The 57,671-nt window shown below is 66.9% G+C and carries 53 protein-coding genes (2 of these 53 cut by a window edge); 22 read left to right on the forward strand and 31 right to left on the reverse strand.

Annotation, left to right across the window (positions count from 1 at the left end; all coding sequences use genetic code 11):
• The 3 genes in view from AAFP35_RS01535 to AAFP35_RS01545 are tightly spaced (each overlapping or abutting the next) and all read right to left on the reverse strand, a layout consistent with a single transcriptional unit that may run on beyond the window.
• Positions 1–63, reverse strand: partial view of a Na+/H+ antiporter subunit D gene (locus tag AAFP35_RS01535; RefSeq protein ID WP_419219753.1) — the beginning only. It extends 1,551 nt beyond the left edge of the window; 63 of the gene's 1,614 nt are visible here — the first part of the coding sequence; its start codon is at positions 61–63; the stop codon falls past the left edge of the window.
• Positions 60–728, reverse strand: a complete 669-nt coding sequence (locus tag AAFP35_RS01540) for a Na(+)/H(+) antiporter subunit C (RefSeq protein WP_419219754.1) — start codon at positions 726–728, stop codon at positions 60–62. Before AAFP35_RS01540 ends, AAFP35_RS01535 begins: the two co-directional genes overlap by 4 nt.
• Positions 725–3,631, reverse strand: a complete 2,907-nt coding sequence (locus tag AAFP35_RS01545; RefSeq protein ID WP_419219755.1) for a Na+/H+ antiporter subunit A — start codon at positions 3,629–3,631, stop codon at positions 725–727. Before AAFP35_RS01545 ends, AAFP35_RS01540 begins: the two co-directional genes overlap by 4 nt.
• A 75-nt stretch (positions 3,632–3,706) precedes the next feature.
• Here AAFP35_RS01545 and AAFP35_RS01550 point away from each other — a divergent pair, with 75 nt between their 5' ends.
• Complete coding sequence (locus AAFP35_RS01550; RefSeq protein ID WP_419219757.1) at positions 3,707–4,123, forward strand: hypothetical protein; 417 nt, start codon at positions 3,707–3,709, stop codon at positions 4,121–4,123.
• A 156-nt stretch (positions 4,124–4,279) separates the two neighbouring features.
• Positions 4,280–4,828, forward strand: a complete 549-nt coding sequence (locus AAFP35_RS01555) for a hypothetical protein (protein WP_419219758.1) — start codon at positions 4,280–4,282, stop codon at positions 4,826–4,828.
• A gap of 16 nt (positions 4,829–4,844) precedes the next feature.
• Here the strand turns inward: AAFP35_RS01555 and AAFP35_RS01560 are convergent, their stop codons facing one another.
• From AAFP35_RS01560 to glp, 4 genes are all read right to left on the reverse strand, one after another.
• On the reverse strand, positions 4,845–7,193 hold the full coding sequence (locus AAFP35_RS01560) for an AAA family ATPase (protein WP_419219759.1): 2,349 nt from the start codon (positions 7,191–7,193) through the stop codon (positions 4,845–4,847).
• Positions 7,190–8,314 (reverse strand): CDP-alcohol phosphatidyltransferase family protein, encoded by a 1,125-nt coding sequence (locus AAFP35_RS01565; RefSeq protein WP_419219760.1) that lies wholly within the window; start codon positions 8,312–8,314, stop codon positions 7,190–7,192. The genes AAFP35_RS01560 and AAFP35_RS01565 overlap by 4 nt, the downstream gene beginning before the upstream one ends.
• A 3-nt stretch (positions 8,315–8,317) precedes the next feature.
• Positions 8,318–9,037 (reverse strand): phosphatidylserine decarboxylase, encoded by a 720-nt coding sequence (locus AAFP35_RS01570; RefSeq protein WP_419219955.1) that lies wholly within the window; start codon positions 9,035–9,037, stop codon positions 8,318–8,320.
• A gap of 95 nt (positions 9,038–9,132) precedes the next feature.
• The gene (gene glp, locus AAFP35_RS01575; protein WP_419219761.1) at positions 9,133–10,356 is read right to left on the reverse strand and encodes a gephyrin-like molybdotransferase Glp; all 1,224 of its coding nucleotides are present in this window, start codon (positions 10,354–10,356) and stop codon (positions 9,133–9,135) included.
• A gap of 68 nt (positions 10,357–10,424) precedes the next feature.
• Here glp and AAFP35_RS01580 point away from each other — a divergent pair, with 68 nt between their 5' ends.
• Positions 10,425–11,225, forward strand: a complete 801-nt coding sequence (locus AAFP35_RS01580) for an HAD-IIA family hydrolase (protein ID WP_419219762.1) — start codon at positions 10,425–10,427, stop codon at positions 11,223–11,225.
• Between the two features lie 109 nt (positions 11,226–11,334).
• Here the strand turns inward: AAFP35_RS01580 and AAFP35_RS01585 are convergent, their stop codons facing one another.
• The 4 genes from AAFP35_RS01585 to AAFP35_RS01600 form a co-directional block, all read right to left on the reverse strand.
• On the reverse strand, positions 11,335–11,811 hold the full coding sequence (locus tag AAFP35_RS01585) for an SRPBCC family protein (RefSeq protein WP_419219763.1): 477 nt from the start codon (positions 11,809–11,811) through the stop codon (positions 11,335–11,337).
• Positions 11,812–11,906: 95 nt separating this feature from the next.
• Positions 11,907–12,335, reverse strand: coding sequence for a DUF350 domain-containing protein (locus AAFP35_RS01590; RefSeq protein WP_419219764.1), 429 nt, complete (start codon positions 12,333–12,335; stop codon positions 11,907–11,909).
• A 47-nt stretch (positions 12,336–12,382) separates the two neighbouring features.
• Positions 12,383–13,753, reverse strand: a complete 1,371-nt coding sequence (locus AAFP35_RS01595; RefSeq protein ID WP_419219765.1) for an NtaA/DmoA family FMN-dependent monooxygenase — start codon at positions 13,751–13,753, stop codon at positions 12,383–12,385.
• Positions 13,750–14,952 carry an LLM class flavin-dependent oxidoreductase gene (locus AAFP35_RS01600; RefSeq protein WP_419219766.1) on the reverse strand — a complete coding sequence of 401 codons (1,203 nt, stop codon included), beginning with the start codon at positions 14,950–14,952 and terminating at the stop codon, positions 13,750–13,752. The genes AAFP35_RS01595 and AAFP35_RS01600 overlap by 4 nt, the downstream gene beginning before the upstream one ends.
• A gap of 360 nt (positions 14,953–15,312) precedes the next feature.
• On the opposite strand from AAFP35_RS01600, the gene AAFP35_RS01605 reads away from it, so the two are divergent.
• On the forward strand, positions 15,313–16,461 hold the full coding sequence (locus AAFP35_RS01605; protein WP_419219767.1) for an LLM class flavin-dependent oxidoreductase: 1,149 nt from the start codon (positions 15,313–15,315) through the stop codon (positions 16,459–16,461).
• Positions 16,462–16,744: 283 nt separating this feature from the next.
• Here AAFP35_RS01605 and AAFP35_RS01610 read toward each other — a convergent pair whose 3' ends face one another.
• Together AAFP35_RS01610 and AAFP35_RS01615 are read right to left on the reverse strand one after the other, a co-directional pair.
• Positions 16,745–17,857 (reverse strand): acyl-CoA dehydrogenase family protein, encoded by a 1,113-nt coding sequence (locus AAFP35_RS01610; protein ID WP_419219769.1) that lies wholly within the window; start codon positions 17,855–17,857, stop codon positions 16,745–16,747.
• Between the two features lie 49 nt (positions 17,858–17,906).
• Positions 17,907–19,103 carry an acyl-CoA dehydrogenase family protein gene (locus AAFP35_RS01615; protein ID WP_419219770.1) on the reverse strand — a complete coding sequence of 399 codons (1,197 nt, stop codon included), beginning with the start codon at positions 19,101–19,103 and terminating at the stop codon, positions 17,907–17,909.
• 140 nt (positions 19,104–19,243) lie between these two features.
• Between AAFP35_RS01615 and AAFP35_RS01620 the strand changes: the two genes are divergently transcribed.
• Together AAFP35_RS01620 and AAFP35_RS01625 are read left to right on the forward strand one after the other, a co-directional pair.
• Entirely contained in the window at positions 19,244–19,843 is a 600-nt protein-coding gene (locus AAFP35_RS01620) for a TetR-like C-terminal domain-containing protein (RefSeq protein ID WP_419219771.1), read from the forward strand.
• Positions 19,844–19,852: 9 nt separating this feature from the next.
• The gene (locus tag AAFP35_RS01625) at positions 19,853–21,265 is read left to right on the forward strand and encodes an amidase (protein ID WP_419219772.1); all 1,413 of its coding nucleotides are present in this window, start codon (positions 19,853–19,855) and stop codon (positions 21,263–21,265) included.
• On the opposite strand, the gene AAFP35_RS01630 is transcribed toward AAFP35_RS01625, so the two are convergent.
• The 13 genes from AAFP35_RS01630 to AAFP35_RS01690 form a co-directional block, all read right to left on the reverse strand.
• The gene (locus tag AAFP35_RS01630; protein WP_419219773.1) at positions 21,253–21,957 is read right to left on the reverse strand and encodes a DUF998 domain-containing protein; all 705 of its coding nucleotides are present in this window, start codon (positions 21,955–21,957) and stop codon (positions 21,253–21,255) included. The genes AAFP35_RS01625 and AAFP35_RS01630 overlap by 13 nt on opposite strands.
• 136 nt (positions 21,958–22,093) lie before the next feature.
• Entirely contained in the window at positions 22,094–23,725 is a 1,632-nt protein-coding gene (locus AAFP35_RS01635) for a cation acetate symporter (RefSeq protein ID WP_419219774.1), read from the reverse strand.
• Positions 23,722–24,081, reverse strand: a complete 360-nt coding sequence (locus tag AAFP35_RS01640; RefSeq protein ID WP_419219775.1) for a DUF485 domain-containing protein — start codon at positions 24,079–24,081, stop codon at positions 23,722–23,724. Before AAFP35_RS01640 ends, AAFP35_RS01635 begins: the two co-directional genes overlap by 4 nt.
• Before the next feature lie 204 nt (positions 24,082–24,285).
• Entirely contained in the window at positions 24,286–26,055 is a 1,770-nt protein-coding gene (locus tag AAFP35_RS01645) for a cation acetate symporter (RefSeq protein ID WP_419219776.1), read from the reverse strand.
• The gene (locus AAFP35_RS01650) at positions 26,052–26,372 is read right to left on the reverse strand and encodes a hypothetical protein (protein ID WP_419219956.1); all 321 of its coding nucleotides are present in this window, start codon (positions 26,370–26,372) and stop codon (positions 26,052–26,054) included. Before AAFP35_RS01650 ends, AAFP35_RS01645 begins: the two co-directional genes overlap by 4 nt.
• A gap of 73 nt (positions 26,373–26,445) precedes the next feature.
• Positions 26,446–27,240 (reverse strand): LytR/AlgR family response regulator transcription factor, encoded by a 795-nt coding sequence (locus AAFP35_RS01655; protein ID WP_419219777.1) that lies wholly within the window; start codon positions 27,238–27,240, stop codon positions 26,446–26,448.
• Positions 27,241–27,255: 15 nt separating this feature from the next.
• A complete protein-coding gene (locus tag AAFP35_RS01660) occupies positions 27,256–28,482 on the reverse strand; it encodes a sensor histidine kinase (protein ID WP_419219778.1) in 1,227 nt (408 codons plus the stop codon).
• Positions 28,483–28,588: 106 nt separating this feature from the next.
• A complete protein-coding gene (locus AAFP35_RS01665; protein WP_419219779.1) occupies positions 28,589–30,169 on the reverse strand; it encodes a polyamine aminopropyltransferase in 1,581 nt (526 codons plus the stop codon).
• A gap of 11 nt (positions 30,170–30,180) precedes the next feature.
• Positions 30,181–30,606: a DUF350 domain-containing protein gene (locus AAFP35_RS01670; RefSeq protein WP_419219780.1), complete on the reverse strand. Its 426-nt coding sequence runs from the start codon at positions 30,604–30,606 to the stop codon at positions 30,181–30,183.
• 71 nt (positions 30,607–30,677) lie between these two features.
• On the reverse strand, positions 30,678–31,280 hold the full coding sequence (locus AAFP35_RS01675) for a DUF4247 domain-containing protein (protein ID WP_419219781.1): 603 nt from the start codon (positions 31,278–31,280) through the stop codon (positions 30,678–30,680).
• Positions 31,277–31,801 carry a DUF2617 family protein gene (locus AAFP35_RS01680; RefSeq protein WP_419219782.1) on the reverse strand — a complete coding sequence of 175 codons (525 nt, stop codon included), beginning with the start codon at positions 31,799–31,801 and terminating at the stop codon, positions 31,277–31,279. The genes AAFP35_RS01675 and AAFP35_RS01680 overlap by 4 nt, the downstream gene beginning before the upstream one ends.
• A complete protein-coding gene (locus AAFP35_RS01685) occupies positions 31,798–32,430 on the reverse strand; it encodes a DUF4178 domain-containing protein (RefSeq protein ID WP_419219783.1) in 633 nt (210 codons plus the stop codon). Before AAFP35_RS01685 ends, AAFP35_RS01680 begins: the two co-directional genes overlap by 4 nt.
• Positions 32,431–33,073: 643 nt before the next feature.
• Positions 33,074–34,255 carry a nitrate ABC transporter substrate-binding protein gene (locus tag AAFP35_RS01690; RefSeq protein ID WP_419219784.1) on the reverse strand — a complete coding sequence of 394 codons (1,182 nt, stop codon included), beginning with the start codon at positions 34,253–34,255 and terminating at the stop codon, positions 33,074–33,076.
• A gap of 299 nt (positions 34,256–34,554) precedes the next feature.
• On the opposite strand from AAFP35_RS01690, the gene AAFP35_RS01695 reads away from it, so the two are divergent.
• The 5 genes from AAFP35_RS01695 to groL all read left to right on the forward strand — a co-directional run bounded on the left by AAFP35_RS01695 (position 34,555) and on the right by groL (position 39,899).
• Positions 34,555–35,334: an ABC transporter ATP-binding protein gene (locus tag AAFP35_RS01695; protein ID WP_419219785.1), complete on the forward strand. Its 780-nt coding sequence runs from the start codon at positions 34,555–34,557 to the stop codon at positions 35,332–35,334.
• Complete coding sequence (locus AAFP35_RS01700; protein WP_419219786.1) at positions 35,331–36,212, forward strand: ABC transporter permease; 882 nt, start codon at positions 35,331–35,333, stop codon at positions 36,210–36,212. Before AAFP35_RS01695 ends, AAFP35_RS01700 begins: the two co-directional genes overlap by 4 nt.
• 21 nt (positions 36,213–36,233) lie before the next feature.
• A complete protein-coding gene (locus AAFP35_RS01705; RefSeq protein WP_419219787.1) occupies positions 36,234–37,265 on the forward strand; it encodes an isopenicillin N synthase family dioxygenase in 1,032 nt (343 codons plus the stop codon).
• 43 nt (positions 37,266–37,308) lie between these two features.
• Complete coding sequence (locus AAFP35_RS01710; RefSeq protein WP_419219788.1) at positions 37,309–37,983, forward strand: GntR family transcriptional regulator; 675 nt, start codon at positions 37,309–37,311, stop codon at positions 37,981–37,983.
• A gap of 290 nt (positions 37,984–38,273) precedes the next feature.
• Complete coding sequence (gene groL / locus AAFP35_RS01715; RefSeq protein WP_419219789.1) at positions 38,274–39,899, forward strand: chaperonin GroEL; 1,626 nt, start codon at positions 38,274–38,276, stop codon at positions 39,897–39,899.
• Positions 39,900–40,081: 182 nt separating this feature from the next.
• Here groL and AAFP35_RS01720 read toward each other — a convergent pair whose 3' ends face one another.
• Positions 40,082–40,411: a hypothetical protein gene (locus AAFP35_RS01720; protein ID WP_419219790.1), complete on the reverse strand. Its 330-nt coding sequence runs from the start codon at positions 40,409–40,411 to the stop codon at positions 40,082–40,084.
• 85 nt (positions 40,412–40,496) lie between these two features.
• Between AAFP35_RS01720 and AAFP35_RS01725 the strand changes: the two genes are divergently transcribed.
• Positions 40,497–41,306, forward strand: a complete 810-nt coding sequence (locus tag AAFP35_RS01725; RefSeq protein WP_419219791.1) for a tyrosine-protein phosphatase — start codon at positions 40,497–40,499, stop codon at positions 41,304–41,306.
• Between the two features lie 24 nt (positions 41,307–41,330).
• Here AAFP35_RS01725 and AAFP35_RS01730 read toward each other — a convergent pair whose 3' ends face one another.
• A complete protein-coding gene (locus tag AAFP35_RS01730; protein WP_419219792.1) occupies positions 41,331–41,813 on the reverse strand; it encodes a PaaI family thioesterase in 483 nt (160 codons plus the stop codon).
• A 77-nt stretch (positions 41,814–41,890) separates the two neighbouring features.
• Here AAFP35_RS01730 and AAFP35_RS01735 point away from each other — a divergent pair, with 77 nt between their 5' ends.
• From AAFP35_RS01735 to AAFP35_RS01775, 9 genes are all read left to right on the forward strand, one after another.
• The gene (locus AAFP35_RS01735) at positions 41,891–42,490 is read left to right on the forward strand and encodes a TetR/AcrR family transcriptional regulator (RefSeq protein ID WP_419219793.1); all 600 of its coding nucleotides are present in this window, start codon (positions 41,891–41,893) and stop codon (positions 42,488–42,490) included.
• Between the two features lie 187 nt (positions 42,491–42,677).
• Positions 42,678–43,355 carry a DUF4166 domain-containing protein gene (locus AAFP35_RS01740; protein WP_419219957.1) on the forward strand — a complete coding sequence of 226 codons (678 nt, stop codon included), beginning with the start codon at positions 42,678–42,680 and terminating at the stop codon, positions 43,353–43,355.
• Positions 43,356–43,395: 40 nt separating this feature from the next.
• Positions 43,396–43,836 carry an SRPBCC family protein gene (locus AAFP35_RS01745; RefSeq protein WP_419219794.1) on the forward strand — a complete coding sequence of 147 codons (441 nt, stop codon included), beginning with the start codon at positions 43,396–43,398 and terminating at the stop codon, positions 43,834–43,836.
• 129 nt (positions 43,837–43,965) lie between these two features.
• Positions 43,966–44,490, forward strand: a complete 525-nt coding sequence (locus AAFP35_RS01750) for a DUF6764 family protein (RefSeq protein ID WP_419219795.1) — start codon at positions 43,966–43,968, stop codon at positions 44,488–44,490.
• Between the two features lie 299 nt (positions 44,491–44,789).
• Complete coding sequence (ppk2, locus tag AAFP35_RS01755; protein ID WP_419219796.1) at positions 44,790–45,752, forward strand: polyphosphate kinase 2; 963 nt, start codon at positions 44,790–44,792, stop codon at positions 45,750–45,752.
• Between the two features lie 41 nt (positions 45,753–45,793).
• Positions 45,794–46,606: a hypothetical protein gene (locus AAFP35_RS01760; RefSeq protein WP_419219797.1), complete on the forward strand. Its 813-nt coding sequence runs from the start codon at positions 45,794–45,796 to the stop codon at positions 46,604–46,606.
• Between the two features lie 144 nt (positions 46,607–46,750).
• Positions 46,751–47,437, forward strand: a complete 687-nt coding sequence (locus tag AAFP35_RS01765) for a rhomboid-like protein (protein WP_419219798.1) — start codon at positions 46,751–46,753, stop codon at positions 47,435–47,437.
• Between the two features lie 11 nt (positions 47,438–47,448).
• Positions 47,449–49,992 (forward strand): excinuclease ABC subunit UvrA, encoded by a 2,544-nt coding sequence (locus AAFP35_RS01770; RefSeq protein WP_419219799.1) that lies wholly within the window; start codon positions 47,449–47,451, stop codon positions 49,990–49,992.
• A gap of 1,045 nt (positions 49,993–51,037) precedes the next feature.
• Complete coding sequence (locus AAFP35_RS01775) at positions 51,038–52,294, forward strand: DUF222 domain-containing protein (RefSeq protein WP_419219800.1); 1,257 nt, start codon at positions 51,038–51,040, stop codon at positions 52,292–52,294.
• Between the two features lie 446 nt (positions 52,295–52,740).
• On the opposite strand, the gene AAFP35_RS01780 is transcribed toward AAFP35_RS01775, so the two are convergent.
• From AAFP35_RS01780 to AAFP35_RS01790, 3 genes are read right to left on the reverse strand one after another with little or no spacing between them, the layout of a single operon-like run.
• Positions 52,741–54,801, reverse strand: a complete 2,061-nt coding sequence (locus AAFP35_RS01780) for a prolyl oligopeptidase family serine peptidase (RefSeq protein WP_419219801.1) — start codon at positions 54,799–54,801, stop codon at positions 52,741–52,743.
• A gap of 58 nt (positions 54,802–54,859) precedes the next feature.
• Positions 54,860–56,092, reverse strand: a complete 1,233-nt coding sequence (locus AAFP35_RS01785; RefSeq protein WP_419219802.1) for an NADH:flavin oxidoreductase — start codon at positions 56,090–56,092, stop codon at positions 54,860–54,862.
• Positions 56,089–56,691, reverse strand: coding sequence for a TetR/AcrR family transcriptional regulator (locus tag AAFP35_RS01790; protein ID WP_419219803.1), 603 nt, complete (start codon positions 56,689–56,691; stop codon positions 56,089–56,091). Before AAFP35_RS01790 ends, AAFP35_RS01785 begins: the two co-directional genes overlap by 4 nt.
• A 130-nt stretch (positions 56,692–56,821) precedes the next feature.
• Between AAFP35_RS01790 and lpdA the strand changes: the two genes are divergently transcribed.
• Positions 56,822–57,671, forward strand: partial view of a dihydrolipoyl dehydrogenase gene (lpdA, locus tag AAFP35_RS01795; protein WP_419219804.1) — the 5' portion only. It continues 536 nt past the right edge of the window; only the first 850 of its 1,386 coding nucleotides appear in the window; it begins with the start codon at positions 56,822–56,824; its stop codon lies off the right edge, out of view.

Genomic DNA, 57,671 nt, shown 5'->3' on the forward strand with positions numbered 1-57,671 from the left:
GCCGATGGGGACCAGGGTGGGCAGGACGATGAGAACCGTGACCCACGACGGCTGCGGGATCATCGGTCGTCTCCATCTGCTCGGTCCGACTCGTCGATCGGGACACCACCGGCATCGGTGGCGACGTCCTCGTCCGCCGGGTCGATGTCGTCCGGTTCGTCGTCGGTGACGTCCTCGTCCGTGACGTCTTCGTCGACGACGTCGGAGTCCTCGGGCATGAGGTCGGTTTCGATGACCTTCTGGTGGAGGGTGGCGAACTCCTCGGGGGTGAGTGGATTGCCCTCGTCGTCGAAGAAATCGCCTGCCGTGGTGTCGGCGAGCGTGACCGGATCGTCGCTGCGGTCGCGGTCGGGCGCGTCGAGCAGCGAACCGGTCACGATCTTGCGGTCCTCGGGATCGTCGGACACTTCGTCGTCGTCACGGTTGATCACGAACAGTCGGTACACGAGCGACAGCACGAACGCCGCGATACCCATCGTGATGACGATCGCCGTGAGCACCATCGCCTGGGCCAACGGGTCGGCGTCGGCCGCGCGGCTCTCCGAGGCGCGACCCATGATCGGCGGGTTGCCCATGCCCCCGGACACCACGATGATCAGCAGGTTGATGGCGTTGCCGCACAACAGGAGTCCGAGCAGCATCCGGATCAGGCTGCGTTCCATCAGCAGGTACACACCGCAGGCGGCGACCACGCCGACCACGATCAGCAGTCCGAGGTTGATGCTCATCGGACCACCTCCTCGGTCGGGGTCTCCACGGGTGCGGGGGAGTTGGCGATGTCACCGGACTCCACGTCGAGGCGGGCGCCGAGACTGCGCAGGATGTCGAGGACCAGTCCGACGACGATGAGGTAGATGCCCAGGTCGAAGAACAGTGCGGTCACCAGCTTGACGTCGCCGAGTACCGGCACGGTCACCTCGAACACCGCCGACGACAGTGCGGGCGCACCGAGGAACAGCGACACCACCGCGGTCACCGCGGAGATGGTGAGTCCGGCGCCGAGGATGCGGCCCGGCTCGATCGGCAACGCCTCACCGAGTTCGTAGCGCCCACCGGCCAGATAGCGCAGCACGAGTGCCAGGCCCATGGTCAGGCCGCCGGCGAATCCGCCGCCGGGTGCGTTGTGGCCCGCGTAGAAGAAGTAGACCGACAGGACCACCATCGTCGGGAAGATCAGGCGCGTGGTGGCCTCCAGAACCATCGACCGATGGCGCGGGTCACGGAAGTCGCTGCCCAGCAGCCAGGTGGTGCGATCGGGCGGGATCGGGTCGTCGTCGCCGTTGATGCCGGCTTGCAGGCGGGCCGCGTCGGCGACGCGAGGCGCCGCGCCGAAGCGTCGGTTGCGGAACACCATCGACGCGACACCGGTGGCGGCGACGATGAGCACCGAGACCTCGCCGAGTGTGTCCCAGGCGCGGATGTCGACGAGCAGGACGTTCACGGCGTTCGCGCCGTGGCCGAACTTGTAGGCGGCCTCCGGGAGGTCGATGTGCAGCGGCTGCTCGGAGCGTGCTGCCGCGGCGAACAGGCCGATGGCGACGAGCGCGGCGCCGAAGGCGATGCCGATCAGGGCCCGCAGCGCACGGAAGCCGGTGGCGTGGCGAGGTTCGGGCTCGGCGGGCAGCTTGCGCAGCACGAGAACGAAGATGACCAGCGTCAGCGTCTCGACCAGGAACTGGGTCAGCGCCAGGTCCGGTGCGCCGTAGAGCGCGAACAGCATGCCGGTGCCGTAGCCGGTGATGCCGACGACGAGGGTGGCCGCGAGTCGGTTGCGCATGACCGTGGTGGCCAGCGCGGCGGCGACGAGGATGCCGCCGATCACCAACTGGATCATCGAGTCGAAACCGGCGACCTCCACTCGGCTGCGGGCACCCCAGAACAGCACCGCGACCGGCAACAGGATGGCCGTCGACAGGATGACGCCCTGGGTGATCGGCAGCGAGCCGCGCTGGGTGTTGCGGGTCAGCATGAGCGACAGGGTGTCGGCACCGCGCAGTGTCGCGTCGTAGATGCGGTCGGCGTTGAGGATCGGACGGTAGCGGAACAGCACGTCGCGCAGGCGACGGATGACCAGGAACAGTGCCGCACCGCCGACCACGACGATGATGGAGAAGTAGACGGGCAGTCCGAGTCCGTGCCACATGGCCAGGTGTTCGAGCTCGTGCCCATAGCCGGGCAGCGTCTGCGCATACGGTTCGAACACGTCGCCGATCAATGGGCTGAGCAGTCCGGCGACGACTCCGGCAACCGCCAGCAGGACCGGCGCGGCCAGGAACATCGGTGTCGGCGAGTGCATCTTGGCCACCGCCGGGCTGGGCGTGGTCCGCACCTTGCGCCCGAACGCGCCCCACAGGAATCGGCAGGTGTAGGCGAACGTGATGATCGAGCCCACCAACAGCACGATGTCGATGACCTCGGATTGCCAGACCTGATAGGCCCCGCTGTTCCAGACCGAACCGAAGGCGGTCTCCTTGCCGACGAAGCCGATCGTGAACGGCAGTCCGGCCATGCTGGCGCCGGCCACCGCCGCGGTCAATGCGAGGACGGGCGCACGATGTCCGAGACGTGCGAGTCGTCGGATGTCGCGGGTACCGGTGGCGTGGTCGATGATGCCGACCACCATGAACAGTGATGCCTTGAACAGGGCGTGCGCGATGAGCATGGTGAGGCCGGCCATGGCGACGTTGCTGTCGCCGATGCCCAGCAGGACCGCCATGAACCCGAGCTGCGACACCGTGCCGAACGCGAGGATGAGTTTGAGATCGAGTTCGCGCAGCGAGCGCCAGCCGCCGATGACCATGGTGATCATGCCGAGGACGACCACCGAGATGTGCCAGCTCGGGGTGGTCGAGAACGCGGGCGCGAGACGACCGATCAGGTAGATGCCCGCCTTCACCATGGCTGCCGCGTGCAGGTAGGCGCTGACCGGCGTGGGGGCGGCCATCGCGCCCGGCAGCCAGAAGTGGAACGGGACGATGGCCGATTTGCTGAGGGCACCGATGAGGAGCAGGACCACCGCGCAGTCGACGAAGACGCCCGAGGCAGGCGGATTCGCCAGCAGATCCGAGAGCAGGTAGCTGCCGGTCCGTTCACCCAGCATGACGATGCCGACCAGCATGGCCAGCCCGCCGGCCGTGGTGACCAGCAGCGCCTGGGTGGCCGCGCGGCGGGCGGTCGCACGAATCCGATAGAAACCGACGAGCATGAACGACAAGACCGTCGTCAGTTCCCAGAACACGTACATGACCAGCATGTTGTCGCTGATGACCAGGCCGAACATGGCCGCGGCGAAGGCGATCATCTCGCCGCCGAACACAGCGACCCGCGGTCGGGCGTCGTCGAAGTAGTGGGCGCAATAGCAGAGCACCAGGGCACCGACGCCCAGGATGAGGACCGAGAGGATCGCGCTCAGGGTGTCGAAACGGGTGACGATGTCCATCTGGAGGACCGGCACCCATTCGATCGTCTCGACCCTGGGCGTCGCTCCCTGCTGGGGCCAGTTGAGGATGACCCAGACCAGCCCACCGGCCGGCGCGAGCGCGAGGACGTAGAAGCCAGGGGTGCCCAGCCACTTGATCACGGGGGGTGCGAGCAGCGCACAGAGCGCGAGCGCAGCAAGCACAGAGATCAAGTGGGCACACCGTCTTTCGTGGTCGGGCGGGGTGTCACGGGCAATGCCCGTGATGCCTACTTTACCGTTGCGGGCATGTCTCGCTTCGCTCGGCTTGCCCGGCTGCTCCTCGCGCTGCTGGTGATGACCGTGCTCGTGGCCGCATGCGGAACAGCACAGGACGACCCTCCGCGCGGCGCTGACCTCCCGAAAGACTTTCCGGTCGAGCAGGTTCCAATCGTCGACGGGACGGTGTTGTCGGCCGACGGTAATCGCGCCGACGGATGGTCGGTGACGGTGCAGGGCGCGCGTGAGGACGGCAACGTCCTCGATGCTGCGGTGAAGACACTCACCGACGACGGCTACACCGAGTCGCAGCGCAGCGGCGACGGAGGTCAGCAGGTGGTGATCCTGTCCGCGGCGAAAGGCGGCACCACCTACTGGGTACAGGTCGGGACAGCTGCAGGAGCCGCAGGCGGCGGAGCGTCGGTGTTCTATCAGGTCAGCGTCTGAGCCGTCGGGTCACAGCTCTCGACCGTGCGGTCGGGTCGCAGGTCTCGACCGTTTCGTCCGATTCACAGACAACTGACAGTCCCGCGGCAGAAATCGGCCAGGTGCCGTCAGCACGGTGGAACTCACATTTTCGTTCGTAGAAAGCGAGTGACACCGATGTCCACACCTCAGGGCACGACCATGGCCGAGCCCCAGACCAGCGACCCGTCGGAGCAGCGGATAGACGAGCACGCGCCGACCGAACCCATCACACCGCAGCCGGTGGCCGAGACCGGCAACGGCGTCACCGACAAGGTGCGCAACGCGGTGATCGCCGGAGGCATCGGGATCGCCGTGGTGTTCGCACTGATCGGATTCGGCGTCGGCTACGTCGTCGGCGATTCCGGCTCGTCGTCGGATCAGGGACCCGGGATGAACATGCAGGGTGGCGGCATGGGGCCGGGCGGCGCCATGGGATCGGGTGGTCAGGGCGGAATGGGTCAGATGCCGATGCCCGGTGGCCAGGGTGGCATGGGTCAGATGCCGATGCCGGGAGGCCAGGGTGGCATGGGCCAGATGCCGATGCCGGGTCAGGGTGGCACGGGCCAGGTGCCGGATCAGCAGGGACAGATGCCCGGCCAGCAGGGTCAGGTCCCCGGTCAGCAGGGGCAGACCCAGCAGAACCCGGGGCAGACGGCCGCACCGCAGGGTTCCGCCGGGGCGTAACGCGACCGGCAGCCCCTCAGTCCAGCCGTCGCTCGGCGTAGGCGCGCAGATTCTCGACCTGCGCGGCGTCGAGCGACGGACGCACTCGTGACCGCGCATCGGCTATGTCGTCGGGTCCGACGGTCGCTGCATCGATGTCGCGGCGCATCGCCGACAACGCGGCTTCGCGCAGCAGGGCCGAGCAGTCGGCGGCAGAGTATCCCTCGAGGCCGGCGGCCAGGTCGTCGAGCTCGACCCCATCGGCCAGCGGTACGTTGCGCCCCGAGGCGCGCAGGATGTCGGCGCGCGCCTGCGCGTCCGGCGGTGGCACGAAGACGAGTCGTTCGAGTCTGCCGGGGCGTAGCAATGCCGGATCGATGAGATCGGGACGGTTCGTCGCGCCCAGCACGACGACATCCTGCAGCGGCTCGACGCCGTCGAGTTCGGTCAGCAATGCGGCCACCACCCGGTCAGCCACCCCGGAATCCGACGACTGGCCGCGACGCGGCGCCAGCGCGTCGACTTCGTCGAGGAAGATCAGCGAGGGTACCGACTCGCGTGCCCGTTCGAAGAGGTCGCGCACGGCCTTCTCCGACGATCCGACCCATTTGTCCATCAGTTCGGCGCCTTTGACGGTGTGCACCGACAGGCGCCCCGACGCGGCGAGTGCGCGCACCACGAATGTCTTGCCGCATCCCGGCGGGCCGAACAGGAGCACGCCGCGCGGCGGGTCGACACCGAGCCGGGTGAACGTGTCGGGGTGCTGCAGTGGCCACAGGACGGCTTCGGTGAGCGCCTGTTTCGTTTCGACCATGTCCCCGACCTCGTCGAGCGTGATGGATCCGAGCGTCACCTCCGGCGAATCCATCCGCGACACCGGGCGGATCACCTCGAGGGCGCCGAGCAGGTCGTCGGTGCGCAACGCGATCGGCGGTTTGTCGGCGGACTCCGACGACCCGTTCCCGGTGAAGCGAGCGGCCGCCCGCAACGCCGCCTCCCGCGCCAGCGCCGCCAGATCGCCTGCGACGAATCCTGGGGTCCGTGCGCCGACGGCGTCGAGATCGAGATGACCGTCGGCGGGCACGTCGGTGAGGATCACGCCCAGCAGGCGTGCTCGTGTCGCGGCGTCCGGCAACCCGACGATGAGCTCTCGATCGCAGAGCGACGGATCCCGCAGTCGACTGTCGAGGCGCACCGGTTCGGCGGTCGTCGCGATCAGCGCCACCGACTCGCCCTCGGATCCGTTCTGGGCGGTGCCATCGGCGATGCAGGAGCGCAATTCGTCGAGGATCAGCGTGGACACCGGCTCTGGTGCCGCGTTCTCTCGGGGCGCCGGCAGCAGGGCGTCGACGTCGGTGATCACCAGCACGCCACCCCGGTCGCGTCGGAGGTCGGCGATGGCCGAACGGACCGCGGCGAGTCGTGCGTCGGCCTCGAGCGCCCCGACCGTCGGGCCGTCGACGATCCGCAGCGGCCGGCCCGCGCACACCGAACGCGCCAGGGTCGCCTTGCCACCACCTGCCGGGCCGGTGATCAGCACACCGAGGCGGGGCGCGGCACCCAGGGTGCGCAGCACCTCGGGCTCGTCCAGCGTGATCGAGAGCCATTCGGTGAGCTTGGCGACCTGCGCGTCCACGCCGACGAGCGTGGACACCGGCCGCACCGCGCCTGCCGTCGACGATCCGTTGGTGGTCACTCCGGGGCTCGTGCGGGTGCTGTCCGTCGCGGGCGGCGGCGGCACCGATGCGGACGCCGCGAAGCCCATCGCCGTCGACGGCGGGGGCGTCGGCGCCGACGACGCGCCCGGCACACCGACCCGGCCGTCGGTTCCGGCCCAGAGGACCGCGGTGTTGGTCTGCACGCTGACAGGGCCTGCGGGCTCGGTGGCGGTGACGGTGAGCAGTTCGCTGGTCCAGGTGATGCCCACCGACACCGCGAGAGCCCGGGTGGCCGCGCCTGCCGCGAACTCGGGTCCGAGGTCGCGCGGCAGCAGGGAGACGGAGTCGCCGACGGACACGACCTTGCCGAGCAGGGCCCGGCGCAACGTGGTCTCGTCGACGGAGCCGCCGGCCTGTGCCGAGCCCGCCACCACGATCCGCGTCGCACCGTGCACACGGACGGGGGCCAACACCACCGCAGCGTTCTCCGTGATGCCTGCGTTGGCGAAGGTGATGTCGTCGAGCAGCGCGGTCCCGGTGGGTGTCGAACTGCCGGCGGCGGCGATGACCGCCGCGGTGACGCGCGCACCGGTGATCGCCACCGCGTCCCACTCCCGCAGGCCGAGTGCGGCGAGCACCTCGGGATGGACGCGGACGATTCCGCGCCGCGACTCGGTGGCCGACGGATTCACGCGTGCGGTCAGGGTGAGCTGCAGGGGGCCGGTCATCCGGGGGAATCCTCCGTCGACGATGCGGGTGGTTCGGTGATCGGACCGGCCTCGGGCAGAGGTTCTGAGTGAGGGGGCTCCGAGTCAGGGACCTCCGAGGAAGTGGCCGTCGCGGCGGCGGCATCCGAAGAAGGAGCCGCGGTCGGTCGGCGGAGGCCGAGCCGTGCCTGGGACCGGCCCGGGCCGGGCAGTCGGCGCCGACGACCCGGCTGGGCACGGGCGATCGCCCGACGCTGCGCGCGACGCTCGGCCGGGCGATCCTCCCAATGCTCGGGACGCGAGGCCACCCATCGCTGGTTGCGCCAGGCGAACGGGATGTGGAGCAGATACGCGCCGATCAGGATCATCATCAGCACGTACGGGAACGTGAGCAGCAGAGCCGCGCCGATCGCGACCACCACCAACAGCCCAGCCAGGGCGCGCGGCGGCACGGATGTCGTCTTGAACGACGCGGTCGGGACTCGACTCACCGCGAGCAGCGCGGAAAAGACCAACCAGGCCCCGACCGCGGTCGGCGACGTCCACCAGCCGTCGCCGAACTGTTGGGACAACCCGACGGGAAGCAGGGCGATGATCGCGGTCGCGGGGGCAGGGACACCGACGAAGAAGTCACGTGTGTACCCGGGTGCCTCGTCGTCGTCGAGCAACGTGTTGAACCGGGCCAGCCGCAGCACGATCGCGCAGCAGTAGACCAGCGTCAGCACCCAGCCGATGTCGGCGCCGTTCATCAGATGGAGATAGACGATGAGGCCCGGGACGACACCGAAGTTGATGGCGTCGGCGAGCGAGTCGATCTCGGCGCCGATGCGGGTGGTGGCGCCCATCATCCGGGCGACCCGACCGTCGATGCCGTCGAGCAGTGCGGCCGCGACGACGAGTCCCATCGCGGCGTCGATGTCGCCGGTCCCCGCGACGCGGATGGCGGTGAGCCCGGCACAGATGGCCAGCACTGTCAGTGCCGACGGCACGAACAGCCGTCCGGCCGCCGCCTGACGGGAGAATCGGGTGCGTTCGGGCTGAGGTGGTGCCGTCGCCTTCGTGGTGCGGCTCGGACTGCGTGTGGCGTGGGTGGTCGGGGTGCGGTGCGAGGTCGACCGGTCGTGTCTGCGCTGTGTCGGCATCGATCAGGTCAGTGTCGCGAAGACGGTTTCGGCACCCACTGCGCGCTGTCCGACCCGGACCTGCGGGACGGTGCCCCGGGGCAGGTAGACGTCGACACGCGAGCCGAATCGGATCAGCCCGTAAGTGTCGCCGACGGTGAGCTCGTCGCCGACGACGGGCTCACAGACGATGCGCCGGGCGATCAGACCGGCGATCTGCACCACGGCGACGTCGTGGACGTCGGCGCGGCCGGTCGGACACCGCAGCGTCATCGTGGTGCGTTCGTTGACGCTGCTGGCCTCCGGGAGATCGGCGGACACGAAGGAGCCCGGCGTGTGGGTCACCGTGCTGACCGTGCCGCTGACCGGGACTCGCTGGACGTGCACGTCGAAGATCGACAGGAAGGTCGAGATGCGCGGCATCGGCTCGCAGCCCAGACCGGATTCGGGCGGCGGGGTTGCCTCGTCGACGAGCGAGATGGTGCCGTCGGCCGGTGCGACGACGATGCCCGGCTCGATCGGTGGCACCCGCCGGGGATGCCGGAAGAACGCGGCACAGGCCCCGGCCGTCACCGCCGCGGGACGGGCGATCCACGGATGACGTCGCCCGAGCAGTGCCACCACCGCCGGTCCCGCGACGAACGGGATTCCCGCGGGATGGATGGGAGGTATGGTCTCGCGCGCCAGCTCGAGGAGGTGTCCCGCTCCGCTCGCAGAGCCCTCCGGACGCGGCCGCCTGGCCACCATCTACCTCCTGTTGCCGTTTCTCGTGCGTTCGCTTCAGCTTAAGCGTTGATCGGTGACGCCCTCGGATCGTCGGTGCGCGGATCAGCGGACCGTCAGAGCACGAGGACCCGCACCGGCGTGCCGGCGGGGACGGTGTCGACATCGGCTGCGATGTCGATGAGTGCGTCGGCACGGGCAAGGTACCGCAGATGGTGCGAGGCAGGCGGGCCGATGGGGTCGACCTCGAGGATTCCGTCGGGATCGTCGGTTCGTCGCAACTCACCGCGCAGAAACTGCCGTTTACCCGCCGGCGACCGCACGTCCGACCGCAGCCGCGCGGTGGTCTGCTCGCGGTGGGGAGGCAGCCCCATCGCGGCACGCAGCGGTGGCCGGATGAAGATCTCGAAGGAGACCAGCGAACTGACCGGGTTACCGGGCAATGTGACGATCGGCACCCGACGGCCGCGGGGGCTCGGGTAATGCCCGCACCCCTGCGGCATGCCGGGCTGCATCGCCACCTTGACGAACTGCACGTCGTCGGACTGTGCGAGGGCATCCTTGACCACCTCGAACGCGCCGGCGCTGACCCCGCCGGAGGTGATGATCAGATCTGCCTCGTCGCTGATCTCGTCGAGTCGGGCGCGGAAGGCGGCGACATCGTCGGTGACGTAGTGCAGGTGGCGTGCCTCGGCGCCCGCCTCGGTTGCGGCCGCGGTCAGCATCGGACCGTTGGATTCGTAGATCTGCCCGTGCTGCAACGGTGTTCCGGGCGTGACGAGTTCGGAGCCGGTGGACAACACCACCACCCGTAGCCGTGATGCCACCGCGACGTCGGTGATGCCGAGCGCGGCGAGCAGACCGATCTGCGGGGCGCCGAGCCGGGTGCCCGCGCGCATGGCGGTCTGACCGGCCTCGATGTCCGAACCCGCGGCCCGAATGTGTTTGCCCGCCGGCACCGACGCGCGGATCTGCACGATCGAGACCCCTCCGTCGGTCTGTTCCACCGGGACGATCGCGTCGGCGCCGCCGGGCACCGGCGAACCGGTCATGATCCGGTGTGCCGTGCCGGGTGCCAACGTCAGCTCGTCGGTGCGGCCGGCCGGGATGTCCTCGGCGACCGGTAGTCGGATTGGGGATTCGCTTGTGGCAGTGGAAATCTCGTCGGATCGAACGGCATAGCCATCCATGGCCGAGTTGTCGAAGCCGGGCAGCCCGATCGGAGCCACGACGTCGGTGACCAGGACCGATCCGTGTGCGTCGGCCACCGGCACGGTGACGGTTGCGGGCTCGCCGAACAACGCGGCGACGACAGTCTGGTGGTCGGACACCGATCGCATCCGCTCAGCATGCCATCTGCGCGCCGTCCCCCGTGCAGCGCGCGGCGGGGCGGACTAGATTTCTGGTCATGACGCTCGGCCTGCTGCTCGACATCGACGGGGTGATGGTCACCTCGTGGAAGGCACTTCCCGGGGCCGTGCAGGCCGTCGAAACGCTGGCCGAGCAGGGCTACCCGCGGATGTTCCTCACCAATACGACATCGCGTTCGCGGGGTGAGATCGCCTCGCTGCTCACCGATTGTGGGTTCGCCGTCGAACCCGACGAAATCCTCACCGCGGCCAAGTTGACCGCCGAATATCTCGCCGCCCATCACCCCGGTAAACGGGTGTGGGTGCTCAACCAGGGACCGATCGTCGAGGACATGACCGGGGTCGAGACCACCGACGACCCGTCCCGCGCACAGGTCGTGGTGCTCGGTGGCGCCGGACCGGTGTTCACCCACGAGGCGCTCTCGACCGTGCTGGAGTTGATGGTCGCCGGCGTCCCGGTGATCGCGATGCACCGATCGATGACGTGGTCGACCGCGCACGGGCTGAGTATCGACACCGGCGTGTATCTCGAGGGTCTGGAGAAGGCCGCGGGGCGCAAGATCCGCGCGATCGGCAAGCCGTCGCCGCTCGGATTCCGTGCGGCCGTCGAGATTCTGCAACTCGAGCCGACGCAGGTGGTCATGGTCGGCGACGACATGCACAATGACGTCCTCGGTGCCCAGGCCGCCGCCCTCGTCGGCGTGCTGGTGCGCACCGGGAAGTTCCGCGAGGAGGCGCTGCGCGATCTGCAGCGCGACGAGTTCGGGCCGGTACCCGACCACGTCATCGACTCGATCGCCGACCTGCCCATGCTGATGGAGAAGCTCGCTGTGCGCTAGGCCGGGTGCCGGCAGGTGATGCCGTCGCCGACATGGCCGCCACCTGTCCCGAGGTCTGGCTGCCAGATGCAGCCGTGGACCCTCGAGCGGTGTCGGCTATGTCAGGGGATCAGGCTGCTCGTGCGCCCGACGACTCGGCGGCGCGCTTGATCTTGTCCAGCGTCTCGGCCATGCCCAGCTTGAGTTCCGCCTCGAAATTGGTGGTACCGCCCATGAACTTGTCCACGAGCACCGACGACACCTTGGTGGTCTTCCCTTCGGGAACCTCGCGCTTTTCGGTGACGGTCACGCCCGAACCGTTCGGCTCGATGGTGTAGCTCCACACGGTGTGGTTCTCGGCGACGCGGAAGGCCAACTCGCGGGTCGGTGAGAAGCGGACGACCTTGGCGGTCGTCGGCCAGATCAACGGACCGCGGCGGTTGATGTTGATGGTCCGCGTGCCCAACCCGACCGGGCCGTTGCGGATGATCATCTTCTTGCACTGGGGGCTCCACTCGCCCATCCGGCGCAGGTCGGAGACGACCGCCCACACGGCCTCTGCGGAGGCGTCGATCTCGATGGATTGGGTGATCAGCGGCGCGGCCATGGTGGGTCCCCTCGGTGTCGTTCGACAAGATTCCTGGCGACCCTATGGGCTTGTTGTCTGACCGTCAATAGCGACGGGACAGGCCCAGCCGCCGGTCAGAAGCCGATCGCCGAACCGATCACTGCCCCGACGCCGATGAACACGGCCCCACAGATCCACCCGGCCGGATGCTCGTCGTCGTCGAGCAACAGGGTTCCGAGCTTGCCGGGGGTGAGCCAGTCGATGAGCACGAACGACCACATCATCACCGCGATGGCCAGCACCGCGTAGATCGCGGTGTAGAGCACCCCGCGCCACAACTCCAGGGTGAACGAGTCCCGGATGCCCGCGACCATCACGATCGACAGGCCGATCACCTGCGCCGTGGCCAACATGACCGCATTGCGGTTGTGCTCCAACCAGATCAGGTTCCGCAGCCGGCCCGGTGTGACGAGGTCGAGAGCCAGGAACCCGACCACGAGCAACACGATCCCGACGATGCCGTACGCCGCGGCGTCGCCGATGTTGTCGCGCAAGTGGTCCATCGTCTCTCCCGTCGGTGACCGTGCTCCTCTGGGAGAAACAGTAGCGATCAGGCGTGCCCGACCGGCGCGTTTGTTCGATGTGGCGCGCCGAGCCCGAGGTTCTCCCGCAGCGTGCGGCCGGGGTATGCGCTCCGGTAGACGCCGAGGTCCTGCAGGATCGGTACGACGTCGGTGACGAAGCGGTCGAGACCGCCCGGTGTCAGATGTGGGACCAGGATGAAACCGTCGCTGGCATCGGCCTGCACCAGCGCGTTGATCTCGTGGGCCACCGTAGCCGGCGACCCGACGAACGCCTGTCGACCGGTGACCTCGATGATCAGTTCGCGGGTGGTCAGGTTCCGGGACTCGGCGAGTGCGCGCCACTGCTTGGCCACGTCACGCGGGTCGCGGTGCAGGCGCACACTTGCCCGTCCCTTGCTCACGGTGTTCTCGCCCGGTATCGGGTCGACGACGGGCAACGGACCGTCGGGGTCGTGGTCGGAGAGATCCCGATTCCACAGTTGTTCGAGGAACTTGATCGCGGTCTGACCGCTCACCTGGGCCAGCCGCACCTCGTGTGCGATCTCGGCGGCCTCGGTGTCGGTGTCGCCGAGTACGAACGTCGCCGCGGGCAAGATCAGCAGTTCCTCGCGTCGACGACCGTGCGCGGCCAGACGGCCCTTGACGTCGGCATAGAACGCACGGCCTTCGTCGAGCTTGGAGTGCCGCGAGAAGATCGCGTCGGCGCGCGCCGCGGCGAACTCTCGTCCGTCGTCGGAATCCCCGGCCTGGAAGATGACCGGCCGCCCTTGCGGACTGCGCGGCACCGCGAAGTTCCCGGAGATGTCGAACTGGCTGTCGGTGTGCCAGAAGGTTCCGGCGTCGTCGCGGCCAAGGAACCGCCCGGACACCTTGTCGGCGACGATGTCGTCATCGCGCCAGGAATCCCAGAGTTCCAGGGCCACTTCGAGGAACTGGCGCGCCCGCACATAGCGCTGATCGGACGGGAGATAGCCGCCACGACGAAAATTCTCGCCGGTGAACTCGTCCCACGACGTCACGACGTTCCAGGCCGCACGTCCGTCGGACAGATGGTCGAGGCTGGCGAACTGTCTGGCCACCTCGACCGGTTCGTTGAACGTCGAGTTGATCGTGCCCGCCAGGCCCAGATGCTCGGTCACCGCGGCCAGTGCCGAGAGGATGGTGAACGTGTCGGGCCGCCCGACGACGTCGAGGTCGTAGATGTGACCGTTCTGCTCCCGTAGACGCAGCCCCTCGGCGAGGAACAGGAAGTCGAAGAGTCCACGTTCAGCGGTCTGCGCGAAATGGACGAACGACTCGAACTCGATGTGGCTGCCCGCGCGGGGATCGCTCCACACGGTGGTGTTGTTGACACCGGGGAAGTGGGCGGCGAGGTGAACCTGTTTGGTCTCGGTCATCGGCCGGCTCCTGCGGTTGCCGGGGCGTAGCGACTGATCGGGGTGGCGAGCCCGAGCCGGCCGCGTAACGACGTCGGTCCATCCGGTGTCCGGAAGAGTTTGCGGCGCTGCAGTTCTGGTATGAGGTGCCGTGTGATCTGGTCGAGGTCGTGCGGAATCGTGGCGGGCCGCAAGCGAACTCCCGTGACACCTGTGCCAGGCTCGGTGAGTGCCACGACCAGGTCGGCCAGCGATTCGGCTGTACCCGAGAAGACCGGAACGCCACCGGTGTACGGCGTTCCGAGCAGGTCATCGAGCCGTGTGCGCCGATCCTGCGCCGCGGCAGCGCGGTCATCGAGGTGGACGAGGACATCGGCGAAGACGTGCAGTGGCTCTGCCGCCCGGCCCGCAGCGTCACGGGCGCGGCGTAAGTCGCCTGCGGCCTGTGCCGCCGACGCCGGGTCGTGGGCGCCCGTGAAGGCGATGTCGGCCGCTGCGCCCGCGAAGCCGACCGCCTCGGTGCCTGCGGCGGTGACCGCGACGATGGGCTGACCCTGGGGTGGCCGTGGGGTGATCGACGGCCCGCGCACAGAGAAGTACTTGCCTGCGAAGTCGATGTAGTGCAGCTTGTCGCGGTCGACGAACCGGCCGGTTGCCACGTCACGGATCTCGGCGTCGTCCTCCCAACTGTCCCAGAGCCGTCGCAGCACCTCGACATAGTCGGCGGCCTCGTCGAACAACTCGGCGTCGCGTACCCGGGCATCGGCCGGCAGCGTCCGCCGACCGAACAGTCGGGCGTCGGGAGCGCTCCCGGCGACGTCCACGATCACCCCCGCCCGGCCGTGAGAGACGAAATCGAGGGTGGCGATGGCCTTCGCCGTGTGGAACGGCTCGGTGTGCGTGGCCACGATACTCGGAGCGATACCGGCGAACCGTGTCGTCGGCGCCACCCGTGCTGCAATCAGCGTCGAATCAAGATGTCCGGCAGCCAGATCGGAGATCGGACGGTCGATCCCATCCGTCGTCGGAGGTCTCCTGCGCAGTGTGTCGGCGATGGTGATCAGCTCGATCCCGGCGCGATCGGCGGCGCCGACGACATCGATCCAGTATCTGGCGGAGAGCAGTTCGGCGGGCCGGGCGTCGGGTTCGCGCCAGGCGAGGGGATGCCAACCCGCCCCGGACAGGGCGACGGCCAGATGCGGTGGACCCGATGCGGTCATGTGGTCAGCTCCTCGTCGACTGGTGTCCGGCGTTCACCCTGCACAACGCCCGCAGCGTCCGGATCTGGTCCGAAGTCGGCGGAATCGATCAGCGTGAGTGCAACTCTCGCCAATCGCCGGGCAGTCGGGCTTACTGGATGATCGGCATCGCAATCATTTCGGGAGGAGCGTGGTCATGTCGTGGCTGACCCGGATGCTCGAGACGGAGCATCGGCATCTGCTCCAGGCGGTGACCGGACTCGTTCCGGAGGCCGCCTTCGCCACGGACCTGTGTCCGGGAACCAGATGTGGCTGTGGCGCAGGGGAGTACGGCGCGACAACGACCACCCATATACATCGGCTCGACGTTCGGGCGCCATCATGACCCGCTTCGAGGACACGCACCGCATCCCCCTGTCGGTGCTCGACCTGGCGCCGATCAGTGCCGGGACCGACGCCGCAACCGCCATCCGGCGCACGGTGGAACTCGCGCGGCTGGCCGAGGAGCTGGGATATCGGCGCTACTGGCTGGCCGAACACCATTTCGTCGCGGTCGCGAGCGCGTCGACGACGACGCTGATCGCCCTGGTCGCCGCCGCGACCGACCATATCCGGGTGGGCAGTGCCGCAGTACAGATCGGTCATCACACCGCGGCGTCGGTGGTGGAGGCTTTCGGCACCGTCGACGCGCTGCACCCCGGACGGCTCGACCTCGGGCTCGGCCGGTCCGGACAGCGCCGTACGGAAGCATTGTCGGCGTTGGCCGCAGGCCGTCGCGTCACCGAGCAGCGGCCCGAACAGTGGGTCGACGGCCTCCTCATCCCGGAGCCGTTCCCGATCGAGGGCCTGCTCACGTCGCCGCGGCTGCAGACGATGAGTCGGGCGCTGGAGTTCGAGGGCGCGCGGCAACCCGATTTCGCCGACGCCGTCGACGACGTACTCGCGTTGCTACACGGCGGTTTTCACATCGATGACGTCGAGGTGCGGACCGTTCCGGGCGAGGGGGCCGACGTCGACGTGTGGATCTTCGGCAGCAGCAAAGGGCAGAGCGCCCAGGTGGCCGGGGAGAACGGGCTGCCGTTCGTGGCCAATTATCACGTCAGTCCGTCGACGGTGCTCGAGGCGGTCGAGGCCTACCGGGCGGCGTTTCGGCCGTCGGAGTTCCTGGGGCAACCGTATGTCGTCGTATCGGCCGATGTCGTCGTCGCCGACGACGATTCGGAGGCCCGTCACCTCGCCTCCACGTACGGGCACTGGGTGTATGACATCCGCAGCGGTCACGGAGCGTCGGAGTATCGGGATCCGGCGACGACGCCCCCGCTGACCGAGCAGGAGCGCCGCGTCGTCGACGACCGGATCAGAACCCAGTTCGTCGGCGCCCCGGGCGCGGTGGTGCAGGGTCTGGAGACGCTTGCTCGTGTCACCGGCGCCGACGAGTTGGTCGTCACCAGCGTCACCCACGACTTCGACGACCGGAAGCGTTCCCACGCCCTCCTCGCGGAGGCATGGGGTCTGACGCCGACGGCGTGACTGCCGACAGCAACCGCCACGTCACCGACAGCAACCGCTTTCCCGCCGACAGCAACCGCCACGTCACCGACAGCAACCACCTTCCCGCCGACAGCAACCGCCACGTCACCGACAGCAACCGCTTTCCCGCCGACAGCAACCATCACAACGCCGAGAGCACCCGACCGCCCTCGGGAGATCCTGAGGATGGTGGGTGCTCTCGGTGCGAATCTGGTTGCTGTCGCGGGATTCTCGGTTGCTCTCGCGTGATTTCTGGTTGCTGTCGCGAGCGGGAGAGAGAGTGTCAGCCGACGGTGAGCATGTCGTACTCGCCGACCTTGCCGGCCAGCGACGACAGGTGGTCCTGTGTGCCGCCGAGGGTGTGGCCGATGGCGGTCAGCCGGCTCAGGTAGTGCCCGACCGGGTACTCCGCGGTCATACCGATACCGCCGTGCATCTGCACGGCCTCCTGACCGATGAGCCGGGCAGACGTGGTGATCTGCAGCTTGGCCCGCGACGCGACGACGGGGTCGCAGACTCCGTCGGCGAGCGAGGTCGTCGCATACAGGCTCATCGACCGCGCCAGCTCCAACTGCACGTACATGTCCGCGGCACGCTGCGTGAGCGTCTGGAACGTCGACAGCGTCACCCCGAACTGCTTGCGCGTCTTCAGGTATTCGACGGTGAGTTCCAGGGCGCGCTCCATCGCACCGAGTGCCTCGGCGCACAGAGCTGTCTGGATCCCCACCTCGGCATCGGCGATGACCGACGACGCATCGCCACTGCCGAGACGGGTGGCCTGCGCATCGGCGAACTCGATCTGCGCGCCACGACGTCGGTCGTGCGTGCGGTACGGGGTGCGCGTCACGCCGGCTGCGTCCGCATCGACCAGGAACAGTCCGATGCCGTCGTCGGTGCGTGCCGACACGATCAGCTTGTCGGCGCAATCACCATGTCCGACCAGTGTTTTGGTTCCGGTCAGCTTGTCGCCGGTGGCGGTGGTGGCCACCTTGGCCGACGGCCAGCGGTCGCCGGCCTCGAGGTGGGCGAACGCCATCAGTAACTCGCCCGAGGCGAGTCCACCGAGGAGTTCGGCCCGGGTCTGCGCGTCGGCGGTTGCCGCCACCAATGATCCCGGCACCAGCACGGAATCCAGGTAGGGCTCGGGTGCAAGGGCGCGGCCCAACTCGGTCATGACGCTGGCGAACTCGACCGGTCCGGCACCCATGCCGCCGTCGTCCTCCGGGAAGGTCAGGCCGAGGATGCCGATGTCGGCCAACGACTTCCACACCGCCTTGTCCCAGCCCAGCTCGGTGTCGGTGACCGCACGCACGGTCTCCACGTCGTATTTCTTGGTCAGTACCTCGCGAACGGTGTCGCGCAACATCGACTGTTCGTCGGAAAGTTCGAAATCCATGATCCCTGTGTTCTCGTGTCTGGCGGAAAGTGGTTGCAGGACGCGGGATCTAGAGACCCAGCACGGCCTTGTCGATGATCTGTCGCTGGACCTCCGACGAACCGCCGTAGATGGTGACCTTGCGGTAGTTGAGGTAGGTCGGCACGCTCAGCTGTGCCCACGCGGGCGACGACACATCGGCGGTACCGTTTCCGGCGGCCGAGTCGAGTCCGGCGACCGGCAGCGAGTCCGGGCCTGCGATGTCGGCGAGCAACTCCATGGCGTCCTGCTGCAGCTGGCTGCCACGCAGCTTCAGCAACGACGACGCGGGGTTGGGCTTGCCGTCGGCCGACGATGCGGCCACGCGCAGCTGAGTGAGTTCGAGGGCGAGCAGTTGGTTCTCCAGCTCGGCCAGGCGCGCGGCGAACAACGGGTCCTCCAGGAGGGTGCCGCCGCTCGCGGTGGTGGTCTCGCGGGCCAGTTCCTTGGCACGCGCCAACTTGGTCTTGGTGTAGCCGACGCGGGCGATGCCGCTGCGCTCGTTACCGAGCAGGAACTTGGCCTGGGTCCAGCCTTCGTTCTCGTTGCCGACGAGGTTCTCGGCCGGGACCCGAACATCGTTGAAGAAGACCTCGTTGACCTCGAAGCCGCCGTCGATGAGCTGGATCGGGCGCAGCTCGACGCCCGGCGTGTCCATCGGGAAGAGGAACATGCTGATGCCGGCCTGCTTCTTCACGTCCGGGTTTGTCCGGGCGAGGCAGAAGATCCAGTCGGCGAACTGTCCGAGGGTCGTCCACGTCTTCTGTCCGTTGATGACGTAGTGATCGCCGTCGCGGACCGCGCGGGTCTTCAGGGAGGCGAGATCCGAACCGGCCTCGGGCTCGGAGAAGCCCTGGCACCACCAGATGTCGAGGTTCGCGGTCTTGGCGAGGAACCGCTCCTTCATCTCCGGCGAACCGAACTGCGCGATGACCGGCCCGATCATGCCGACGTTGAACGGCAGCAGATCCGGCACGAATGCGAGGCTCATCTCCTCGCGGTAGATGTGCTGCTGGATCGGGGTCCAGTCCTTGCCACCCCACTCCACGGGCCAGCCGGGGGTGGCCACACCGTGCTCGTTGAGGATGCGGGTGGTGGTCACCATGTCGTCGGGGTAATTGAGGCGGCCCGCCTCGCAACGCTGCCGGATCTCGTCGGGGACCTTGGCGAAGATGCTGCGGATCTCCTCGCGGAAGGCCTCTTCCTCGGGACTGAATTTCAGCTGCATGGGTACTGTCTTACTCCTTGTCGAGGGGTTTTGCGGACGTCTCGGGCACGCGCCCGCGACAAGCAACCGACTCTGCGTTTGTCGCTGAATGTAGCCGGACTCGGGTGCTTAATGCAATGGTCTTTGCGATAATGGCCGCCATGTCGAGTGTGTCCACACCAGAGGACGGAACCGCCCGAGCGCGGCCGGGTGGTCGGAGTGCGCGGGTGCGGCGGGCGGTGTATCGCGCCGTGGGTGATCTCGTCGAGCAGGGGCGCGGCAACAGCATGACCATCCCACAGGTGTCCGAGCTGGCGGGAGTGAATCCCACCAGCGTGTACCGCCGGTGGGGCACGGTCGACGCCCTGCTGGGGGAGGTGGCCGTCTACGTCCTGACCCGCGACGAACCGGCCCCTGATCGTGGGGATCTGCGGGCGGATCTGACCGTGTGGGTGCGGGCCATCGCCGGCGACATCGGTACGCCGCCACGCCGGGCGCATCTGCGTGCGATGGTGGCCGCTCGGGACGGGTTGATCGAGCAGTGCCCGTGCTTCGAATTCCGGCGCGACCAGGCCGTGGTCATGATCGAACGGGCGCGCGAGCGTGCCGAGTCCACGCCGAGCGTCAACCAGGTCCTCGACCATGTCATCGCGCCGCTCTATCACCGAGCCGTTTTCGGGCTGGCGCTCGACCAGGATTTCGCCGTCGGACTGGTCGACGACGTCATGTCGATGACCGGACGGAGCGGCCCCACCGCCTAGTCTCTCCCCATGAAGAATGTGCACGCATTCGGCGACGACGCGCTCGGCGACCGCGACGGTCTCGCGGTCGCGGCGGCGATCTCTTCGGGGGAGATCTCGGCGGTCGAGGCGCTCGAGGCCGCGCTGACCCGTGTCGACGCGGTCAATGGGCACCTGAACGCCGTCGCCGTCGATGATCGTGAACGGGCTGCGAAACGTGCCTCCGACAACTCCTTCCCGGCCGGGTCGTTCGCTGGGGTCCCGTCGATCATCAAGAACAACACCGCCTTTGCCGGTCTGTCGACACGGAACGGTTCGGCAGCGGTCCCGGCCACCCCGGCTCCCGGCAACGACGGTTTCACCGACCAGCTGTTGTCCACGGGCATCAATCTCGTGGGTGCCTCGACGATGCCCGCGTTCGGGCTCACCGCGACCACCGAGTTCGTCGATCGGGCGCCGACCCGCAACCCCTGGGACACGGACTATTCCAGCGGTGCTTCGTCGGGTGGGTCGGCAGCTCTGGTGGCGTCCGGGGCGTTGCCGATCGCCCACGGCAACGACGGCGGTGGGTCGATCCGGATCCCCGCCGCAGCCTGCGGTCTGGTCGGCCTCAAGCCATCTCGGGGGAGGGTCGTGGCGTCGGCGACCGGCAAGATCTTGCCGATCGACATCATCTCCGACGGAATCCTCAGTCGAAGCGTCCGGGACACAGCACATTTCATCGACGACGCGGAGAAGTTCCGCCGACCGTCCGGCCTGCCGCTCGTCGGTCTCGTCGAGGGGCCGTCCGCGCGCCGTCTGCGCATCGCCCTCATCACGGACACGGTCACCGGCGCGCCGATCGACCCCGAATCCGCGTTCGCGCTCGAAGCGGCGACCGCCCTGCTCACCTCGCTCGGCCACGAGGTCGAGGAGATCCCCATCCCGGTGGATGTCCGCTTCGTTCGGCAGTTCACCGACTACTGGTCGATGCTGGCCTTCTCCGTAGACACCTTCGGTTCCCGTGTGGTCGGGGCCGGATTCGACCGCGACGCACTCGACCCGTTCACGCGTGGATTGGCCCGCCGATACCGTCGGGCATTCTGGCGGACGCCGACGTCGATCCTCGGGTTGCGACGAGCCACGACCGAATTGCGAAGGGCTTTTGCCCGTTTCGACCTGATCATGTCGCCGACGCTGGGTCACACGACCCCGCGGATCGGCCACCTCGATCCCGGTGGTGACTTCGACATGATCTTCGACCGGCTCATCCGCTATGTCGCTTTCACCCCGGCCAACAACACGTCCGGGTTGCCCGCCATCAGCCTGCCGATGGGGCAGACCTCGGCCGGCCTACCACTCGGTGTGCATTTCAGTGCCGACCTCGGACGCGAACGCACCCTGCTCGAGTTGGCCTTCGAGATCGAGGCGGCGCAACCGTTCGCCCGGATTCAGGACGGCTGAACCCCGACGGGTTCGGCAGCCCCGGCCACCTCGGTAGCCCCGGTGACCCGTGCCGGGAGCCGCCCTTCGTCGCGGTAATGCCGGTATGCCCACCAGGTGGCGATCGCCGGCCACGTGACACCGCCGTAGACGGCCAGGCGTTCGACCAGCCCGAGCATGCTGCCGTTGATCGACTGGGAGAGCAGCCATGCCAGCAGGGCGAGGAGAGCGATCGTCGCCATCGTCGCCACCACGGGCCGGAACGGCAGTGGGGTGCCGGGTGCGCGTGACGCGCTGAGCAGCGGCCAGATGGCGAGAATCGTGGTCCCGATCGCGGCGGCCGCGAAATGAATGGTCGTCATTCCGGGAAAAGCGTTGACGCCCACCGGGCATGCGGCCACCACCAGACCGCACACCCCGGCCACGGCCAGGGCGATGCGGGCGATGCGACGCACCGGGAGGCCCGTGGCGGTGATGATCTGGCACAGGCTGCACCAGACGAAGCCGATCGTCGTCACCACCGCTGTCTGTTTGATCGAGGCCAACACGCTCATCGTGTCGCCGATCGAGCTGTACTTCACCCCGCCCAGCAGGTATTCGGCCAGTAATCCGGCGGCGAAGAGGCCGCACGGGCCGAGCACCGAGAATGCCAACGACCGGTGTCGGACCGGTCGATCGTGCCTGCGGAATCGCCCCGCGAGATCGGAAATCATGCGTACCCCCCTGTCAGCCCGTGCAGGTTAGCGTGCGCGGCTGAGAGCCAGTTCAACGCCGGGGGTGACCTGCAAAAAAGGTGCTGTCGGCGTCACATCGCGACACCGACAGCACCCGATTCGTCCGATTCGAACCTTAATGCACCACAGCCTTTTCCGCGCCCACACCGGTCAGCGAGCGGACCTCCATCTCCGCGGCCCGTTCGGGGTCGCCGGTGTCCCGCGAGGTCAATGTGCCGATGATGCCGAGCGCGAACGCCAGCGGGATCGACACGATGCCCGGGTTCTCCAGCGGGAACCAGTCGAAATCGGCGCCCGGGATCATCGACGTCGACTTGCCGGAGACGGCAGGCGAGAAGACGATCAGCACGATGGTGGAGACCAATCCGCCGTACATGCTCCACAGCGCGCCGCGTGTGTTGAACCGCTTCCAGTACAGCGAATACACGATCGTCGGCAGGTTGGCCGCTGCGGCGATCGCGAATGCCAGGGCCACCAGGAATGCGACGTTCTGCCCGTTGGCCAGGATGCCCAACACGATGCCGACGATGCCGAGCACGACGGCGGTGATCCGCGAGACGCGGACCTGATCGGATTCACTCACCTTGCCGCGCTTGATGACGCTGGCGTAGATGTCATGGGCGAACGACGCCGACGCGGTGATGGTCAGACCGGCGACGACCGCGAGGATCGTCGCGAAGGCGACCGCCGAGATGATGCCCAGCAGCACCACTCCGCCGAGTTCGAACGCCAACAGCGGTGCCGCGGCGTTCTCCTTGCCTGCTGCCGCCAGGATTCGGTCGGGGCCGACGATCGCCGCCGCGCCATAGCCGAGCACCAGGGTGAACAGGTAGAAGGCGCCGATCAGGCCGATCGCCCACACCACCGAGCGTCGCGCCTCCTTGGCGGTCGGCACGGTGTAGAAACGCATCAGCACATGCGGCAGGCCTGCGGTACCGAGGACCAGTGCGACGGCCAGCGAGATGAAGTTGATCTCTGAGGTGAACGACCCGCCGTACTTGGCACCGGGAGCGAGTACGTCACGGGCAGCGACGGTTTCGCTGGACGACCCGGTGATGGCCTGCTGCGCCGAACCGAGGATGTCGGAGACGTTCAGCCCGAACTTGCCGAGCACCATCACCGTCATGAACGCCGCACCGACGATGAGCAGGACCGCCTTGATGATCTGCACCCAGGTGGTGCCCTTCATGCCGCCGACGAGGACGTAGACGATCATCAACGCGCCGACCACGGCGATCACGATCGACTGTCCGACACGGCCTTCCACGTCGAGAAGTAGGGCGACGAGACCGCCGGCGCCCGCCATCTGGGCGAGCAGGTAGAACACCGACACGGTCAACGTCGACAGTGCCGCGGCCATGCGCACCGGCCGTTGCTTCAACCGGAAGCTCAGTACGTCGGCCATCGTGAACTTGCCTGTGTTGCGCAGCAATTCGGCAACCAGCAGGAGGGCGACCAGCCAGGCGACGAGGAAGCCGATGGAGTACAGGAAGCCGTCGTAGCCGTAGACGGCGATCGCGCCCGCGATGCCGAGGAAGCTGGCTGCGGACAGGTAGTCGCCTGCGATGGCGATCCCGTTCTGTGGGCCGGAGAAGGCACGACCGCCGGTGAAGAAGTCCGCGGCAGACGAGTTGTTGCGGCTGGCGCGGATGACAACGAACAGGGTGACGGCGACGAAGGCGACGAAGATCGAGATGTTGGCCACGGGGTTGCCGACCCCGGATGCCAGCACAGAGGTGTCGGTCATGCCTGGGCCCCGCTCTCCATCTCGTCCCGGATCGCCTCGGCACGCGGGTCGAGGTCACGGTTGGCGAACCGGACGTAGAGCCCGGTGATCACGAATGTGGAGACGAACTGCAACAGGCCGAGGATGAGGCCGACGTTGATGTTGCCCCAGACCGGCGTCGCCATGAAGTCATGTGCGAAGGCGCCCAGCAGCACGTAGATCGCGTACCAGATCAGGAAGAACGCGGTCATCGGGAAGACGAAGCGTCGCAGACGTGACCGCAGGTCTGTGAACTCCGGGCTCGCCTGTACGGCGAGGAACTGAGCACCGGTCGGCGCAGCTGGCGCCGACTCGGGCGGATATTCGACGGTGGACACTCCGACCTCCTGAAATGGCTGTGATGACTACTCGATCGCTGAGCGTATTGAGGCCCACGTCACAGGAGAATATGGTGGCCTACGTCACACGACGAACTCGGTCGAGTCTGCGCCGGACGGTCGATGTCGGTCGATGAACGGCACGGTGGCGGCCGCAGCGGCGCCGGGAGATCTGCGAGGTGGATCCGTCGCGCCGCAGGGGATTCAGGCGGGCCGGCGCGGTGTCTCGGGCTGATCGCTCGGCAGTCGCTCGACGCCCATTCCGAGTCGCTCGGGGACATGCATGCGGGCAAAAGTCCGTGCGAGGTCGTCGGGTAGCCGACGACGCGTTGCGATGCTGACGACGATCATCGTCGCGAACGCCAGCGGTACCGAGACCGCCGCCGGATAGCCGATCACGGCTGCAGGCCAACCGCCCCACAAGGACTCGTCGACCACGCCGGCGATCGCCAGACTCGTCGCCACGCCTGACGACACACCCCCGACGACGAGACCGGCCACCGCCCCGGCCGCGGTCAGCCCGCGCCACCAGATGCCCAGCACCAGAAGGGGACACAGCGTCGAAGCGGCCACCGCGAACACCAGCCCCACGGTCCGGGACAGTTCCAGTGAGGAGGCCGCCAGCGACAACCCGATCGGGATCAGGCCGCCGACGATCGCGGCGAGGCGGAAGTCGCGCACCCGGCCGCGCAACACGTCCGTCGACAACGCCCCGGCGACACTCACCAGCAGTCCCGACGACGTCGCCAGGAACGCGGCGATCGCACCGGCCGCCACCATCGCCGCGAGGATCTGACCAGGGATGCCGCCGACCGCCGCACTGGGCAACAGCAGCACCGCCGCATCCGAGGTCCCGGTCAGCAGCAATTGCGGTACGTACAGGCGTGCGAACACACCGAGCACGGTCGGGAACAGATAGAACAGCGAGAGCAGTGCGATGACAGCGAGCGCGGTGCGACGGGCCGAGCGGCCGTCGGGGTTGGTGTAGAAGCGCACCAGGACATGCGGCAGGCCCATGGTCCCCAGGAAGGTGGCGACGATCAGCGAGAGCACCTCGAACAGCGGATGGGTGCCGCCGAGGCCGCCGCCGGAGACGATCCATTCCGAGCCGGTGGTCGGGGCTCCCTCGACCACCGGTGTGGCCGCGCCGGCGGCGAGCCGGATCACCGCACCTGCGCCGACGTCGTGCCTACCGATCGAGGGGATCGTCGCATCGGTGACCTGGGCGCCGTCGAGTCTGCCGGTCACCACGACCCCGGTCGTGTCGACCACGGTGACGGTCACGTCGGTGGTGATGTCCACCGTGGTGGCCTGCTCCACGCGTGGAGGAACCGGGTCGCCGAGGGCGGCGCGATCGGCGGAGAACACACCCACCAGCGCCAGCGCGGGCACGGCGATGCAGGTGAGTTTGAGCCAGTACTGGAATGCCTGCACAAAGGTGATCGAGCGCATCCCGCCGCCGACCACGTTGACGATCACGATCACGCCGACACCCACCGCACCCACCCACACCGGTGCGCCCAGCAGGATGTTGAGCGTCAGGCCTGCGCCTTGCAGCTGCGGGATCAGGTAGAGCACGCACACCACCACGACCACCGTCATCGCTGCGCGACGTGCCGCCGTCGAACCCAACCGGAACTCCGCGAAGTCGGGCACGGTGTAGGCACCGGAACGGCGCAGTGGCGCGGCGACGAACAGCAACAGGCCGAGGTAACCTGCGGTGAACCCGACCGGATACCAGAGGGCGTCGGCGCCGTACTTCGCCACCAGTCCGGCGACGCCGAGAAACGAAGCAGCGGATAGATATTCGCCGGAGATCGCCGCGGCGTTCCAGCGGGACCCCACGCTGCGGGAGGCCACCAGGAAGTCTGACGTGGTACGCGACAGGCGTCCACCGTAGGCGCCGACCGCGACAGTGGCGATCGCCGCGAGGGCCAGCGCCACCGCGGTGAGCGTGTCGACGTCGGTGGTCACGACGAACCGGTGTCGTCGTCGACGACGCCGATGAACTCCCGTTCGGCCTGCTCGGCGAAACGTACGTAGAGGCGCCCGGCCACATACAGCAGCGGGTAGAGCACGACGGCCAGCGCGATCCAGTTGAGGCGGATGCCGAGGATGGTCACCTCGGCCAGGCCGGGAAACAGTGCGCCCGCCAACGGGATCGCGATGATGATGGCCGAGACGCTCAGCGCCAGACGCAGTGCCAGCCCGAGTTGGGCGCGCATGAGCCCGCGGACCAGGGCGTCGCCGACCTCGGTCTGCTCCTGTACCTCCACCCGGGTGCGCACCATGCGTGCGTCACGTCGCCGGGCGAGTACCACGCGCTCGCGGTGCGGGGCCGGGCGGGCGCCGCGCTCGCCCGGGTCAGCCACGAGGATCACCCTGGTCGCCACCGGTGCGGATGTGCCGCATCGGATCCCGGATGAGGAGGTCCTTGAGCTCGCGCATCTGCCGACGGCTGACCGGCAGTTCGACGGCATCCGACGCCCCGTTGGCGCGCACGCACACCACGGTCGACGAGCCTCTGGTGCGCAATCCGGTGACCATCGGGAGTGCCACCAGATAGGACCGGTGCACCCGCTGGAAGCCCTGTTCGGACCATCGAGTTGCCAAGGTGGACAGTGGGATTCGGACGAGATGGGAACCGGTGTCGGAGTGCAGTCTGGCGTAGTCGCCGACCGCCTCCACCCATGAGATGCTGTCCCGGCGGATCAGCGAGGTCACGCCCGACAGCTCCACCGGGATGACCTCGTCCGGGTCGGCGGCCGGCGTCGTTGCCGGCCGGTCACCGGTGTCGCGCGCCGCCACGACACGGGAGATCGCCTGTGCGAGACGTTCTTCACGAAGTGGTTTGAGCAGGTAGTCGACGGCGCCGACCTCGAATGCGTCGACCGCCTTGTCGTCGTGCGCGGTCACGAACACCACCGCGGGTGGGCTCGCATAGTTGGTGAGGACGCCGGCGAGTTCGATCCCGGACAGTCCCGGCATGTTGATGTCGAGGAAAATCGCATCGAAGCGGCTCTCGCTCAGCTCTCGCAACGCGCTCGTGGCGTCTGCGGCCTGTCGGATGCCGGACACCTCCGATTGCCTGCCCAGGAGATAGACGAGCTCGTCGAGGGCCGGTGGCTCGTCGTCGACCGCGAGGACCACCAGGGCCATGCACCACCTCCGTCGTCAGGCGCGGATCCCCGCGCGGAATTTGGGCACCCTCATCCCGACCCTGGTGCCCGCGTCGATCCCGGTCTCGACCACTAGACCGTAGTCGTTGCCGAATGCGGAGCGCAGCCGATGATCGACATTTGTGAGGCCCACGTGGGCCCCGTGTGACTCCCCGCCGGTCCCGCCCGTCTGCTCCGCCGTGGTACCGCCGAGAGCGTCGATGTCGCCGGAGCGCAACAGTTCCGGGTCCATCCCGACTCCGTCGTCCTCCACGGTGATCACGCAGTCGCTGCCCTCGTCTCGGGCGATGATGGTGATGGTGCCACCGCCCTTGCCCGCCAGTCCGTGCCGGACCGCGTTCTCCACGAGCGGCTGCAGCGCCAGGAACGGCACCACGACATTGAGCACCTCGGGGGCGACTTGTAATCGGACGTCGAGCGCCGGGCCGAACCGGGCGCGTTCGAGCGTGAGGTATCGGTCGATGTTGCGCAGTTCGTCGGCGAGCACGGTGTACTCGCCCGCCGCGCGGAACGAATAGCGGGTGAAGTCGGCGAACTCCAAGATCAGTTCGCGGGCGCGATCGGGGTCGGTCCGCACGAACGATGCGATCGTGTTGAGCGCGTTGTAGATGAAGTGCGGGCTGATCTGGGCCCGCAATGCGAGCACCTCGGCGCGATCGAGTCGGGCGCGGGAGGTCTCGAGGCCGGCGAGTTCGATTTGGCTCGACACGTACCGAGCGACCTCGGCGACCGCGCCCAGCATGCCCGGGCCAGGGCGGCTCGTGGTCGCCACCACCAGGACACCGACGCCGGTGTCGTCGGTGATCAGTGGTTGGGCGATCAGCGCCCGCACCGGAGATTCGGTGCCACACGGGTCGTTGACCATCACCCGCCTGCGGTCGCTCTCCGCGGTGGCGGCAGCATGCGCGGACGCCGCGGTGAGATCGGCATCCCAGAGCGTGTCGTCTGCGCCCTCGTGGGCGAGCAGTTCGCCATGTGCGTCGTAGATCGCGACGGCCTCGGCTGCGGTGAGCGCCCGGAGATGGGGGAGTGCGTCGGCCGCGGACTCCACCGACAGACCCGCGCGTAGCGATCGCGCCGCCTGCGCCGCGGTCTGCAGAGCGAAGTGCACCGCGCGTTCGGTCGGGGTGGCCACCACACGTCGGGTGCGCAGCAGGACGACGACGGCCACCGCGACCACCGCGACCGCGATCACGAGCACGGTCGCGAGTTGGCTAGACATCGCACCTCATGGGCTCATCTTGGCATCTGCGGTCGCGCCGAACACGGCCATCGCACCGACGGACCGCGGTGCGTCTTCGGCATCCACGCGAACTCGTTGTGACCGCTCAGTACACCGACCACTCGCCCTGCGCGTAGCGCAGGATGCGCGGGTCCATCAGTGTGGAGGCCGGCATGTCGAGTGCGGGCCGGTCGGCGGGGAACACGGCCGCCGCGGCCAACTCGGACTCGTTCAGGAACCGTAACCGTTCTGGCGATGCCAGTCGTAGCGGCGGTGTGGTGGTACCGGCGAGAAAATAGCCCCAGTCGCCGAACGACGGTACGTCCACGTGATAGGGGACGGTCTGCAGCCCGGCATCGGCGAGTGTTGCCCCGATGCACCAGAACGACTTCGGCGCGAAGTACGGCGAACCCGACTGGACGACGACGCGGCCGCCCGGTGCGAGGTGGGCGCCGACAAGCGCGTAGAACTCGGTGGAATACAGCTTGGCGGTGGCGGATTCGTCGGGGTCGGGCATGTCCACGACGATCACGTCGAAGCGCTGCCGGTTGTCACGCAACCACGAGAAGGCGTCCGCGGAGATGATGGTGCTGCGCGGATCGTCCATCGACGACTCGTTCAGACGGGTCAGGCGGGAATCGGTGCGCGCCAATCGGATCATCTCCGGGTCGAGCTCCACCAGTGTGGCCTCGTCGACGTCTGGATAGCGGAGGATCTCACGCAGCGCCAGGCCGTCACCGCCGCCGAGTACCAGTACCCGCCGGTGCTGTCCGGCCATCGCCGGATGCACCAGTGATTCGTGATAGCGGTATTCGTCGATGGACGAGAACTGCAGATCGCCGTTGAGGAACAGTCGGGTGTCGGGTCCCAGCGCGGTCCGCCGTTCGGTGATGACGATGTCTTGGTACGGCGTGCGTTCGGCGGCGACGATCGGGTCGCGGAACAATGCCTGACGTGCGGTGACCTCGAATCGTCCGGCCAGCGCCAGGCCCGCGATCAGAACGGCGACGACCGCCACGGCGCACACACCGAGCACGACGCGCGCGGTGCGGCCGAGATCGCGGCGGAATACCACGAACACGAGAAAGCATCCGGCCGCCGCGTTGACGAGGCCGACGATGAGGGCGCCCTTGAGCTGGCCGAACAGCGGTAACAGCAGAAACGGGAAACACAGGCCGCCGATCAGGGCCCCGATGTAGTCGACCGCGAAGATGTCGGCGACGGCGGTGCCCGCATCCTGGCGTCGAATGCGTTGCAGCAACACCATCAACAGGGGGATCTCGGCACCGATCAGCAAGCCGAGGACGAACGCGACCACCACGAGGCCCGGTGTGTAGAGCGACAGGTAGGCGAACGCGGCGTACAAACCCATCACCGAGAAGCCACCGATCAGCGCCAGCAGCAACTCGATGGTGGCGAACGCGGTGATCGACTGTGGCTGCAGGGGTTTGGCGGCCAGGGACCCGATGCCCATGGCGAACACCATCACCGCGAGCACGATGGACGCCTGTGTTGCGGTGTTGCCGATCAGGAACGAGCCGAGCGAGACGAGGGCGAGTTCGTAGACGAGACCGCACGCCGCACACACGAACACCACCGCGAGCAACGACGCACGCGCCCAACGGCGACCGGACGGGGTGGTGCCGGTGTGGTGCTCGGAGGTCGCCGGGTCGTCGGTGGTGGTCATCGTCGGTGGAGTCAGAGGATGGCGACGGCGACGATGAGCGCGATGCCCACGTGCGCGATGCCCTGCACCCACACGGCCGGGTGGCTCTCCGGATGCACGACGAGTTCGCCGAGCTTGCCGGGCGTGAACAGATCGATGACGAAGAAGGTCACGCACATGATGACCATGCCGATGATCGTGTACGTGACCGTATAGGCGAGGCCCTCTCCGAGCCGGCCTTCGCTGGCCACGATCGCCGCCGCCACGATGATGGCGATGGCACCCAGGTTGGAACCGACCAGGATGCCCGCGTTGCGGTTGCGCTCCGCCCAGAGTTGCTGGCGGAGGTTACCGGGAGTCAGTGCGTCCACGACCACGAAGGACACGAACATGAGGATCATCCCGGTGGCCCCGTAGGCGGCGGCCGCGTATGCGTTCTCGATGAGTCTGGTGAGCACGGTGTCCTCGCTTCAGCGGATCGATGGTCGGTGGACGATGCGGACGATCTCGGTCGGTGCAATCCTGCAGGTCATTTGCCGCCCCCGCCGGAACCTCCGCCGCGATAGCCGCTGCCGGAGCCGCCGTAGCTGGGAGTCGGCACCCAGAAGCCGCCCACGTACGGGTGGTAGTGGCGGTAGCCGGAGGTGTAGTCGCGGCTGAGCATCACCCTGGTGGTGCCCGCGGCCAGCGGGAACAGTCCGATCAGATACTCCGGGTACTGCAGGAATCGGGTGCCTGCGACGTTGGCGGGGTTGGCGGTGTCGCCGTCACGCTGATCGGTCGGCTGCTCCACGTCGCTGAGTTGGTCGGCGACCGCCGACGGCGAACCGTCGGCGACGTAGGCGTCGATGTCACCTTCGTCGCGTGCGGTGTCCCGTTGGTAGTGGGAGGTGATGTAGTTGCGTGCGCTGCTGCCGTCACCGGTCATGCCGCGGAACGCCTTCACCGAGCACGACCCGACGATCGCCAACAGTGCGACGACCGCGATGACGGCGATGATGATGTTGCGCGTGCGGTTGAGGCCGCGGCGCGGATCGGGGCGCTGCGGGTCGGGCCGTTGGGGATCGGGGCCGAATCCGCCGGGCGGTGGGCCCCATCCGGGTGGTGGAGGCGGGGGCGGGGGTTGACTCATCGCCGCGCCTCCCCGCCGCGCCGCAGCGCGCTCGACGTCAGCACGACCTCGGAGGTCTGCGGATACGTGTGCCAGGTGTCCCAGCGGACGATGTCTGCGTGCACGGTGGCAAGGACCGCCGTCACCGCGAGCGGACGGCCCGGGAAATGTCCGATGACGGCGGGACGATCGGTCGCGCGGTGGTCCGCGATTCGGCGGGTGAGGTCGGCGACGAGTGCGGTCATCCGGTCGTCGTCGCAGGTCTCGATGCGTGACGTGAAGGAGTAGGCGCCGTCGTCCACGACGCCCGGGAGCGGTTCGTCCACGCCGGGAAGGCAGGCGACGGTCTCGCAGAGCGTGGCGTCGTCGGCGGTCACGACGACCTGATGGCTGGCCCCCAGCAATCGCAGCGACAGCATGCACCCGCCCTCGTGATGATCACATCGAGCCAGGGGTTCGCGAAGTTCCGCGGTCAGGGAGAAGGCCAGGTGTCGGGCACTCGTGTCGGCGTACGGGACCTCGAGCCGGGTCGGTCCGGTCACTGTCCGGGGCTCGGGTTGGTCGGGTAGATGCGGTATTCGCCGCGATCGATGACCTCGCCGCGGGCGCATTCCCAACCCGAACCGAAGTCTTCGAAGGAGAGGCGTTCGTCGCCGGCCTCGTAGTCGTGATAGCGCATCGAGCCGCGCGCGGTGAGACCGGTAGTGCCGACCGAGGTGAAGTCCGCGCCACCCGACTCGTCGGACACGTAGCGGTGCCCGTCGAGTTCGAGCGTCGCCGGACCGGGGGTCAGCGTCACCCCGGTGAGTTCATGCCAGAGGACGACTTCCAGGTCGGGGTCGTCTTCGACCGAGATCCACGCCTTCCGACCGGTGCCCGTGTCCAGGAAGTTCTCCGTCCACCGGAAGCCGCCCTGGGACAGTTGCAGTGTTCCGCGCACCGCGAATGTCGAACCGCGGAGGTCGACGAGGTCACCGGGCTTCAATGTGCGGGGGTCACCGCGGACGGAGTCGTCGTCGGCGGTGGAGAACGGATCCCTCGGTCCGTGAGCACGCTCGTGCAGGGCCTCCTCTTCGGCGCGGCGGGTTTTGCGCGCGCCGAGGAAGTTGAACAGCACGACGACGGCGATGATCGCCAGGAGCGCGACGATGATGATCAGCAGGATCTCCACGCGGCCGACCCTATCCTGTGTGCCCGTACCGGACATATCGGCCGTCCCCGGCTCGAATGACGGTCGAACGGATGCTCTGACGGTGCCGAGAGACGGACGGAGAGAGGGTTCGTGCCGTGAGCATTCACGACACCGACCCGACTATGTGCCATGATCCTGAACCTCCCCGGGGAGAAACGAAGTGTTGCACTGGGTTGCGCGTCTTCGGCTCAACTATTATTCCGAGCCCTCCCGCACGCACACGAAGATCTGCGGGGGTCGTTGGCACCATGTGACGCCCACAAACGCACTGCGCCGGGATCAGTTCCCGTGTTGCCCCCTGACGGGTGTGCATCAGCCACACCAGGAGCCGACCTGATCTGGATAATCCCGCTGACGCCGCCCCCTGGTGTAGCTGATGCACACATCCCGATTCCGTCGGCGACGATGCCGGCCATTGCGCAGGATCGACATGACCTGCTGTCCGCTGCGCGCCGTGCCGACGACCTGTTCCGCAGGGTTGCTCGGCGGCGTACAGGCTGATCGCCTGCGTCCGCGCGATCCGGGCCGCGAACTCGGCGAACCCGTCCACGACCAACCCGTCCGACATTCGAACCGACGCTGTCCCCAGTGCACACGAGAAAACCCCAGGAACGAGGCAGGCTCAACGCACCTGGTCGCCGATGAACTCTGTGGTGAACAGTTGGTCTGCCGAGAGCTGCGCCGGAAGGTTCGCACCGCCGTTGTTGAGGATCGGCACCAGATCATCGATGATCTTCTGCGCCTTGACCATGTCGTAGCTTCCGTACACTCCGTCGGCACCGGGGGCGATCACTCCCTTGTCCTTCAACAGCTTCGCCGAGTACGCGGCCTCACCCTCGCTGTACGGGGTGAAGGAAACGTCCTGCGAAACCCAGTCGACGATGGTGGCGTTGATGGCGTCGGGGGAGTTCACGTAGTCCTTGCCGGTCTGCTGGATCATCGGCACCAGCTTGGTCAGGCACGGCGAGAGTTGTTCGATCCGGTCCGCGCGCACCGACACGTTCGAGGCGTACACGTCGTATCCGGCATCCTTCACCATCGCGTAGGCGACGGGCTTGTCCCAGGACGGCGTCTCGTGCTCGTAGGTGTAGGGCTCGGAGTTGGCGAAGCCCTGCTGGGTGATCGTCGGGTCGCCGACGAACCGTGACGGAGCGCCGTCGTAACTGGTGTCGAGCTGGTCGCGCTTCAACAGTCCTTTGGCGACAAGCCATTCCGGGAAGATCTGGTCCTTGGAGACCACGACGCTCGCACCGGATCTACCGATGTCGGCGATCGAGGTGACGTCTGGATGAGAGTCCGGGTCCCACATGATGATCGATGGGTTGTACTGCAACAGAGGAGTCACCCCGACCACACGCTGTTGTGCGGCAGCCGAGATCAGCTGATCGCCGTGGACGAGTCCGAGATCGATGGCGTCGTCGGCGTACATCGCCGACGGCACCGACTGGAAGCCGATCGCCGGGCCACCGGCCCGCAATGTGATGTCCACGCCGGTGTCCTTGCCGTCGAACGCCAATGGCCCGGTCACCGACTTCTGATCGGTGTCGATGGTGTAGCCCGGGCCGAGAAGGCCGATCACCCCGGCCATATCCGACTGCGGCTGCCACTGCAGTTGCACCACGACATCTTTCGGACATACGTCGGCAAGGCTGGACTCTGCCGGCGCGGGCGGCAGGCTCGCGGCCGCCGACGTGTCGGAGCCGGAATCCGAACAGCCGGCCAGCGCGGCGGCGCAGACCGCGGCGGTGGCGACGGCGACGCCGGCGCGCACGCGCCGTGCGGCAAGCAGAGAACGAATGGTCATGAGTACTCCCCTGGGCTGATGCCGGTCAGGACCGCGAGATGCGATCTACATGTAAAGCTAAAGGGAGTCGCCCGGTGTTGCCAGATGGCTACATGTACGGGATCTCGGGCCGCAGCGAGGGGCCGCAGGTGCATATGAGCTGGTAAAACTCTGGAAACGCCCTGTTCTGGCGTCTGGCAGTGGAACCTTTCGTCATCTAGTGTTTACGTACGGTCACGCCGAAGAAATACATGTAACCAACCATGTGAAGAGTCAGATCCAAGGTATCTACATGTATTCCGACCCGTTTGGGGTGTTTGATGACTCTCTACGACACGATGAACGACGTCGACGCGCGGCACCTCACCAAAGGGGTGGTGGTGTCGGTCGCCGGTGTCACCAAGCAGTTCGATTCCGGGACAATGGCTCTCGCCGGAATCGACCTCGACATCGCCGACGGTGACTTCGTCGCCGTGGTCGGGCCGTCGGGATGTGGCAAGTCCACCTTGCTGCGGATGGCCGCCGGACTCGAACGTCCCACCAACGGCAGTGTCGCGCTGTCCACCGATTCGGTGGGCTTCATCTTCCAGGAGCCCACGCTGCTGGGATGGAGGACGGTGCGCGCGAACGTCGAGTTGTGTGCCGAACTCGCCCGGCTGCCCAAAGGTGAGCGTCGATCCCGCGCCCAACGTGCGATCGATGCGGTCGGGCTCACCGGCTTCGAAGACCAGTTGCCCCGGATGCTGTCCGGTGGCATGAAGATGCGTGCGTCGCTCGCACGCACGCTCACCTCTGAACCCGAGGTGATGCTGCTCGACGAGCCGTTCGGTGCGCTCGACGAGATGACCAGACTGGACATGCAGACCGAACTGCAGCGGCTCTACGCCGACCGGCGTTTCACCGCGATGTTCATCACGCATTCGGTGTCCGAGGCGGTGTTCCTGGCCAACCGCGTCATCGTGATGTCGGCGCGACCCGGCCGCATCGCCGCCGACATCGGCATCGACTTCGACTATCCACGAGATCCTGATCTGCGCTACGACGCCCGTTTCACCGAGTACGTCGCCGAGATCACCGAGACCCTGCGAGGCGCACTGTGACCACGACAACCGCTGCCGCGAAGGAGGTTTCGACCGACCCTGCATCGCGAGTCGTCGTCGCCGACCGGCAGTCGCCGACAGCAGGCGGCACCTCACGAGTTCGCTCCATCTCGACGACCATTCTGCGAATCGGGTTGCCGCCACTGGCATCCCTCGCCGTCGCGCTCGGCCTCTGGTACGTCGTCAGCTATCTGATCCTGCAACCGCAGCGACGATTCCTGCTGCCACCGCCGCACGAGGTGCTCACCGATTCGCTGCTCGACCGGGCCCACGTGGAGCCGATGCTCGAGGCGCTGTGGGTCACCGCGAAGGTGAGTCTGGTCGGGTTCGGTTTCGCCGCGCTCATCGGCGTGACGATCGGCGTGGTGATGAGCCGGGGAGCGTTTCTCGAGCGCGCGATCTATCCGTGGGCTGTTGTGCTGCAGGTGATCCCGGTGTTGGCGATCGTGCCCCTGATCGGCCTCTGGTTCGGCTACGGGATGGTGGCGCGGACCATCGTGTGCGTCATCATCGCGATCTTCCCGATCATCGCCAACACCCACTTCGGTCTGATCTCGGTGGACAGGGGCGCCCAGGAATTGTTCACCCTGTCCAAGGCGTCGACGGCCCAACGCCTGATGAAGCTCGAGTTCCCGTCGGCGTTGCCCTCGATGATGACGGGCTTTCGTACCGCGTCGGGGCTCGTGGTGGTCGGCGCGATCATCGGCGACATGTTCTTCGCCAAGGGGCAGCCGGGCATCGGGACGCTGCTCGACATCTACCGCGCCCGACTGCAATCTGATGACCTCATCGCCGCCATCGTTCTCGCGTCGCTGTTCGGCATCGTCGTGTTCGGCATTTTCAGTGTGCTGAACGCGGCCGTGTCGCGGCGTCGTTGACACATCTGAACGGAGACAACCATGTTCACAGTTCCGACAATCGACATCTCCTGCTACGTCGACCCCGACGGCTCGGCCGTCGAGCGGGCTCGGGTGGCGGCCGAGCTCGACGCCGCCTGCGCCGGTGTCGGGTTCGTCCAGGTGATCGGCCACGGGGTCGACACCTCGGTCATCGAAGGGTTGGCGTCGGCACTCGACGACTTCTTCGCGTTGCCGTTGGAGGACAAGAAGCAGTACACGCGGGCGGGTGTGAACCGCGGTTACAGCCCACCCAAGAGCGAGTCGCTGTCCATGAGTCTGGGGGTCGCGGCCGCGAACCAGATGAACGACTTCTACGAGGCGTTCACGGTCGGTTCGCAACGTTCGTGGTTCGCCGACGTGGACTTACCCGAATCGTCCTATCCCGACAACACCTGGCCGAGTGCCGTCCCAGCGTTCCGGCCCGCGGTCGAGGCGTGGTTCGCGGCGGCGCAGTCGGTCTCACGGATTCTGTTGTCCGCCTTCACCGACGCGCTCGGCTTGGAGGCCGGCTACTTCGACGCACTCACCGACCACTCGATCGATGCCCTGAAGATGAACAACTACACCCTGCCCGAGGGCGAGATCGAACTCGCGGGCGAACTCACCGGGATGGGGGCGCACACCGACTTCGGCATCTTGACGGTGCTGTGGGCCGATCAGGTGCCGGGTCTGCAGGTCCTCGATCACGACGGGGTGTGGCACGATGTCGCGCCCGCCGACGATGCGCTGCTGGTCAACCTCGGTGACGCGATGGCGCGCTGGACCAACGACCGCTGGCGTTCCACGGTCCACCGCGTCGATCCACCGGTCATCGACGGACGGATCATCCGGCGACGGTCGGCTGCTTTCTTCTTCGACGGCAACCACGACGCGGTCATCGAGACATTGCCCGGCTGCGCGCGTACCGACCGTCCGGGGTATCAACCGATCACCGTCGCTGCCAACATCCAGGCCAAGCTGGCCGGTCTGAAGTCGGGGATCGCACCCGCCGACACCGACCGTGAGACGGCGCGAGTCCTGGCGGCGCGATGAGCTCGGCGCAGATCGTGGTCGAGAAAACTACGCTGGACCGACGATGAGCATCTCCGAGCACACCGCGGGACAGCGCCCTGCCGACGACGGTGCCCTGCTGACCCAGTCGGTGCTGCGTCGGCTCCGCGACGAGATCTTCGAGGGCGAGCTGGCGCCGGGCACCTCCTTGTCGGTGCCCGGCCTGGCCTCGCGCCTCGAGGTGTCTCGGAGCCCGGTCCGCGAGGCCGTCCAACAACTCGTGGTCGACGGGCTCGCGGTGTACACCCCGCGGGCCGGCGCCAAGGTGGCCGAGCTCGACGACGACATGCTCGCCCATGTCTTCGAGGTCCGTGAAGTCCTCGACGGTCTTGCGGCGCGTCAGGCCACCGCGGCGGTCACGTTCGCCGAGCTCGACGATCTGTGGCACCGCGTGCGACGACAAGAGGACTTGCTCGCGCAGCCCGCGGATCATCGTCGTGACGCCGAACTCGACCTCGACTTCCACACGGCGGTGCGCACCATCTCCGGTAACCAACCGCTCTGCGATGCGCTGCTCAAGCTCGACACCCAGTCCCACCTCTATCGGTCGGACATGTGGTCGCACGACGTCAATCGTCGGTTGGCCGTCACCGAGCACCGACGGATCGTCGCGGCGCTCGAGGCCGGAGACGCGGCCGAGGCAGAACGCGCCGCGAAGGCACACGCCGCCGGGGTACTCGTCCGGCTGCTGCGGCGGTGACATCCGGCCACGTGCGGGGAACGGACGGGCGCGACGCCGCCCTCATCGGCCCGCCGCGAGTGGCGCTGTCATCTGCATCAACCCGAACTGTCCGGGTTCGTGCCGATCGCCACGGAACCACCTTGCACTCGACCCGGTCGAGTGCTAAAAACGAGTTTGGCACTCACGGACTGTGAGTGCTAGGTCGGGACGGTGAGATCGGTACCGAATGACACACCGGTCGTCCGTCGCGGGCACCGAGTTCCGGCCATAGAAACCTAGTGTCACCCCCTTCGGAGGATCACTTACCCATGGCCAAGCAAATCGCGTTCGACGAAGAGGCCCGCCGTGGCCTCGAGCGGGGCCTGAACAGCCTCGCCGACGCCGTCAAGGTGACGTTGGGCCCCAAGGGCCGCAACGTCGTCCTGGAGAAGAAGTGGGGCGCCCCCACGATCACCAACGATGGTGTGTCCATCGCCAAGGAGATCGAGCTCGAGGACCCGTACGAGAAGATCGGTGCCGAGCTCGTCAAGGAAGTTGCCAAGAAGACCGACGACGTCGCGGGCGACGGCACCACCACCGCCACCGTCCTGGCACAGGCACTCGTCCGCGAGGGCCTGCGTAACGTCGCTGCCGGCGCCAACCCGCTGGGTCTGAAGCGCGGCATCGAGAAGGCCGTCGAGGCCGTCACCGAGTCCCTCCTCAAGAGCGCCAAGGAGGTCGAGACCAAGGAGCAGATCGCTGCCACCGCGGGCATCTCGGCCGGCGACTCGTCCATCGGTGAGCTCATCGCCGAGGCGATGGACAAGGTGGGCAAGGAAGGCGTCATCACGGTCGAGGAGGCTCAGACCTTCGGGCTGCAGCTGGAGCTCACCGAGGGCATGCGCTTCGACAAGGGCTACATCTCGGGCTACTTCGTGACCGACGCCGATCGTCAGGAAGCCGTTCTCGAGGATCCCTACATCCTGCTCGTGTCGGGCAAGGTCTCGACCGTCAAGGACCTGCTGCCGCTGCTGGAGAAGGTCATCCAGGCCGGCAAGCCGCTGCTGATCATCGCCGAGGACGTCGAGGGCGAAGCCCTGTCGACCCTGGTCGTCAACAAGATCCGCGGCACCTTCAAGTCCGTCGCCGTCAAGGCTCCGGGCTTCGGTGACCGTCGCAAGGCCATGCTGGCCGACATCGCCATCCTCACCGGTGGCGAGGTCATCAGCGAAGAGGTCGGCTTGTCCCTCGAGGGCGCAGGCATCGAGCTGCTCGGTACCGCTCGCAAGGTCGTCGTGAACAAGGACGAGACCACCATCGTCGACGGCTCGGGTGATGCCGACGCCATCGCCGGTCGCGTGGCGCAGATCCGTAGCGAGATCGAGAACAGCGACTCCGACTACGACCGTGAGAAGCTGCAGGAGCGTCTGGCCAAGCTGGCCGGCGGTGTTGCGGTCATCAAGGCGGGCGCGGCCACCGAGGTCGAGCTCAAGGAGCGCAAGCACCGCATCGAGGACGCCGTCCGCAACGCCAAGGCTGCTGTGGAAGAGGGCATCGTCGCCGGCGGTGGCGTGGCCCTGCTGCAGTCCGAGAGCGCCATCGAGGGTCTGTCCCTCGACGGTGACGAGGCCACCGGCGCCAACATCGTGAAGGTTGCGCTGTCGGCCCCGGCCAAGCAGATCGCCATCAACGCCGGCCTCGAGCCCGGCGTCGTTGCCGACAAGATCCTCAACTCGAAGCTGGGCACCGGCCTCAACGCCGCCACCGGCGCGTACGAGGACCTGCTGGCCGCCGGCATCAACGACCCGGTCAAGGTCACCCGCTCGGCGCTGCAGAACGCTGCGTCGATCGCGGCTCTGTTCCTCACCACCGAGGCCGTTGTCGCCGACAAGCCGGAGAAGAACCCGGCCCCGGCTATGCCGGGTGGCGACGAGATGGGCGGCATGGGCTTCTGATCTGACCGATCAGAACCCGCGCCCCTCAGCGCGACTGAACCGAAGGCCGGTCACCCATGCGGTGGCCGGCCTTCGGCGTGCACAGTGCACGTTCTTCCCCCTGGTTTCTGTTCTTCCCCCGCCTGCACGCGGGGGAAGAACAGAAACCAGGGGGAAGAACGGGTGTGCTCGATTGCCGACGGTCAGGTTCGGTCGGTGTGGTGATGGTGCTCGGCGTGCTCGGCCCAATCGTCGGGGTGGCGACCGCCCAGGACGTTCAACCACCCGAACACGCCGAGCGTGGACACCGCCGAGAAGACACTCGCCACCGACGCGAACGAGTTGAGCGACGCGACCGAGAATGCCGATCCGGCCGATCCGATGGATGCGAACGATCCCACGGAGCCGATGCTCAGGACCGAATTACGTGACCACAGGCTGAGAACCGAGTCGGTCGAGCCGATCGACATCACCGAGCCACGGGCGTCTCGCTCCGGTTGCGGGTGCTTCGCCCCGTGCCTGTGATCTTTCACGCCACCAGTCTGGCACGGGCGCGGGCCGCCGGAGGCCGATCGCCCGTGTTCGGCTCGCATGCCGACGATCTGCCACGATGGACCCATGAGCGACCCCACCGTCGAGCGCCCAGCGCTGCTCGCCATCACCAACTTCCGCGATCTGGGCGGGTGGCAGACGTCGGACGGCCGTGCCGTCGTGACGGGCCGACTGTTCCGCTCCGCAGCCCTCGACAAGGCCTCCGACGATGACCGCACATATCTGGCCGGATTGGGGTTGCGGTCCATCTACGACCTTCGCTCGACCGTCGAGAAGGATGCTGCGCCGGACCCCGTGCTCGACGGCGTCCTGGACGTGCACCTCGACGTGCTCGCCGACGCGCAATCGGTGAGTGCACCCGCGAACCTCGACAAACTGCTCACCGACCCGGAAACGGCGGCTGCCGCCAACGAGCGGCTCGCCGACGGCAGCGGAGTGACGCGCATGGTCGAGGCGTATCGCGAACTGGTGAATCTGCCGAGCGCGCAACGCTCCTACCATCGACTGTTCCGTGGACTGCTCGACGACACCGCCGCGTTGTTCCACTGCACTGCGGGTAAGGATCGAACAGGTTGGGCGGCAGCATCATTGCTCACCTTGCTCGGCGTGGGTCGCGACGATGTCTATCGCGAGTACCTGCTCACCAACGACCTGTTCCTGCCGTCCCTCGCCTCGGTTTTCGACGGTTTCGCCGCCGCGGGCGGTGATCCCGAGTTGCTCAAGCCGCTTCTCGGTGCGCAGGCGACGTACCTGGACTCGGCGTTCGCGGAGGTCGAGCGTTTGTACGGTTCGATCGAGAACTACTTCGACAGCGGTCTCGGCTTGGATCGGAACGCCCAGGCGGAGTTGCGTTCTCGCTACCTGGTCGACAGCTGACCGCGACCCGCAGGTGGGTCGCGGTCAGCGGAACACGATGCACGTGGTCGTGCCGTGGGCGACGAGTTTTCCGTCTGCCGAGAAGACCTTGCCCTCGGCGGTCGCCGTCCGGCCGCCGGAGTGGATGACGGTTCCGACACCGGTGATCTCGTCGGCGTCGACGGCGACCGCGCGAATGTAGTTCACCTTCAGTTCCAGGGTCGTGTAGCCGACGCCTGCCGGCAGCGTGGTGTGGATCGCGCAGCCCATCACCGAGTCCAGCAGGGTTGCGCAGATGCCGCCGTGCACGGTGCCTAGCGGGTTGGCGAAGTCGGCCTGCGGCGTCACCGAGAAGGTGACGGTGCCTTCGTCGATCTGCTTGGGCGTCATGCCGAGGAGTCGGCCGATGCTGGGGCGGGAATCGCGTGCGGGATCGTTCATCCAGGTCCGCAACAGATCCAGACCCGACATCGACAGTGGATCGCTTGATTTCTCCGGTGTGATCGTCATGATTATGTATGGTTGCATAGAAGTTCTGGAATATGAAGGTCGGCATAGGATGGCGTGTGGACGCATCCGGTGGCTGTGATGCGGGAGAGGCGGGGATGAGCGAGTCGGTCGCGGTGGATTCGGGGGACCTGCGTGATGGCGGTCCGCGGGACCGCATGGTGGTGCACGCGGCCGACCTGATCGGTCGCGACGGGGTGGCGGCGACCTCCATCGGCGACGTCATCGCAGCGAGTTCGGCGCCTCGCGGGTCCATCTATCACCATTTCCCCGGCGGCAAGACACAGCTGATGACCGAGGCGGTGCGATACGCCGGAGATTTCATCTCGCACCGGATCAGTCGGGAGACCTCGGTGACCCCGGCCGAGGCGGTGATCGAGATCGGCAACGTCTGGCGCCGGATGCTGGTCAACACCGACTTCGAGTTCGGATGCCCGGTGTTGGCGGGCGGGCTCGCCCGCCGGTCCGAGCCGGAGGTGGCCGACGAGGCCGGGCAGATCTTCGCCCGGTGGACCCGACTCATCGCGGCACGACTCGTCCACGAAGGCGTCGACCCGCATCGTGCGGATTCGCTCGCGGATCTGATCATCGCCTCGATCGAAGGTGCTGTCGGGCTGTGTCAGACGCAGCGCAGCGTCGACCCGCTGGACCGGGTGATCGGCGAGCTGTCCCGACTCTGCGAGCACGCCGCAGCCTGACGGATCGTGACCGGCGCGACCGGCGTGTCGTCGTCGGTTTCCCGTCGAATTCTGGCATCATGCGGGTCGAGTTGCGGACCGGGGTGAACACGTTCACCTCCGATCGCGTAGGTTCATCTCCCAAGCACTGCGCGTCGGCGATGGTTTGGACATGCCGACGCCCCGGGCGAATGGGGAGGACGAGTTCATGGCGCCGGTGTACCGGCAGATGCTGGGTTCGGATTTCGACCGACTGCATCCCAACGTGGCGTGGCGCTACAGCATCGACTCGACCTCCGGGGTCGCCCAGGTGGCCACCGGGATCTACGAGTCGGTCTACGTCACCTCGGCGTTGCCGCCGCCGTTCTTCTGGTACTACGCCAAGCGCAATGCACTTCCGTCCAAGTCGAGTCGGATGGTGCCGTTCCGGCAGGGGCACTACTGCTACGTCGACGAACTCGGTCGTGAATGCCTCGCCGTCCTGCGTTCGTTTCAGTACACGACCGGGACGCGCAATCTGAACTCGTTGTTGGTGTCGGGCAACGACGGTCTGGTCGACTACTTCGGTGACGGACCCGAACTGCTCTATCCGATCGAGCCGTCGGTGACCAACGCCGGCGAACTGTTACTGGAGAGCGGCCCGATGAGGTGGCTCGGGCGGGGCCCCAAAGTGGGTATGAAGGGCATGTTCTCGGCCCAACTCAAGTACATCGAAGGGTGGGACGACGCCCGCCAACGGTTCCGTTGCGACGCCACGGTGCGCAATCCGGTGATCGGCGAGATCCTGCATTTCCGTGGGTGGTTCACCGCAGGCGACCAAGCATGTACGCTGCGTGACATTCCCGACGAGGCGTGGCCGGTCAACCTGATCTCCCGGGAGGATTGAGGACGTCGACGGTTGGCGTCGGACACTGTAGGTTCTTCGCATGGCTGTCTCCGCGAAAACCGAATTCGATGTCGCCGCACCCCCGTCGGTCGTGATGGAGGTGCTGATGGATGTGGAGTCCCTCCCGGAGTGGTCCGGACCGCACAAAGAGGCGGAGATCGTCAGCGAACACGACGACGGCACACCCGATCGGGTGCGAGTGGTGGTCACTGCGGCGGGTATCTCGGACGAACAGACCCTCGCGTACACGTGGACCGACACCACATGCTCGTGGGACCTCATCGAGGCGAACCAACTCAGCGAACAGCATGGTGTGTACACCGTGACACCGACCGCCGACGGGTCGCACGTCGAATTCACCCTCGAGGTCGAGCTGAAGATCAAGCTGCCCGGACTCATCGTGAAGCGGGCGCAGAAGATGGCCGTGGACACCGCGCGCAAGGGGCTCACCGACGAGGTGCTGCGTCGCGCGGCCGGATGACCGACGCTCGTCGGTGAGCCCAGAGCACAGTTCGGCAACCCCCACTGCTGCGACTCGTCGTGAGTCGGTACGCTGAACGCAGTGCGATCCACACCGCGCGGCCAGTGGCGAATGAGGAGGCCAAATCTTATGCGTATCAAACATTTTGGAGCTCGAACCGCTGCGATGGTGATCGGTGGGACCGCGTTTGCGGCATTGGTCGGATTCGGGTTCGGGGGCGGCGACGCCGGTGCCGCGACGACCTGTTCGGCTGCGAACGGACATCAGGTCCAACGCATCGTCGGGCACGGCGGTTGCGGGGCCAAGGCCGGACTCGGTAGCCAGTCGCTCGCCGATGAGGCCAGTGGTGGCGGAACCGCGGTCGCGGTCTCCGACCGGGGTGGCAATGCCACCGCGCGCAACCTGCAGCCGGGCTCGACCGCTCTCGCCGGGGCCAACACACGCGGCACCGCCTACTCGATCACGACCGGCCCCAAGGCTTTCTCCGTCGCGCAGGCCCGTGACGGTGGCACCACGGTGGCCGTCGGCGGATGGGGTGGCCAGGCCATCGCCGGACCCGCCGGGATCGCGTGCCAGGGTGGCTTCGCCACCGCGTACGACAGCAACACCGGCAAGGCATGCCTGCGTTCCGGGACGATCGACCTGCACAACTGACGGGCAGTCCCCCAGAACCATCAGGTCTCGGCCGCGAGAGCTACCGACGGACATCGTTGGCGCGGAAAAGCACCCGGGATTACTGCTCGGCGGCTGGCACACCGACGGCGTGTCGCCATTCGCGGTGCTGAGGAGGGCACTTTTCCCGGGCGCTTTCCCTGGGGTGTCCGCGCCCCGGGTGTCCGGGCCTCCATCGTCACCACGCGCAAGAAGTTGGCCAAGCGGCAGTCACCGGTCGGAACGGTCCGCGTTCACCTTTCCGCAACCCGTCGTTGCGGCGTTGTGCCTATCGTGGAGTGGTGACTGAGCTGGACAATGCCTCGCTGGAATCGGCGTTCGAGATCGGACCCGATTTCAGTCTCCTCAACGGCCGGGAGGCCCTGCAGAAACTCGTCGACCTGCGGGACACCACCAACCTCACCGTCAACGACGATGACGACGACGACCCGGTGCTGCTGACGCTTCCGGAGCGCAACGTCGTCGACACCTGGCGGCAGGACTATCCCTATGACGAGCGCATGAGTCGTCGGGAGTACGAGGTGACCAAGCGGCGTCTGCAGATCGAGCTGCTGAAACTGCAGAAGTGGTCCAAGCAGACCGGGCAACGTCACCTGCTGGTGTTCGAGGGGCGCGACGCCGCAGGTAAAGGTGGCACCATCAAGCGGTTCAACGAACACCTCAACCCGCGGGGTGCCCGGGTCGTCGCACTGGAGAAACCCAGCGAACGTGAGTCGACCGAGTGGTACTTCCAACGCTATGTGCAGCATCTGCCCGCGGGCGGCGAGATGGTCTTCTTCGACCGGTCCTGGTACAACCGGGCCGGGGTGGAGCGGGTCATGGGCTTCAGCACGCCTGCGCAATACGAGCAGTTCATGCAGCAGACCCCGGCGTTCGAGAAGATGCTCGTCGACGACGGGATCAATCTGGTCAAGTTCTGGTTCTCGGTGACCCCGCTCGAGCAACGTACGCGGTTCGCCATCCGCCAGATCGATCCCGTCCGTCAGTGGAAACTCTCGCCGATGGATCTGGCCTCGCTGGACCGCTGGGATGCCTACACCGATGCCAAAGAGGCGATGTTCGCCCGGACCGACACCGACCACGCACCGTGGACCGTGGTCAAGAGCAACGACAAGAAGCGGGCGCGGATCAACGCGATGCGCCACGTGCTGAGCCTCTTCGACTACGAGGGCAAGAACACCGACTTCGTCGGCCTCCCAGACCCTTTGATCGTCGGGCGGGCGCGCGACGTGGTCGGGGAGTGACCACCTCGCCGGTCGTCGGTGCACGTCGGTAGCCTCGGGGAGTGCGCACACTCTCCAGCGGACTGCTGACCCTGGTGGCGATGGCCGCGATCGTCCTCGCGTTCCCGTCGCTCTGGATCAAGGAACGAATCGTCGATCCGGAGGGATTCGTCGCCACGGTGTCGCCGATGGCACAGGATCCGGAGGTCAAGGACTACCTCGCGGGCGAGGTCGCAACGCAGGCAGAGTCGCGGATCGGCATCCAGGGCTCGGCCGACGTCGTCGAACCCGCCGTCCGTGCCTATATGGACAGTGATCAGTTCGAGGCCGATTTCATCGACGTCGTCTCGCAACAGCACGCCTGGCTGTTCGACCCGCCGCCCGCCGACGAGAACACGACCACCATGCAACTCGACATCGCCGACATGGTGAACCGGGTGATCGCCCAGACGCAGTTCGACGTCCGCGTCACCGGCCCGATCCTGGTGCCCCTCAACGAGGGCGGTTCGGGATTGGAGGCCGGGCGCTACCACCAGGTCGGCCAGCAGATCATCACCCTCGCCTTCTGGTCGGTGGCCGTCGCGGCCGCGGCCGGACTGCTCGCTTTGCTCATCGCCCGTCGACGCGGAACAGTTCTGGCGTGGTTGGGTATCGGCACGATCGCATCGGCGGCATTCGCGTGGGCGGTCGGTGTGTTCTTCGCCCATCGAGCCAAACAAGAGGTCTCCGGAGCCGAGGACGCGGGCCGTAAGGTCGCCGAAGTGATCATCGACGGCACCGTGGCCGACCTCCATCACGCGGCCTACATCGTCGGCGCAGTGGGAGTCGGTGTGGTGGTCGTGGGTGTGCTGTTCCGGATGATCGCGCGGCACTGAGTCAATGGCGGTTCATGGCGACGTTGCCCCAGGACCGGGGATGATCGAAGTCTGTGCCGTCCCACCGCCCGTGCTGACCGGACACCTGTGCTTGACCGGAAACATCTTGCTGACCGGAGCGCGAGACGCTCCTACCATGAGGTGGTGTCCGTCTGGCGCTTCCTGCGGAGCGCGCCCCTGACCTTCGTGTGGCTGGCGATCCTGCTGGCCACCACGATCATCCAGCATCAGATGCCCCCGCACGAGCTCGACCGTGTGCTCGGCGAGCGTTCGACGAATCTTCACCATCTGTCCAGTGACCCCGTGCACGTGCTGTTCACCAGCTTGTTCTGGGTGGACGGGTATTACTGGTTCCCGTACCTGGTTCTCTTCCTGGTGTTCCACATGCCCGCCGAACGGTGGTTGGGGTCGCTGCGTTGGCTGTGCGTGGGCCTGAGCGCACATGTGATCGCGACCTACCTCAGCGAGGGGTTGCTCGGCCTTGCGATCCGAAATGGTGCGGTGAGCTCCACGATGGTCGATGTCCGGGATGTCGGGGTCAGCTACTTCCTGGCCGCGATCGTCGGGGTGCTCACTTATCGGATCGCCCGGCCATGGCGTTGGGTGTACCTCGTCGGCGTCCTCGCGGTGTGGGGTCTGCCGCTGCTCACGGCCCTGTCCTTCACCGCCATCGGTCACTTCACGTCGGTGCTCATCGGGCTGGCGTGGTATCCGATCACCCGGGATCGAGGCGTGCCGTGGCATCCGGCGGACACGGCACGAGCATTGATGCGTCGTTGGTCCTTCAGGCGCGCAACGAGTTTGCGTGCGCGATCGGGGGAGACCACATAACCTGGCGGGGGATGAGTCGGTTACCTTGGCACGCCAGCCCGGAATACATCTCGGTCCGCGGCGCCCGCGTGAACAATCTGCGCGACATCGATGTCGACATCCCACTGCGCACGCTCGTCGGTATCGGTGGCGTGTCCGGCTCGGGTAAATCCTCACTCGCCCTCGGTGTGCTGTACGCGGAGGGATCACGCCGCTACATCGAGGCGCTCTCGACGTACACACGACGCCGGATGGCGCAGGCGCCGCATGCGGCCGTGGACAGCGTCGAACACGTCCCGGCCGCACTCGCCCTGCGGCAACGGCCGGGCGTGCCCGGAGTTCGCTCGACGTTCGGGACGTCGAGCGAGCTTCTCAACGTGTTGCGGTTGATGTTCTCGCGGTTGGCATCTCACCGCTGTCCGAACGGACATCGGGTGCCGCCGACCATCGACGTCGCCGCCGAGGTCCCGTTCTCCTGCCCCACCTGTGGTGCGCCGGTGGTCGCGCCCGGTGCCGAAGCCCTCGCCTTCAACTCCGAGGGTGCGTGTCCGACGTGTCAGGGGACCGGTGTCGTCCGCACGGTGAACGACGCGGCACTGGTCCCGGACCCGTCCAAGACCATCGACGAGGGTGCGGTGGTGCCGTGGAACATGTTCGGGTTCAACGTGCAGCCCGACATCGCCCGCGAGTTCGGCGTGCGCACCGATGTGCCGTGGCGTGATCTCACCGCGCGGGAACGCGACATCGTGCTCGACGGGCCGGAGGAGAAGAAGCCCATCACGGTCACCTCGCGCAAGGGTGTGCATGACCTCGACTTCACCTTTCGAAATGCGCGGCTGACGGTCACCAAGGAACTCGAGCGGGCCGACAGCGAGAAACGACTGGCGCGGGTGAGCCGGTTCCTCTCCGAGGGCACCTGTCCGGATTGCGACGGCACGAGACTGAGCGTGGCGGCGCGCGCGCCGATGATCGGGGAGCACAACCTCGCCGACGTCACCGCGATGACCCTCGACGGCGTGCTCGCCTGGGCGCCCTCGGTGCCGCCCATGCTGCCCACCGAGATGCGGCAGATGGCCGAGGGATTGGTGTCCACCCTGCTCGCGATGGCCCGACGCCTGATCGAACTCGGTCTCGGATATCTGTCCCTCGACCGTGCCGGCTCGACCCTGTCGACCGGAGAACGCCAGAGAGTGCAACTCGCCCGGGCGGTTCGCAATCGGACGACGGGCGTGTTGTATGTCCTGGACGAACCGTCAATCGGCCTGCACCCCGCCAATGTCGACGGGTTGCTCGGAGTCATGGATGATCTTCTCGCCGATGGCAATTCGGTTGTCTTCGTGGATCACGACGTGCAGATCCTGCGCGCCGCACCCTGGTTGATCGAGATCGGGCCGGGATCGGGCACGCACGGTGGCACCGTCATCGCGCAGGGGACGGTCACCGACCTGGAACAGGATTCCGACTCGTTGCTCGCCGGATTCCTCAGCGGCACCGCCGATGTCGTGGTGCGCGAACGGGCACCTGCCGCAGAGGTGTTCGCGCTCGGTCGGATACACCTGCGCACCGACGCCATCCACACCGTTCATCCGCTCGATGTGGACTTTCCGTGTGGCCGGTTGATCGCGGTCACCGGCGTGTCCGGGTCCGGCAAGACGACGCTCGTCCTGGACTCCCTGGTGCCGGCACTCGTCGCACAGTCCGCGACGTCCGGAGCCGGGATGCCAGGTCACGTCCGGGTACTCGATGCCCCCGACGGCATGGTCGGCGGCGGCAAGGTGCATGTCGTCGATGCGACGCCGATCGGTATCAACGTTCGCTCCACGGTGGCCACCTATTCCGGCGTCATGGACGACCTGCGCAAGGCGTACGCGGCGACCGCCGAGGCGAAGGCAGCCGGGCTGACCGCGTCCGACTTCTCCTACAACACCGGCTCGCTGGCGTGCCCGCGATGCGAGGGAACCGGGGAGATCTCCCTGGACGTCCAGTTCCTACCCGACGTCGACATCGCGTGCCCGGATTGCGCGGGCAGCAGGTACGCCCCCGCGGCAGGCGAGTTCCGCCGGGACGGATTGTCGTTGCCCGCGTTGCTAGCCCACACGATCAGCGATGCGATCGGGGTCGTCGACGGCATTCCGCGGGTGCAGCGTCGGCTGCAGGCGTTCGACGAACTCGGGCTCGGGTACCTCACGCTGAACGAGGCGACACCGGCGCTGTCGGGAGGCGAGGCCCAGCGGCTCAAACTGGTCAACCAATTGCATCGCAATCAGTCCGATGCGGTGTTCGTCCTGGACGAGCCGAGCGTCGGACTCCACCCACTCGATGTGCGCACCCTGCTGCTGGTACTGCAGCGCCTCACCGGCCGGGGAGCGACCGTCATCGTGATCGAACACGACCTCGACATGATCGCCAACGCCGACCACGTGATCGACATGGGTCCGGGCGGCGGCAGCGACGGAGGCCGGATCGTCGCGGTCGGTGATCCCGAAACCATTGCTCGCGAAGAGAATTCGGTGACCGGACGATACCTCGCACAGCACCTCACTTCCGGTGGCACCCGCGAGCTGTCCGGGCGCTGAACGGTTTGACGAGATCCCGAGGGTTGTCGGAACATGTTGGGTTACAGTCGATCAGTGGTCCCACCCGATCCGGGCCTCGCTGTGATCGGAGCACCTCAGGTCTCGATACGGTTCCTCGGCTAGCGCCTCGGCACCTACTCGACCGGCGGTGTGGGCTTGCAACCGTGGGACCACACGCGAGATCACCGCCGTCGAACATGATCACTCGACCGTGGTTCTTGATGCGGCGCCTCGACGCAGACTCGGTTGCGTGCCTGCCGCCGGTCGAGTAGGCGCCGAGGCGCCAGCCGAGGCACCGTATCGAGACCACGTGGGCACCCAGGTCATATTGCATCACAGTCCAATTCCCAGTTCGGGCACGTTGGCGCGTCCCCACCGCCGGTCGAGTAGGGGCCGAGGCGCCAGCCGAGGAACCGTATCGAGACCAACGCTCTCGTAAGGGATCTCGATACGCGGCCTCGCTACGCTCGGACGCTACTCGATCAGCACACAAGGCCTCCCCACCGCCGGTCGAGTAAGCGCCGCCGCGCCCCACCGCCGGTCGAGTAGGCGCCGAGGCGTTAGCCGAGGGACCGTATCGAGGCCAACGCTCTCGTAAGGGATCTCGATACGCGGCCTCGCTGCGCTCGGACGCTACTCGATCAGCACACAAGGCCTCCCCACCGCCGGTCGAGTAAGCGCCGCCGCGCCCCACCGCCGGTCGAGTAGGCGCCGAGGCGCTAGCCGAGGGGCCGTATCGAGACCTGCGTTCCGGCACCAGATCTCGATACGCGGCCTCGCTACGCTCGGACGCTACTCGATCAACGGGTGCCTGGCCCGCCTCGCTGCGCTCGGACGCTACTCGATCAACGGGTGCCTGGCCCGCCTCGCTGCGTTCGGACGCTACTCGATCAACAGGCAAGGCTTACCCCTGTGCACCAACAGGACTCACCACCCCGAACCTGTCGGAGGATGCCTCTACAATGACAATGAGATGACGACTGTGGTGGTGAAAGACATTGCGGCACAGTTTAATAACTGTGGATGAACTCTTCCCGCCGAACGCATGTTCGACTACAATCGAGTCATGCCGTTGGACACCCTGATTCCGTTGCTGCGTGAGGTGACGATCGACGCTGATGCGTCCGGTCGCCATGTCTTCGACACCACGAAGACCTTGATGGACGTGCGTAACCTGGTCGATCATCAGTTGGCCGTGCATGTGGCGGCGATGGACAGGTTGGGGGTGGCGCAGCGCTCTGGTGGGAAAACGCGGAGGTTGTTGATCGAGATGGGGGCTGCTCCGGCGGTCGCCGACCGCTGGCTACGCATCGGGACAGCCCTGGACCGGCTGGAACGCGTGGCTGCCTATGCTGCGGACGGGGTGTTCTCCGGCGAGCACGTCGACGCGGTGGTGCGCGGGATGGCTCACATCGACCAACGCGCACCAGAACCACTATCGGCGGGGTCGGTGATCGAACACGAGTTGGCGTTGATCGCCCAAGCATTCTCCGGCGCCACCCCACGTGAGGTGTTGGCGGTGGCGCGCGCGCGAGGCAATCAGATCGCCGACGACCAGGACGGGGTGCCGGCGGCCGAAGACCGCTCGATCAACGAGCTGTCGACCACCCCGACCGCGGATGGCCGGTTGGAAGTGTTCGCCAACCTCGACATCGTGACCGGCGAAAAACTCGTCTCCGCGGTCGAATCCCTCGCACACAAGCGGCCCGAGCCGGATGGGTCGCCCGACGCCCGGTCGGCCGGGCAGCGTCGCGCCGATGCGTTGGAGATGATCCTGGACGCGGCGGCCAAAGCCACTCGCAGCGGTGACGCCGACATGGTGGTCGCGCCGAAAACGCAGGTGAGTGTAACCGTGCCCGCCGACCATCCCGATCGGGCAACGCTGGAATGGTTGGGTCCGATCTCCCAAACCACCGCACATCTGGTGGCCTGTGATGCCAGCGTCACCGTGTTCGACGTCGATGAGCACGGTGCACCCCTCGGCGTGAGCAGCGCAGCGAGGTTGTTCACCGTCCAGCAGCGTAAAGCGTTGATCGTGCGTGATCAATGCTGTGTGAAATGCGGCGCCGCTGCCGGATATACCCAGTGCCATCACATCATCTACTGGTCGCACGGTGGTGCCACCGTCATCGACAACGGCTGCCTGTTGTGCACGGCCTGCCACGCCCAAATTCACGCGTCCGGGTGGGAGATCATCATGGGCGCTGACCGACACCCCTGGTTGATTCCGCCGGTCGAGGTCGATCCGACACGCACACCGTTACCGGCCTACAACCGGCGCACCATGACCCTCGCCGCCTGACGCCATCAGGGATGCGTTCGGCATCCAATCCGCACCCTCGACACCCACCCACCGCCGATCGAGTAGCCCGCGAGGCGCAAGCCGAGCGAGCGTATCGAGATCACCATCCCGACATCGCCACATTCATGGCCATCGAAACAGACTGACCCACCAGGACTTTCACCACGCCTAAACCAGCAACCCGGGACAACCCGGGTTGTGCACGACCCTTGACAACTCCACAGTGTGAAATGGGGAACCCCTCGGGTGCCCGCCGACCGGGATTGGTTAGGCGGGCACCTGAAAGGGTGAGCCCTCCAAGACGCCCACGGGGCCGCAGGCCGCAGGAGTGCCCCAGGCCGGCTCCTCTATACAGGAGCCGAAGCACTCGCGTGAGAGAACTCGTCGCTTCCGTACGGACTGCTCGCGCGCGTCTAACCGAAAGGGAGCGAGGCGCTTTCGTTGCGTCAGTCTGCGCTCGAGTCCGCCAGCTGCCGCCACAGGAACTCGTAGGCGAGTGCGGACTTGAACGCCGCTTGTTTGTTGTCCGCCGCGCCGCCGTGGCCACCCTCGATGTTCTCGTAATAAGAGACCTCGTGACCGAGTTCCTCGAGGCGCGCGACGAGTTTGCGTGCGTGACCGGGGTGCACCCGGTCGTCGCGGGTCGACGTGGTGACGAGGATCGCCGGATACTCCGTGTCCGCCTGCAGGTTCTGATAGGGCGAGAAGGGTTCCATGAACGCCCACTGCTCCGGGTCGTCGGGATCGCCGTACTCGGCCATCCATGACGCACCGGCGAGGAGGAGGTGATACCGACGCATGTCGATCAGCGGCACCTGGCACACCAACGCTCCGAACAGCTCTGGGTATCGGGTCAGCATCACGCCCATGAGCAGACCGCCGTTCGACCCGCCCTGCGCAGCGAGCTGTTGCGGTGTGGTGAGGCCGCGCGTCACCAGGTCGCGCGCCACGGAGGCGAAATCTTCGTAGACCTTGTGCCGACCGGCCTTCTGGGCCTGGGTGTGCCACGACGGGCCGTACTCACCGCCACCGCGGATGTTGGCGATCACGTAGATCCCGCCGCGAGCGATCCAGCTACGTCCGGCGATCGCGAGATACCCGGGCGTCAAGGAGTTCTCGAACCCCCCGTATCCGTAGAGCAGCGTCGGTCCGGACGTCACACCGCTGCGTCGCACCACGAAATAGGGGACGGCGGTGCCGTCGTCGGAGGTCGCGAAATGTTGCGCCGCGACCACATCGTCGGCGTCGAAGAATGCGGGAGTCTGTTTGATCACCTCTGCGCCGACCCCGCTGTCGCCGTACAGGAGACTCGGAGGTGCGGTAAACGAACTCGCCGACCAGAACACCTCGTCGCCCTCGTCGGGATCGGTGTCCAGAACCGAAATCGTTGCGAGGGAGGGCAATCCGGGTTGATCGACCGGCGACCAGTCGCCGAGGGTCACCACCGTGACCTCGGTGTGGACGTCGCGCAACGTGACGATGATCAGATGCGAACGGGTGAAGGCGTACTGGGTCAGGCTGGTGTGCGCATCCGGTGCGAACAGGACCGTCGCGCTGCGATCACCACCCAGGTAGCCCTCGTAGTCGAAGATCAGCAGGGTCCCCGGAGCGTATGTCGCGGTGTCCAGCTCCCACTTCGACCGGGTCATCACGATCAGCCAATCGTGGTGGACATCCACGTGCGCGTCGGTCGGCACGTCCACCAGGATCGGCTCGTCGTCGCGGAGCTCGTAGAGCAGTGCGTTGAAGAAGTCGGTTGCGCGCGTGGCGAAGTGACGTGGGTATCCGGGTGTCTTGTCGAACGAGGCGCCGATCGACACATCGTCCACCTCGCCGGCGAACACCGTGACCGCGTCGTCGAGCGGGGTGCCGCGTGTCCAGCGCTTGACCACGCGAGGGTAGCCCGACGTGGTCAGCGACGGGCCGCCATCGGGCTGCTCACCGAAATCCGTTCCCACATAGACGTTGTCGGCGTCGATCCAGCTGATACTCGACTTGTTCTCCGGCAGTACGAACCCCTCCGGTACCCACTGGCGGGTCTCGAGGTCGAACTCGCGCACCACCGTCGCGTCGGCGCCACCGCGAGACAGCGACACCAGGGCGTGCCGGTAGTCGGGCCGTAGCACCGTGGCACCGGCCCACACCCAGTTCTCGTCTTCGTCGGCGGCGAGCGTGTCGACGTCGATCAGCACATCCCAGTCGGGGCGATCGCTGCGATAGGACTCCAACGTGGTGCGTCGCCACAGCCCTTTGGGATTGGCCGCGTCGCGCCAGAAGTTGTAGAGGAACTCGCCACGGCGCGTGACATACGGGATGCGGTCGTCGGTGTCGAGGATCTCCAAGGTCTCGGCCTCGAGCGCAGCGAACCGATCCGAAGTGGTGAGCGTGTCGACCGTGGGTTGATTGTGCGCACGGACCCAGTCCAGCGGCCGGTCTCCGGTGACCTCCTCGAGCCACAGGTAAGGGTCGGTGGTGTCGTCGGCTCTGGTGTCATCGGCAACGGCCATGTGCGCCTCTTTCCTCGGATCCCGGTGCGGCACCCATCGTAGATGGGCACCGCAGCGGTCATCCGACGGCGGAGGCTGTCGGGTCGGGTACTTCACCCTCCCGGATCGGGCAGCGGGTGCGACTGTAGATGGTGGGCATGCACAGGTTGCAGTGCACGCACCGCGACGTCACGGTTGGATCGTCGGCGATACGCCGGGGCAGGTCCGGCTCGCGCAGGAGGGCGCGGCCCATGGCGACGAAGTCGAAGCCGTCGGCGAGCGCGGTGTCCATCGATGCGCGATCGGTGATGCCCCCCAACAGGATCAGCGGCATCGACACGGCCTCGCGGAGCTGACGGGCGAGCGGCAGGAGATAGGCGTCGTGGTACGGGTAGTGCTTGAGGAACACCGGTGCCATCGCCTTGAGGCCCAGTCGCATCGAGCCGTGGAAGGCGTCCGCGAACTCCTTGCGCGGCGGTTGGCCGTGGAAGAGGTACATCGGATTGAGCAGTGAGCTTCCCGCGGTCGGCTCGAGCGCGTCGAGATGACCATCCGACTCGAAGAGTTGCGCGACCTCACAGGCCTCGTCGATGTTGAAGCCGCTCAATCGCCCACCGCGGCCCGGTCCCGGCTTGCCGACACCGTCGAACATGTTGAGCTTGGCCCAGACAGCGGCCTCGTCGCCGACCTCCTCGCGGACCCCCTCGATGATCTCGCGGGCAAAGCGCGCTCGGTTGACCAGCGACCCGCCGTAGCCGTCCCGACGTCGGTTCAACAGGGGAGACAGAAAACTGCTGATCAGATAGTTGTGGCCACAGTGGACCTCCAGGCCGTCGAATCCCGAGTCCACCGCGATACGGGCTGCCCGACGAAACGTGGTGACCATCTCCGCGATGTCGTCGGTGGTGAGCTTGCGGGTGACGGACATGCCCATCGGCGCGGGGATGCGTGAGGGTCCGAGCGCCTTCTTACGGTTGGACACGGAGTTGGCGACGGCACCGGCATGCCCGAGCTGCGCCGCCGCCAGCGCTCCCTCGGAGTGGATGGCGTCGGTCAGTTTGCGGAGCCCGGGCATCGCCTCGTCGCGCATCCAGATCTGATGGCGGTCGGTACGCCCCTCCGGGGCGACGGCACAGTAGGCGACGGTGCTCATCGCGACCCCGCCCGCAGCAACTTCGCGGTGGAACTCGATCAACTCGTCGGTGACCAGGGCGTCGGGCGTCGCACCCTCGAAGGTCGCGCATTTGATCAGGCGGTTACGCAGGGACTTGGGTCCGAGGCGGGCCGGGCTGAACGGATCGGGGCTGGTCATTCGTTCTCCTGTTCGGTGGGCTGGGTCGCGGGCGCGCAGAGACCGGCGACGACGAAATCCGAGAGTGCGTGTACCGCTGACGCAGACAGGCGGCGGTCGTCGCCGAAGCGGGCCAGGATCAACTGGAACGCCAGCGCCCAGCGACGACGGGCATCGTCGGCGGAAAGTCCTGGCACGAGTGTGGCGAGCACCCCCGACCAGCGATCGAGTCGAAACCACGGATCGGTCCACGTCGCGTCCGGATGACCGAGGACGAAGCGACCGAGCAAGCGCAGGTGCAGTCGACCGTGGGGATCGTTCTGGATCTCGACGAACGGCCGCAGCACGACGTCGACGAGGTCTCTCACATCGCTGAACTCGGGATCGAACCGGTCGAGCGCTTCGGCCCAGATCGGGGCGAGACGGGCCTGCAACAACTCGATCGTGAGCTGGTCTTTTGAACCGAAGTGGTAGTGGACGGCCGCCGGGTTCGCCTTGGCCGCCGCGCAGATGGCCCGCACGGACACCGCGTCGTACCCCTCGGCGAGAAACAGCGTCTCCGCAGCCGACAGCAGGGCTGTGCGTGTCGGGTTGGTGTTCGAGGGGCTGGAGGCGGGCACATCCCGATCGAAACACAATTCAAACAGTGATTCAATCAATGTTTGAAAAGTCACCGCTGGACATGTGAACCTACTGGTCGGTATGGGGATGCCGTGCGGTGGCCGGAGCGTGCGACGTAGGCTGGACGACGTGGCTGAACACTTTCAAACAGTTGTATTGGGTGCAGGTCCAGGTGGGTACGTGGCCGCGATCCGGTCCGCCCAGCTGGGCATGAAAACCGCCGTCATCGAAGAAAAGTACTGGGGCGGTGTGTGTCTGAACGTTGGATGTATCCCATCCAAGGCGCTTCTGCGGAACGCCGAACTCGCCCACATCTTCAATCACCAGGCGAAGACCTTCGGGATGTCCGGTGACGTGTCGTTCGACTTCGGGGCTGCCTTCGACCGCAGCCGCAAGGTGTCCGACGGCATCGTCAAGGGCGTCCACTTCCTGATGAAGAAGAACAAGATCACCGAGATCGACGGATATGGGACGTTCAAGGACGCCAAGACCATCACCGTCGGTGACCGCGAGATCACGTTCGACAACGTCATCATCGACACTGGCTCCACCGTGAAGCTGCTGCCCGGCGTCGAACTGTCCGACAACGTGGTGACCTACGAGACCCAGATCCTCACCCGTGAGCTGCCGCGCTCGATCGTCATCGTCGGCGCCGGCGCCATCGGCATGGAGTTCGGCTACGTGCTCGCCAACTACGGAGTCGACGTCACCATCATCGAGTTCCTCGACCGGGTCCTGCCCAACGAGGACGCCGATGTGTCCAAGGAGATCGCCAAGCAGTACAAGAAGCTCGGCGTCAAGGTCCTCACCTCCACCAAGGTGCAGACCGTCAAGGACAACGGGTCGTCGGTGACGGTGAGCTACAAGGATGCGAAGGACGCCGACGGTGAGATCACCGTCGACAAGGTCCTCATGTCGGTCGGCTTCGCCCCGCGGGTCGAGGGCTACGGCCTGGAGAACACCGGCGTCGCACTCACCG

The sequence above is a fragment of the Gordonia sp. CPCC 206044 genome (assembly GCF_048537895.1).
In the GTDB taxonomy this organism is placed as follows: domain Bacteria; phylum Actinomycetota; class Actinomycetes; order Mycobacteriales; family Mycobacteriaceae; genus Gordonia.

Excerpts from the sequence above, each read along its gene's own strand:
- AAFP35_RS01705 (WP_419219787.1), top strand. The coding sequence starts at position 36,234 with ATGTTCACAGTTCCGACAATCGACATCTCCTGCTACGTCGACCCCGAC.
- AAFP35_RS01665 (WP_419219779.1), bottom strand. The coding sequence starts at position 30,169 with ATGACCACCACCGACGACCCGGCGACCTCCGAGCACCACACCGGCACC.
- AAFP35_RS01650 (WP_419219956.1), bottom strand. The coding sequence starts at position 26,372 with ATGGTGCGCACCCGGGTGGAGGTACAGGAGCAGACCGAGGTCGGCGAC.
- AAFP35_RS01600 (WP_419219766.1), bottom strand. The coding sequence starts at position 14,952 with ATGACCGCATCGGGTCCACCGCATCTGGCCGTCGCCCTGTCCGGGGCG.
- groL (WP_419219789.1), top strand. The coding sequence starts at position 38,274 with ATGGCCAAGCAAATCGCGTTCGACGAAGAGGCCCGCCGTGGCCTCGAG.
- AAFP35_RS01615 (WP_419219770.1), bottom strand. The coding sequence starts at position 19,103 with ATGCAGCTGAAATTCAGTCCCGAGGAAGAGGCCTTCCGCGAGGAGATC.
- AAFP35_RS01660 (WP_419219778.1), bottom strand. The coding sequence starts at position 28,482 with ATGTCTAGCCAACTCGCGACCGTGCTCGTGATCGCGGTCGCGGTGGTC.
- AAFP35_RS01730 (WP_419219792.1), bottom strand. The coding sequence starts at position 41,813 with ATGCAACCATACATAATCATGACGATCACACCGGAGAAATCAAGCGAT.
- AAFP35_RS01655 (WP_419219777.1), bottom strand. The coding sequence starts at position 27,240 with ATGGCCCTGGTGGTCCTCGCGGTCGACGACGAGCCACCGGCCCTCGAC.
- AAFP35_RS01590 (WP_419219764.1), bottom strand. The coding sequence starts at position 12,335 with ATGGACCACTTGCGCGACAACATCGGCGACGCCGCGGCGTACGGCATC.
- AAFP35_RS01780 (WP_419219801.1), bottom strand. The coding sequence starts at position 54,801 with ATGGCCGTTGCCGATGACACCAGAGCCGACGACACCACCGACCCTTAC.
- AAFP35_RS01595 (WP_419219765.1), bottom strand. The coding sequence starts at position 13,753 with ATGACCGAGACCAAACAGGTTCACCTCGCCGCCCACTTCCCCGGTGTC.
- AAFP35_RS01750 (WP_419219795.1), top strand. The coding sequence starts at position 43,966 with ATGCGTATCAAACATTTTGGAGCTCGAACCGCTGCGATGGTGATCGGT.
- AAFP35_RS01555 (WP_419219758.1), top strand. The coding sequence starts at position 4,280 with ATGTCCACACCTCAGGGCACGACCATGGCCGAGCCCCAGACCAGCGAC.
- AAFP35_RS01620 (WP_419219771.1), top strand. The coding sequence starts at position 19,244 with ATGTCGAGTGTGTCCACACCAGAGGACGGAACCGCCCGAGCGCGGCCG.
- AAFP35_RS01630 (WP_419219773.1), bottom strand. The coding sequence starts at position 21,957 with ATGATTTCCGATCTCGCGGGGCGATTCCGCAGGCACGATCGACCGGTC.
- AAFP35_RS01740 (WP_419219957.1), top strand. The coding sequence starts at position 42,678 with ATGGCGCCGGTGTACCGGCAGATGCTGGGTTCGGATTTCGACCGACTG.
- AAFP35_RS01695 (WP_419219785.1), top strand. The coding sequence starts at position 34,555 with ATGACTCTCTACGACACGATGAACGACGTCGACGCGCGGCACCTCACC.
- AAFP35_RS01585 (WP_419219763.1), bottom strand. The coding sequence starts at position 11,811 with ATGGCCGCGCCGCTGATCACCCAATCCATCGAGATCGACGCCTCCGCA.
- AAFP35_RS01635 (WP_419219774.1), bottom strand. The coding sequence starts at position 23,725 with ATGACCGACACCTCTGTGCTGGCATCCGGGGTCGGCAACCCCGTGGCC.
- AAFP35_RS01690 (WP_419219784.1), bottom strand. The coding sequence starts at position 34,255 with ATGACCATTCGTTCTCTGCTTGCCGCACGGCGCGTGCGCGCCGGCGTC.
- AAFP35_RS01675 (WP_419219781.1), bottom strand. The coding sequence starts at position 31,280 with ATGAGTCAACCCCCGCCCCCGCCTCCACCACCCGGATGGGGCCCACCG.
- AAFP35_RS01550 (WP_419219757.1), top strand. The coding sequence starts at position 3,707 with ATGTCTCGCTTCGCTCGGCTTGCCCGGCTGCTCCTCGCGCTGCTGGTG.
- AAFP35_RS01710 (WP_419219788.1), top strand. The coding sequence starts at position 37,309 with ATGAGCATCTCCGAGCACACCGCGGGACAGCGCCCTGCCGACGACGGT.
- AAFP35_RS01580 (WP_419219762.1), top strand. The coding sequence starts at position 10,425 with ATGACGCTCGGCCTGCTGCTCGACATCGACGGGGTGATGGTCACCTCG.
- AAFP35_RS01725 (WP_419219791.1), top strand. The coding sequence starts at position 40,497 with ATGAGCGACCCCACCGTCGAGCGCCCAGCGCTGCTCGCCATCACCAAC.
- AAFP35_RS01745 (WP_419219794.1), top strand. The coding sequence starts at position 43,396 with ATGGCTGTCTCCGCGAAAACCGAATTCGATGTCGCCGCACCCCCGTCG.
- AAFP35_RS01775 (WP_419219800.1), top strand. The coding sequence starts at position 51,038 with ATGTTCGACTACAATCGAGTCATGCCGTTGGACACCCTGATTCCGTTG.
- AAFP35_RS01540 (WP_419219754.1), bottom strand. The coding sequence starts at position 728 with ATGAGCATCAACCTCGGACTGCTGATCGTGGTCGGCGTGGTCGCCGCC.
- AAFP35_RS01625 (WP_419219772.1), top strand. The coding sequence starts at position 19,853 with ATGAAGAATGTGCACGCATTCGGCGACGACGCGCTCGGCGACCGCGAC.
- AAFP35_RS01560 (WP_419219759.1), bottom strand. The coding sequence starts at position 7,193 with ATGACCGGCCCCCTGCAGCTCACCCTGACCGCACGCGTGAATCCGTCG.
- AAFP35_RS01735 (WP_419219793.1), top strand. The coding sequence starts at position 41,891 with ATGAGCGAGTCGGTCGCGGTGGATTCGGGGGACCTGCGTGATGGCGGT.
- glp (WP_419219761.1), bottom strand. The coding sequence starts at position 10,356 with ATGCGATCGGTGTCCGACCACCAGACTGTCGTCGCCGCGTTGTTCGGC.
- AAFP35_RS01565 (WP_419219760.1), bottom strand. The coding sequence starts at position 8,314 with ATGCCGACACAGCGCAGACACGACCGGTCGACCTCGCACCGCACCCCG.
- AAFP35_RS01770 (WP_419219799.1), top strand. The coding sequence starts at position 47,449 with ATGAGTCGGTTACCTTGGCACGCCAGCCCGGAATACATCTCGGTCCGC.
- AAFP35_RS01605 (WP_419219767.1), top strand. The coding sequence starts at position 15,313 with ATGACCCGCTTCGAGGACACGCACCGCATCCCCCTGTCGGTGCTCGAC.
- AAFP35_RS01610 (WP_419219769.1), bottom strand. The coding sequence starts at position 17,857 with ATGGATTTCGAACTTTCCGACGAACAGTCGATGTTGCGCGACACCGTT.
- AAFP35_RS01785 (WP_419219802.1), bottom strand. The coding sequence starts at position 56,092 with ATGACCAGCCCCGATCCGTTCAGCCCGGCCCGCCTCGGACCCAAGTCC.